Source organism: Alkalimonas sp. NCh-2 (genome assembly GCF_039631345.1).
GTDB lineage: Bacteria > Pseudomonadota > Gammaproteobacteria > Enterobacterales > Alteromonadaceae > Alkalimonas > Alkalimonas mucilaginosa.
The window spans coordinates 459,365-515,845 of the sequence record NZ_JBDIUV010000001.1 but is presented as its reverse complement, the minus strand read 5'-3'; the positions used below and the strand labels follow the sequence as shown (position 1 = coordinate 515,845).

The 56,481-nt window shown below is 50.8% G+C and carries 57 protein-coding genes and 1 pseudogene (2 of these 58 only partly in view); 33 read left to right on the top strand and 25 right to left on the bottom strand.

All coding sequences use genetic code 11. The annotated features are described in order from the left end of the window. On the bottom strand, positions 1-473 hold the start of the coding sequence (locus ABC502_RS02475; RefSeq protein WP_345914779.1) for a cryptochrome/photolyase family protein. The gene continues 1,060 nt to the left of window position 1, outside the view; the window shows 473 of its 1,533 coding nt (coding positions 1-473); its start codon is at positions 471-473; its stop codon lies off the left edge, out of view. Positions 474-623: 150 nt separating this feature from the next. On the opposite strand from ABC502_RS02475, the gene ABC502_RS02470 reads away from it, so the two are divergent. Continuing rightward, positions 624-1,037 carry a TraR/DksA C4-type zinc finger protein gene (locus ABC502_RS02470; RefSeq protein ID WP_345914778.1) on the top strand — a complete coding sequence of 138 codons (414 nt, stop codon included), beginning with the start codon at positions 624-626 and terminating at the stop codon, positions 1,035-1,037. A 69-nt stretch (positions 1,038-1,106) separates the two neighbouring features. Beyond that, positions 1,107-1,793 (top strand): DUF2796 domain-containing protein, encoded by a 687-nt coding sequence (locus tag ABC502_RS02465; protein WP_330087966.1) that lies wholly within the window; start codon positions 1,107-1,109, stop codon positions 1,791-1,793. Between the two features lie 63 nt (positions 1,794-1,856). Here the strand turns inward: ABC502_RS02465 and ABC502_RS02460 are convergent, their stop codons facing one another. Then, positions 1,857-2,396, bottom strand: a complete 540-nt coding sequence (locus tag ABC502_RS02460; protein ID WP_330087965.1) for a DUF3299 domain-containing protein — start codon at positions 2,394-2,396, stop codon at positions 1,857-1,859. A gap of 48 nt (positions 2,397-2,444) precedes the next feature. On the opposite strand from ABC502_RS02460, the gene ABC502_RS02455 reads away from it, so the two are divergent. Next, positions 2,445-3,158: an ATP-binding cassette domain-containing protein gene (locus tag ABC502_RS02455; RefSeq protein WP_330087964.1), complete on the top strand. Its 714-nt coding sequence runs from the start codon at positions 2,445-2,447 to the stop codon at positions 3,156-3,158. Further along, positions 3,152-4,408 (top strand): ABC transporter permease, encoded by a 1,257-nt coding sequence (locus ABC502_RS02450; RefSeq protein WP_345914777.1) that lies wholly within the window; start codon positions 3,152-3,154, stop codon positions 4,406-4,408. Before ABC502_RS02455 ends, ABC502_RS02450 begins: the two co-directional genes overlap by 7 nt. Here ABC502_RS02450 and ABC502_RS02445 read toward each other — a convergent pair. From ABC502_RS02445 to ABC502_RS02430, 4 genes are all read right to left on the bottom strand, one after another. Next, positions 4,392-5,147: a transporter substrate-binding domain-containing protein gene (locus tag ABC502_RS02445; protein ID WP_345914776.1), complete on the bottom strand. Its 756-nt coding sequence runs from the start codon at positions 5,145-5,147 to the stop codon at positions 4,392-4,394. The two genes, ABC502_RS02450 and ABC502_RS02445, sit on opposite strands and share 17 nt — an antisense overlap. Positions 5,148-5,238: 91 nt before the next feature. Then, the gene (locus ABC502_RS02440) at positions 5,239-5,955 is read right to left on the bottom strand and encodes an MgtC/SapB family protein (protein ID WP_345914775.1); all 717 of its coding nucleotides are present in this window, start codon (positions 5,953-5,955) and stop codon (positions 5,239-5,241) included. A 132-nt stretch (positions 5,956-6,087) separates the two neighbouring features. Continuing rightward, positions 6,088-7,440, bottom strand: coding sequence for a magnesium transporter (gene mgtE / locus ABC502_RS02435; RefSeq protein ID WP_330087961.1), 1,353 nt, complete (start codon positions 7,438-7,440; stop codon positions 6,088-6,090). A gap of 15 nt (positions 7,441-7,455) precedes the next feature. Further along, positions 7,456-8,169, bottom strand: a complete 714-nt coding sequence (locus ABC502_RS02430) for a hypothetical protein (RefSeq protein ID WP_345914774.1) — start codon at positions 8,167-8,169, stop codon at positions 7,456-7,458. A 557-nt stretch (positions 8,170-8,726) separates the two neighbouring features. Between ABC502_RS02430 and ABC502_RS02425 the strand changes: the two genes are divergently transcribed. After that, entirely contained in the window at positions 8,727-10,370 is a 1,644-nt protein-coding gene (locus tag ABC502_RS02425) for a diguanylate cyclase (RefSeq protein ID WP_330087959.1), read from the top strand. A gap of 27 nt (positions 10,371-10,397) precedes the next feature. Here ABC502_RS02425 and ABC502_RS02420 read toward each other — a convergent pair whose 3' ends face one another. Both ABC502_RS02420 and ABC502_RS02415 read right to left on the bottom strand, forming a co-directional pair. Beyond that, positions 10,398-11,423, bottom strand: a complete 1,026-nt coding sequence (locus ABC502_RS02420) for a metal-dependent hydrolase (RefSeq protein ID WP_345914773.1) — start codon at positions 11,421-11,423, stop codon at positions 10,398-10,400. A gap of 239 nt (positions 11,424-11,662) precedes the next feature. After that, a complete protein-coding gene (locus ABC502_RS02415; protein WP_330087957.1) occupies positions 11,663-11,938 on the bottom strand; it encodes a hypothetical protein in 276 nt (91 codons plus the stop codon). A gap of 179 nt (positions 11,939-12,117) precedes the next feature. On the opposite strand from ABC502_RS02415, the gene ABC502_RS02410 reads away from it, so the two are divergent. Together ABC502_RS02410 and rluF are read left to right on the top strand one after the other, a co-directional pair. Further along, positions 12,118-14,058, top strand: a complete 1,941-nt coding sequence (locus ABC502_RS02410) for a bifunctional 2',3'-cyclic-nucleotide 2'-phosphodiesterase/3'-nucleotidase (protein ID WP_345914772.1) — start codon at positions 12,118-12,120, stop codon at positions 14,056-14,058. Between the two features lie 23 nt (positions 14,059-14,081). Then, positions 14,082-14,795: pseudogene (rluF, locus tag ABC502_RS02405) on the top strand (23S rRNA pseudouridine(2604) synthase RluF); the annotation flags it as partial. A 125-nt stretch (positions 14,796-14,920) separates the two neighbouring features. On the opposite strand, the gene ABC502_RS02400 reads toward rluF, so the two are convergent. Then, positions 14,921-15,790, bottom strand: coding sequence for an MBL fold metallo-hydrolase (locus ABC502_RS02400; RefSeq protein WP_345914771.1), 870 nt, complete (start codon positions 15,788-15,790; stop codon positions 14,921-14,923). 244 nt (positions 15,791-16,034) lie between these two features. Between ABC502_RS02400 and ABC502_RS02395 the strand changes: the two genes are divergently transcribed. Together ABC502_RS02395 and ABC502_RS02390 are read left to right on the top strand one after the other, a co-directional pair. Then, the gene (locus tag ABC502_RS02395; RefSeq protein ID WP_345914770.1) at positions 16,035-16,607 is read left to right on the top strand and encodes a hypothetical protein; all 573 of its coding nucleotides are present in this window, start codon (positions 16,035-16,037) and stop codon (positions 16,605-16,607) included. Between the two features lie 209 nt (positions 16,608-16,816). Continuing rightward, positions 16,817-17,236, top strand: coding sequence for a YccF domain-containing protein (locus tag ABC502_RS02390; RefSeq protein ID WP_345914769.1), 420 nt, complete (start codon positions 16,817-16,819; stop codon positions 17,234-17,236). A gap of 54 nt (positions 17,237-17,290) precedes the next feature. On the opposite strand, the gene ABC502_RS02385 is transcribed toward ABC502_RS02390, so the two are convergent. The 7 genes from ABC502_RS02385 to queF all read right to left on the bottom strand — a co-directional run bounded on the left by ABC502_RS02385 (position 17,291) and on the right by queF (position 25,522). Beyond that, positions 17,291-18,298 carry an isocitrate dehydrogenase gene (locus ABC502_RS02385; RefSeq protein WP_330087952.1) on the bottom strand — a complete coding sequence of 336 codons (1,008 nt, stop codon included), beginning with the start codon at positions 18,296-18,298 and terminating at the stop codon, positions 17,291-17,293. Between the two features lie 163 nt (positions 18,299-18,461). Beyond that, entirely contained in the window at positions 18,462-20,099 is a 1,638-nt protein-coding gene (locus ABC502_RS02380; RefSeq protein WP_345914768.1) for a hypothetical protein, read from the bottom strand. Beyond that, positions 20,053-20,445 carry a DUF3192 domain-containing protein gene (locus ABC502_RS02375; protein WP_330087950.1) on the bottom strand — a complete coding sequence of 131 codons (393 nt, stop codon included), beginning with the start codon at positions 20,443-20,445 and terminating at the stop codon, positions 20,053-20,055. The genes ABC502_RS02380 and ABC502_RS02375 overlap by 47 nt, the downstream gene beginning before the upstream one ends. Next, a complete protein-coding gene (xni, locus tag ABC502_RS02370; RefSeq protein WP_330087949.1) occupies positions 20,438-21,256 on the bottom strand; it encodes a flap endonuclease Xni in 819 nt (272 codons plus the stop codon). The genes ABC502_RS02375 and xni overlap by 8 nt, the downstream gene beginning before the upstream one ends. 3 nt (positions 21,257-21,259) lie before the next feature. Further along, on the bottom strand, positions 21,260-22,618 hold the full coding sequence (gene ppnN / locus ABC502_RS02365) for a nucleotide 5'-monophosphate nucleosidase PpnN (RefSeq protein ID WP_330087948.1): 1,359 nt from the start codon (positions 22,616-22,618) through the stop codon (positions 21,260-21,262). Positions 22,619-22,641: 23 nt separating this feature from the next. Continuing rightward, positions 22,642-24,198, bottom strand: coding sequence for a diguanylate cyclase (locus ABC502_RS02360; protein ID WP_345915127.1), 1,557 nt, complete (start codon positions 24,196-24,198; stop codon positions 22,642-22,644). 484 nt (positions 24,199-24,682) lie between these two features. Then, positions 24,683-25,522 (bottom strand): NADPH-dependent 7-cyano-7-deazaguanine reductase QueF, encoded by an 840-nt coding sequence (gene queF / locus ABC502_RS02355; protein ID WP_330087947.1) that lies wholly within the window; start codon positions 25,520-25,522, stop codon positions 24,683-24,685. An 80-nt stretch (positions 25,523-25,602) separates the two neighbouring features. Between queF and syd the strand changes: the two genes are divergently transcribed. Beyond that, a complete protein-coding gene (syd, locus tag ABC502_RS02350; RefSeq protein ID WP_345914767.1) occupies positions 25,603-26,154 on the top strand; it encodes a SecY-interacting protein in 552 nt (183 codons plus the stop codon). 3 nt (positions 26,155-26,157) lie between these two features. Here syd and ABC502_RS02345 read toward each other — a convergent pair whose 3' ends face one another. Both ABC502_RS02345 and ABC502_RS02340 read right to left on the bottom strand, forming a co-directional pair. After that, positions 26,158-26,931 (bottom strand): DUF2310 family Zn-ribbon-containing protein, encoded by a 774-nt coding sequence (locus tag ABC502_RS02345; RefSeq protein WP_345914766.1) that lies wholly within the window; start codon positions 26,929-26,931, stop codon positions 26,158-26,160. Next, complete coding sequence (locus ABC502_RS02340) at positions 26,918-27,250, bottom strand: hypothetical protein (protein WP_330087944.1); 333 nt, start codon at positions 27,248-27,250, stop codon at positions 26,918-26,920. Before ABC502_RS02340 ends, ABC502_RS02345 begins: the two co-directional genes overlap by 14 nt. A gap of 149 nt (positions 27,251-27,399) precedes the next feature. Between ABC502_RS02340 and ABC502_RS02335 the strand changes: the two genes are divergently transcribed. Beyond that, a complete protein-coding gene (locus ABC502_RS02335; protein WP_345914765.1) occupies positions 27,400-27,765 on the top strand; it encodes a DUF3192 domain-containing protein in 366 nt (121 codons plus the stop codon). Between the two features lie 35 nt (positions 27,766-27,800). Here the strand turns inward: ABC502_RS02335 and ABC502_RS02330 are convergent, their stop codons facing one another. Then, the gene (locus ABC502_RS02330) at positions 27,801-28,031 is read right to left on the bottom strand and encodes a DUF2789 domain-containing protein (protein WP_330087942.1); all 231 of its coding nucleotides are present in this window, start codon (positions 28,029-28,031) and stop codon (positions 27,801-27,803) included. Between the two features lie 118 nt (positions 28,032-28,149). Here ABC502_RS02330 and ABC502_RS02325 point away from each other — a divergent pair, with 118 nt between their 5' ends. Further along, on the top strand, positions 28,150-28,785 hold the full coding sequence (locus ABC502_RS02325) for a GNAT family N-acetyltransferase (RefSeq protein WP_330087941.1): 636 nt from the start codon (positions 28,150-28,152) through the stop codon (positions 28,783-28,785). Between the two features lie 9 nt (positions 28,786-28,794). On the opposite strand, the gene ABC502_RS02320 is transcribed toward ABC502_RS02325, so the two are convergent. Further along, on the bottom strand, positions 28,795-29,112 hold the full coding sequence (locus tag ABC502_RS02320; RefSeq protein WP_330087940.1) for a DUF3301 domain-containing protein: 318 nt from the start codon (positions 29,110-29,112) through the stop codon (positions 28,795-28,797). 134 nt (positions 29,113-29,246) lie between these two features. On the opposite strand from ABC502_RS02320, the gene ABC502_RS02315 reads away from it, so the two are divergent. Genes ABC502_RS02315 through ABC502_RS02305 form a run of 3 tightly spaced genes read left to right on the top strand, consistent with a single transcriptional unit; the run spans position 29,247 to position 30,791 of the window. Beyond that, positions 29,247-29,564 (top strand): YqcC family protein, encoded by a 318-nt coding sequence (locus tag ABC502_RS02315; protein WP_330087939.1) that lies wholly within the window; start codon positions 29,247-29,249, stop codon positions 29,562-29,564. Further along, positions 29,542-30,345 (top strand): tRNA pseudouridine(65) synthase TruC, encoded by an 804-nt coding sequence (truC, locus tag ABC502_RS02310; protein ID WP_345914764.1) that lies wholly within the window; start codon positions 29,542-29,544, stop codon positions 30,343-30,345. The genes ABC502_RS02315 and truC overlap by 23 nt, the downstream gene beginning before the upstream one ends. Then, a complete protein-coding gene (locus tag ABC502_RS02305; protein WP_345914763.1) occupies positions 30,342-30,791 on the top strand; it encodes a flavodoxin in 450 nt (149 codons plus the stop codon). Before truC ends, ABC502_RS02305 begins: the two co-directional genes overlap by 4 nt. Before the next feature lie 55 nt (positions 30,792-30,846). Here the strand turns inward: ABC502_RS02305 and ABC502_RS02300 are convergent, their stop codons facing one another. From ABC502_RS02300 to map, 5 genes are all read right to left on the bottom strand, one after another. Beyond that, positions 30,847-31,350, bottom strand: coding sequence for a GNAT family N-acetyltransferase (locus ABC502_RS02300; protein ID WP_345914762.1), 504 nt, complete (start codon positions 31,348-31,350; stop codon positions 30,847-30,849). After that, the gene (locus ABC502_RS02295; protein ID WP_345914761.1) at positions 31,347-31,634 is read right to left on the bottom strand and encodes a DUF1778 domain-containing protein; all 288 of its coding nucleotides are present in this window, start codon (positions 31,632-31,634) and stop codon (positions 31,347-31,349) included. Before ABC502_RS02295 ends, ABC502_RS02300 begins: the two co-directional genes overlap by 4 nt. Positions 31,635-31,775: 141 nt before the next feature. Continuing rightward, a complete protein-coding gene (gene dapD, locus ABC502_RS02290; protein ID WP_345914760.1) occupies positions 31,776-32,600 on the bottom strand; it encodes a 2,3,4,5-tetrahydropyridine-2,6-dicarboxylate N-succinyltransferase in 825 nt (274 codons plus the stop codon). Between the two features lie 9 nt (positions 32,601-32,609). Then, positions 32,610-35,231 (bottom strand): [protein-PII] uridylyltransferase, encoded by a 2,622-nt coding sequence (gene glnD / locus ABC502_RS02285; RefSeq protein ID WP_330087935.1) that lies wholly within the window; start codon positions 35,229-35,231, stop codon positions 32,610-32,612. A 19-nt stretch (positions 35,232-35,250) separates the two neighbouring features. Then, entirely contained in the window at positions 35,251-36,039 is a 789-nt protein-coding gene (gene map / locus ABC502_RS02280; RefSeq protein ID WP_330087934.1) for a type I methionyl aminopeptidase, read from the bottom strand. 291 nt (positions 36,040-36,330) lie between these two features. Here map and rpsB point away from each other — a divergent pair, with 291 nt between their 5' ends. From rpsB to tilS, 18 genes are all read left to right on the top strand, one after another. Continuing rightward, positions 36,331-37,059: a 30S ribosomal protein S2 gene (gene rpsB / locus ABC502_RS02275; RefSeq protein WP_330087933.1), complete on the top strand. Its 729-nt coding sequence runs from the start codon at positions 36,331-36,333 to the stop codon at positions 37,057-37,059. Positions 37,060-37,151: 92 nt separating this feature from the next. Further along, positions 37,152-38,024, top strand: coding sequence for a translation elongation factor Ts (gene tsf / locus ABC502_RS02270; protein WP_345914759.1), 873 nt, complete (start codon positions 37,152-37,154; stop codon positions 38,022-38,024). 175 nt (positions 38,025-38,199) lie between these two features. Continuing rightward, a complete protein-coding gene (gene pyrH, locus ABC502_RS02265; protein ID WP_091344651.1) occupies positions 38,200-38,934 on the top strand; it encodes a UMP kinase in 735 nt (244 codons plus the stop codon). A 52-nt stretch (positions 38,935-38,986) separates the two neighbouring features. Next, complete coding sequence (gene frr, locus ABC502_RS02260; RefSeq protein ID WP_330087931.1) at positions 38,987-39,544, top strand: ribosome recycling factor; 558 nt, start codon at positions 38,987-38,989, stop codon at positions 39,542-39,544. Between the two features lie 82 nt (positions 39,545-39,626). Then, entirely contained in the window at positions 39,627-40,397 is a 771-nt protein-coding gene (gene uppS, locus ABC502_RS02255; RefSeq protein WP_330087930.1) for a polyprenyl diphosphate synthase, read from the top strand. Between the two features lies 1 nt (position 40,398). Next, positions 40,399-41,262: a phosphatidate cytidylyltransferase gene (locus ABC502_RS02250; protein WP_330087929.1), complete on the top strand. Its 864-nt coding sequence runs from the start codon at positions 40,399-40,401 to the stop codon at positions 41,260-41,262. Next, entirely contained in the window at positions 41,263-42,474 is a 1,212-nt protein-coding gene (ispC, locus tag ABC502_RS02245; protein ID WP_345914758.1) for a 1-deoxy-D-xylulose-5-phosphate reductoisomerase, read from the top strand. It begins immediately after the preceding gene. Then, the gene (rseP, locus tag ABC502_RS02240) at positions 42,471-43,826 is read left to right on the top strand and encodes a sigma E protease regulator RseP (protein ID WP_330087927.1); all 1,356 of its coding nucleotides are present in this window, start codon (positions 42,471-42,473) and stop codon (positions 43,824-43,826) included. The genes ispC and rseP overlap by 4 nt, the downstream gene beginning before the upstream one ends. A gap of 31 nt (positions 43,827-43,857) precedes the next feature. Beyond that, the gene (gene bamA / locus ABC502_RS02235) at positions 43,858-46,344 is read left to right on the top strand and encodes an outer membrane protein assembly factor BamA (protein ID WP_330087926.1); all 2,487 of its coding nucleotides are present in this window, start codon (positions 43,858-43,860) and stop codon (positions 46,342-46,344) included. Positions 46,345-46,363: 19 nt separating this feature from the next. Beyond that, entirely contained in the window at positions 46,364-46,885 is a 522-nt protein-coding gene (locus ABC502_RS02230; RefSeq protein WP_345914757.1) for an OmpH family outer membrane protein, read from the top strand. Further along, positions 46,886-47,929 carry a UDP-3-O-(3-hydroxymyristoyl)glucosamine N-acyltransferase gene (gene lpxD, locus ABC502_RS02225; RefSeq protein WP_345914756.1) on the top strand — a complete coding sequence of 348 codons (1,044 nt, stop codon included), beginning with the start codon at positions 46,886-46,888 and terminating at the stop codon, positions 47,927-47,929. Positions 47,930-47,948: 19 nt separating this feature from the next. Beyond that, positions 47,949-48,401 (top strand): 3-hydroxyacyl-ACP dehydratase FabZ, encoded by a 453-nt coding sequence (gene fabZ / locus ABC502_RS02220; protein WP_330087923.1) that lies wholly within the window; start codon positions 47,949-47,951, stop codon positions 48,399-48,401. Between the two features lies 1 nt (position 48,402). Then, positions 48,403-49,173 carry an acyl-ACP--UDP-N-acetylglucosamine O-acyltransferase gene (gene lpxA / locus ABC502_RS02215; RefSeq protein ID WP_330087922.1) on the top strand — a complete coding sequence of 257 codons (771 nt, stop codon included), beginning with the start codon at positions 48,403-48,405 and terminating at the stop codon, positions 49,171-49,173. 51 nt (positions 49,174-49,224) lie between these two features. Beyond that, on the top strand, positions 49,225-50,397 hold the full coding sequence (lpxB, locus tag ABC502_RS02210; protein WP_345914755.1) for a lipid-A-disaccharide synthase: 1,173 nt from the start codon (positions 49,225-49,227) through the stop codon (positions 50,395-50,397). Continuing rightward, positions 50,390-50,986, top strand: coding sequence for a ribonuclease HII (gene rnhB / locus ABC502_RS02205; protein WP_330087920.1), 597 nt, complete (start codon positions 50,390-50,392; stop codon positions 50,984-50,986). The genes lpxB and rnhB overlap by 8 nt, the downstream gene beginning before the upstream one ends. Further along, the gene (gene dnaE / locus ABC502_RS02200; protein WP_345914754.1) at positions 50,983-54,456 is read left to right on the top strand and encodes a DNA polymerase III subunit alpha; all 3,474 of its coding nucleotides are present in this window, start codon (positions 50,983-50,985) and stop codon (positions 54,454-54,456) included. The genes rnhB and dnaE overlap by 4 nt, the downstream gene beginning before the upstream one ends. Positions 54,457-54,484: 28 nt before the next feature. Beyond that, positions 54,485-55,441, top strand: a complete 957-nt coding sequence (accA, locus tag ABC502_RS02195) for an acetyl-CoA carboxylase carboxyl transferase subunit alpha (RefSeq protein WP_330087918.1) — start codon at positions 54,485-54,487, stop codon at positions 55,439-55,441. Positions 55,442-55,462: 21 nt separating this feature from the next. Further along, a protein-coding gene (tilS, locus tag ABC502_RS02190) for a tRNA lysidine(34) synthetase TilS (RefSeq protein ID WP_345914752.1) crosses the window boundary here: on the top strand, positions 55,463-56,481 show its 5' portion. It continues 322 nt past the right edge of the window; the window shows 1,019 of its 1,341 coding nt (coding positions 1-1,019); it begins with the start codon at positions 55,463-55,465; its stop codon lies off the right edge, out of view.

The window sequence follows — 56,481 nt, the reverse complement described above, 5'->3', positions numbered from 1 at the left end:
ATCTCCCGGTAAAAATACTCCATGCGAAATTGCTGCCGATCTTTCGCCCAGTTGGCGAATTGCTGGCGCGAACACAAAAAGCGATCATCGCTCAGTTGCTCAAGTGGCAGGTTGAATTGTTCCTGCCAACGGGCAATTTCTTGCTCTAAGCGATACTCACCGCACTCGGTCAGTAAAATACTGCTGAGCTCGGGATGCTTTGTCAGGGCATAGGCTACCGCGTCAGTCATACTAAGCACGGATGGGTACTCCGCAAACTTCAGATAAAGGACCTGATGGCCCAGTTGCTGTAATGTATCGGCAAAATGCCGCATGGCACTGAATATCAGTACCAGCTTATGGCTGTGGTGTTTGGTATAGCTGGCTTCAGCCATCACTTCGGCCATCAAAATCACATCGTCTGTTGCTATCGCTTCTAAGCTTGCGAGGGCGGGGCTGAGCTGATCGCCCAAGATTACGACTAATCGTGGCATGCTGTTGTCCAATTCGGTTTTGTTTTTAAGTTACGTTTAAGTTACGTTGTTCTGGCAAGGCACGATCAAAAGAATGCTGAATGAAAGCCGGTCAGTTCGCTGGCGGAATGAAGTTGTTATGTTATATTGTAACTTTTTCGGAGGGCTCACATGTTGACAGAGCAAGAGTTGCTGCAAATGCAGGCAGATGATTACATGAATACCAGCCAATTGGCTTATTTTGAGCAGCTGCTGCGCCAGCAAAAACAGGATCTTCAGCGGCGGATTGAGCAAAGTAAGCAATCGCTTGGCAGCCGCGAGGTCGAGCCTGATGAGCTGGACAGAGCTTTGATTGAAGAGGAAAACCGTCAGAGCTTGCGCTTGGTGGAGCGAGAGTATTTTTTACTGCGTAAAATTGAACAAGCTCTGGATCGGATCGCCAGCAGAGACTATGGCTATTGCAAGGAGAGCGGTCAGCCGATCGGTTTGAAACGACTTTTGGCACGGCCAACGGCAGAGCTGAGCCTGGATGCGAAAGAGCGGCAGGAAATGCAGGAAAAGCACTTTAGTAAGCGGCGGGGTTAGCCACTTTGCAAGTGGCAAGGCAAAGCGTATGATGAGAACCATACTCGGTGTAAAAAGCGGAAATAAATCATGATAAAAGCAAATGCATTGGTAGTGACTACGTTGGCCAGCAGTTTGGTGCTGGGGGGGGGCTTGGTTGGAGCCGAGGTGCATGCTCATGAACAGCGGCATCAACACAGCCATGAACATCAGCATGCCGATAGTGAACCTGCAGAGCAGCATCATCATACGACAGAACACAATCATAGCCAGAATCATGATCACAGTCATGAGCACAGCCACGACCATGATCATCATCACGATGATGAGTTTACTCAGCTTGGCGCTCATGTGCACGGTGAGGCCTTACTCACTTTTGTGCTGGAAGGCAACGAAGCCATTCTTGCATTGCAAACGGCCGCTTACAACATCGTTGGCTTTGAGCATGCACCTTCGACGGATGAGCAGGAGCGGGAGATACAGGCTGCACTTGCCATGTTATCGAAAGGCAGTTGGTTTGAATTAAATCGTGATACTGGCTGTCAGGTTGAGCAGGCAGACTCCAGTACCGATTTAACCCGACCAGGCCATCAAAACCATGGTGATTTTTACGCTAACTTTACTTTGCTCTGCCATAATCCGGCACGCTTGCAGTACCTGGATTTATCCTTGATACAACTAATGCCTGCGCTGGAGCGGGTGCAGGTGCAGTGGGTGGTCAATGAGCGTCAGGGCATGAGTACGGCTACCTTACGGGAAGGCCGTATCCGTTTTTAATCCATTAGATCAGCAGATCGAAAAAAAGCGCCATTGGCGCTTTTTTTCGATCTGCTGTGGAATTTACCAGCTGTACTCTTCAATGTGATCCGCTTTTATGCTGTAAGCGGCAAATGCCAAATCGTGATTCATCGAGTCGGTAGTCAGTATGCCGGTGATCCAAAAAGGTGTGTACATCATATCGGCGGTCAGGCCTTTTGCTTCAGTAACATAGATAATCTGGTTCGGTGGAGGTGGTGGGACATGGATACAGGCTCCAAAGTAAGGCACCAGAAAAAAGCTGGTGACATTTTGGTTTTGATCAAACTCCAGCGGTACAATAAAACCTGGTAGACGAACACGCTGATTATTAAACTCTTCACGCACCTTGGCTGAGCTTAGCACCTGTTGCCACAAGCTGGCGTATGGATCGTCGGAGGCATCATCAAACGGCGATGGCTGACTGTAGTCGTGCTCAATATCCGGCAAACTTTCCAGCAGTGCCAGATCTTCCTCTGGCATCAGATCGGTCCATTCCAGGGTGCGCACCTCGTCGGCTTGCAACTGGGCGGAAGTAAATGCGACAGATAGCAACAGGATTGCCATAGACAGTACACGCATCATTGGAGCTTACTCCTGAACTTTGGTATAAATCACTTCCATCATCTTACCATGAAGGTTGAACAACCGGTGACTGACAAGCCGAAAAAATATGTAATTGAACTCAAAAAAATGCGTTTTCGTTGGCCTGGTAAGCAAGGCTGGCAGCTGGCATTGGATAGCTTGCAGCTGGAACCTGGTCAGCATTTGTTTATCCGTGGAGCATCTGGCTCTGGTAAAACAACCTTACTTAATTTACTCAGTGGCATTACCACACCGAACGAAGGTGAGCTTTGGTTGCAGCAAACGGCGATGCATCAGTTATCGGCGGCCAAGCGGGATACCCTGCGAGCCCAACAAATTGGGGTGGTCTTTCAGCAACTGAACCTGATCCCTTATCTATCCGTGCTGGACAATGTGTTGCTGGTGGCTTGTTTTGCGAACCAGGGGGCGCATGCGTTGACTGGCCGTGCCATCATGTTGTTGCAGCATTTGGGTCTTAACGATGAACTGCATCCAAAAAAAGCCTCGGAGCTAAGCGTAGGTCAGCAACAGCGGGTGGCGATTGCCCGGGCGTTACTACTTCGCCCTGCCTTGCTGATTGCCGATGAACCAACATCAGCGCTGGATGCTGATAACCGCGACGCCTTTATGAAACTGATGCTGGCGGAAGCGAATGAAAGTGGCACCACTGTGATTTTTGTCAGCCATGATCAGGCGCTGCAAGGCTACTTTAACTGGCACTTGCCAATGGATCAACTGGAGCAGGGGGTACAGCCATGCTGATGAAACTGGCGCGTTTGAGTTTATGGAATCGCCGCGGTACCGTTGCGATGACAGTGCTATCCTTGGTCATCAGCATCAGTTTGCTACTTGGGATTGACCACCTGCGGCATGAAGCAAAAAACAGCTTCACCAGCACGGTTTCGGGCACCGATTTGATTGTTGGAGCACGCTCCGGCCAGTTGAACTTGCTGCTGTATTCGATTTTTCGTATAGGCAATGCCACTGCCAACATCAGTTGGGAGACGTATCAGCGTATCCAGAATCACCCACAAATTGGCTGGACTATCCCCATCTCACTGGGTGACTCGCACCGCGGCTATCGGGTGGTTGGTACCAATCAGGATTATTTTAAATATTACCGATACGCAGGTCAGCAGCAGCTGCAACTGGCGCAGGGAACGATTTTCCAGGAGCTGTATGACACGGTACTTGGGTCTGAGGTTGCAGCACGGCTTGGCTATCAGTTGGGACAGGAAATTGTACTGGCCCATGGCATTGGCCAGGTCAGTTTTAGCGAGCATAAAGACAAACCCTTTACCGTAGTGGGAATTCTAGCGCCAACCGGCACTCCGGTGGACCAAAGTGTGCATGTTAGCCTGGAAGGTATAGAAGCCATTCACATTGATTGGCAGCAAGGTGCTCCGATGCCGGGACGTCGGGTCAGTGCGGAGCAGGCTCAGGAAATGGATTTAACGCCCAAAGCCATTACGGCTTTTCTGGTAGGGTTGAACTCCCGGGCGGCTACCTTTTTAGTGCAGCGGCAAATCAATGAATTCCGTGGTGAACCTTTGACGGCTATTTTACCCGGTGTGGCACTGGCCGAGTTATGGCAGATGCTCAGTATGGTTGAGCGCTTGCTGCTGGTGATCACAGTGTTGGTGTTATTGGCCGGTTTGGTTGGGATGACCACCACACTGCTTGCTTCAATGAAAGAGCGGCAGCGGGAGATTGCCATTTTGCGGGCCGTTGGTGCTCACCCGCGCACTTTGTTCTGGCTGGTGCAGCTCGAAGTGTTGTTAATAAGCCTGACTTCTTTAGTCGTGGCCATGGTGGTGTTGATGATTGGGCTTTGGCTTGGCCAGGATCTGCTGGCTGGTCGCTATGGTTTGTTTATTGGGTTAAACCCAATCCGACAGAGTAGCTTACAACTGATGGGCCTGGTGCTGGGGCTAGCACTGTTGCTGGGTTGTATCCCTTCCTGGTTGGCGTATCGCAAAGCACTGACTGATGGGCTTAGCGTGCGCTTGTAGCTGGCAGTAAGCTTTGCAAAATGGTGCGGTACTGATTGCTGGCCTGCAGTTGCTGCAGGCCGCGATTAAAGCGTTCCATCAACTCCTCCGAGCGAGGATCCTGCTTGGAGAGTATCAGGTACATCGGCCGTTGCTCCAGCACCGGCTCAATGTACTCTATGTTTTCGGCGTGCTCCGGCAGTAAGGTTTGCAGCAGGTAGAGGCCGTTTAGCTTATCAGCAGGTACCAAGTCGACGCGTCCGAGTGCCAGCATGCGAAAGGCCTGCTCATCACTGGCAACTGCAATGGTATTGAGCCTTGCGCGCAGCAACCCCTCGGGCTGTGCGTAGCCCTGCACTACCCCCAATCGATAGCGCGAATCCGCCAGTTGCTGGAAGTTACGAAACTCCAGCGGCATGCTACGGCGCTTAAACAACACGATTTGGTTGGCGTACATCGGCTGCGAATACAAAAAGTTTTCCACTCTGTCGTCAGAGTACCAGGCGGCGATAAGGCCCACGTAATTCGCAACTTTCGCTTCATGCAGAGCGCGGCCAAAGGGCATGAACTCTACTTCGATCTGAATGCCTTGCAGTGAAAAGGCCTGACGGATGATTTCTGTGACTGCGCCTTGCTTTGGTAAGTCTGCTCCATAGTGGGGATGGTAGTTGCTGCTGGCCAGCACGATGCGCTCAGCCTGCAGCGGAGTGCTGAACAAAAATCCTAAACACAGCAGCAAACAAGATAGCAGCAGTTTCATCAATCATCCTTACCGGATACAGCTCAGACCTAAGTATAACGACTGAAGTACGCCTGTGGTTTGATAAAAAACTGATATTTGCTGCCTTTACTTACTCCGACGTACTGGTGCTCCAGTACGCCTGAGTGATAAAGGATTTACTTAACAGCTTTCGACTGATGCGGTCTAACTCCTCACCATCAATGGAGATCGCAGCCAGCATGGCCTCGACTTCGACATCTTCATTGCCAAAGGGCGTCACTTCCATGCCGCGGGCGGGAAGCTTGGCGGCTTCCAGTACCAACTCGACCACATCCATCGCATGCTTTTGCTGCTGCTTATCGGCAATCACATGCAAGATATAGGTGACTTCAGTTGATTCCACATCAATGGGCTGACGGTTGATTTGGTTGACAATGGGCCGCAGCAAAGTATTGGCTGCCAACACAAATAGTGTTCCGAGTACGGCTTGCGGTAACAGGCTGGCACCTGCACTGGCACCAATGGCTGCTGAGCCCCACAGAGTCGCCGCGGTATTGATGCCACGAATATTGCCTTGTTCCCGCATAATGACACCGGCGCCCAAAAAGCCAACGCCAGATACTACATAAGCTATCACATGTGCAGCACTCTGAGCACCGTTCAGGTTAAAGGCAATATCCACAAAAATCGCTGCACCAACGGCAACCAGCGCATTGGTTCGTAGCCCGGCAGTCCGCTGTCGGTATTGGCGCTCTAATCCGATTAACGAGCCAAGCACAAAGGCCGCCACCAGACTGATCAAGCTATCGAGTAATGGGAAGAGTTGAATGTTTTGTACTGCAAGCATGGCGTTCTCCTTAAATCTGAGCCATCTGCGGCTGAGTGAGTGATGGATAAAGCTGCCCGGAGAACCACTGCCCAGCCGATGTCTAAAGCTGACCGGGCAGTGTACATACAGGGTGTTGCTGTTTAATGACGGTTAACCAAGTGGAATATCCAGGATCCAGGTGGCCATCGCAAAGTAAATGATTACGCCACATGCATCAGCAATGGAGGTAATCAAAGGTGCACTGGCAGCTGCTGGATCCAGCTTAAAGCGGCTCAGCAAAAACGGCAGCGACATACCAATAACGCTTCCTACAACCACCACAATTTGCATGGTCAAAGCAACAACCAGCGCAATCTCCGGGCCGCCGCGCCAGAAGCCCAGGGTAGAAACCGCTAATGCCATGGTTAAGCCCAGCAAGCCAGCGACTACAAACTCTTTCCCCAGCATTTTGGCCCAGTCTTTGATCATTACCTCACCGGTTGCCATGGCCCGAACCATCAGGGTGGCAGCCTGGGAGCCGGCATTACCGCCACTGTCCACCAGCAAGGGCAGGAAGAACACCAGCGCAATGTAGGCTTCGATGGTGTCTTCAAAGTAAGCAATACCGGCACCCGAGAAGATGTTGCCAAATACCAGCAGCACCAGCCAGAACACCCGCTTGCGATACAACAAGTTGATGGAAGCGTCCTTGATGTTGCCGACAATTTCGCTGACCGCACCCACTTTCCGAAAATCGGTGGTGGCTTCTTCGGCGGCAACGTCCATCGCATCGTCGTAGGTCACAATCCCCACCAGCTTATCGCCTCCATTGGTAACCGGCAGTGCAATCAAGTCATACTTGGCAATCAGCTGCGACGCCACCTCCCGTGGTGCATCGGCTTTGACATAGACAGGATCGTGCGTCATGAAATCACCGATAATGGCATGTTCATCGGCCATAATCAGATCTTTCAGCGACACGGTGCCAACCAGCCGACGTTCTGAGTCCACCACATAGGCCTGGTAAATGGTTTCGGTATCCGGTGCCGCTTTACGCAACTGGGCAATGCCTTCTTTGGCGGTGCGTTTCGCATCGACCAAAGCGTAGTCAGAGCTCATCACTGAGCCTACTTTATCTTCCTCGTAAGCTGCCAGTTTACGGATATCTTCACGCTCCGCTTTGGCGAGTACCGGTAGCAAGCGTCCTTGCTGGTCTTCGGGCAGCAGATTGAACAAGTCAGCGCGCTCATCCGATGCCATATGAAGAAACAACTCTCCCAGAGCTTTTTGATCCAGGCTGGGTACGATCTCTGCCTCAAGCTCTTTGGGCAGGTAACCAAACAGCTGAGCACGCTCATCCACCGGTGTCAGGCTAAGTAACTGAGCAATTTGCGTCACAGTAAAGCTGCTGAGCACGGCACCAATATCGGCTGGGTGACAGCGGCGGACCAGATGAGCCATATCGTCTTTGTCTTTGCTCAGTAGTACAGTGCGCAGGCTAAAGATTAAGTCTTGTGCATTCATGATGATTCTCCCTGCTTAAAAGGCGCTGAAGTAAAAAACGAAACCGGCACTTAGCCAATACTCATTCGCACTGCTGCTCAGACGGTTGCCATAGCTGATATCCAGTTGCAAACGCTCTGCTTTGGGTTCGAAACGATAACCAAGTTGATAAAAAGGCCGGCCGGCTTCTTCGCGGAACACTTCGGCGAAGGCCCAGTGGTTGGCAATCACCTCCCGCTCCAGAGCGATACCTGCAGTTACTTCATTGCCGGCATCACGGTTATTGGCGTAGCCAAGGTTGCTGTGCAGTAACCAGGCATCGTCAGCAAAGCTGTGGGTGACTGCCAGGTTCAGATGCTGATCACCGCGAAAGCTGCCTTGCGCAAAGCCATGGCTAAAGCCAATAGTGGCGCCCCAGCTGTTGGTCTCCAGTGTTCTTAATTCGGTTTTTGCTGCCAGTTCATACAGGTCGGGTTCACCGGCTGTTTGGTTGGCGTAGCCAAATCCCCATTCAATACCAGCTACCTGACAAGCCGGAACCAGCCAGAACTCATTAGGGCCACGATTACGCTGCCACCAGCTTTCCAGCTGGCAGTCGTCAACAATGGTCGCATCATCGGTGATCAGCGGCCGACCAGCATTTGCCAGGCTGCTCAGGCCCATTAAAACAACGGCCAGTGCTGTCAGAGACAACGATTTGGTTGGGGCTACGGTTGCGTCACGCAAAGCTACATGATTTTTAGTGTACATGCGCCTTATCCTCTTCGGTTGAAGCGGGTGCCAGCATGAGTAAACGGATTGTATGAGGCCGTCTGTGACTGTTAGAGCAACAAATGAAATGCACCAGTCCGCCTCTCGCCAGCCATGACACCGCCATAAGGGCAGCACAGGGCACAGCAAGCAGTACGCATCTGCGCTAATGGCAATGCGTTGTTACGGATGATAGTGAACAGAGATGACGATGGAGTTACAAAGATAACAACAGACATCACTATTCCGCGCTTGGCAGAATAGTGCTAAAGACCAGACTGCGAAGCGTTAAAACATTCCTCGTGTTGACTGACAATCGACAGACCAACGCCTACTACCAGGTTGTTCGCCCACGATGGGTCTCCGCAGTGGTTAAAGTTGGGCGTATTATAAGAAGTCAATCAGATTGTGCAAGTGAACTTTTTCTTTTTTTCAACATTTGATTGTTTTCAGCGACAGCTTCGGGTAATAAAATCCGCTGAAGCACCTATTTTTCATGGCTTTTCGATTGAAAATTCGCTACTTTTTAGCTAAATCGATTTGGTAACGGATGAGGCATGACAGCATCGCAACAGGATATTCAGGCACAATTAGCGGCGTTGCGAAACAGTTATCTGCTGCGTTTGCAGCAGGATTGGCCAGAGATCACTGCTCAGGCAGGCCAGTTGCTGGATGAAAGCAATACCGGCTGGCAAAGCATAGCCAAAACTCTAAAACAGCGCTTTCATACGTTGGCTGGCTCTGCGGGCACTTTTGGCATGCCACAACTTGGTCAGCAAGCCAAAGCGCTGGAAATGGAGCTTGATGCCTGGCTGAATGGTGGTGGACGCCCTGAAACCGAGCTCAAACAACAGTTTTTACACATGGTGCAAGAGCTTAGCCATCACACCAGCAACAAGCCAGAGGCCTCGGCTGCACCATTGTTTCAACCGGTAGATGATGAGTTCACCCGCAAAGCGCATATTGCAATATTCAGCAAAGATGCAGATCTTGGGAAACAGCTGACATCAGCCATGGACCCTTTTGGTCATCAAGTGGATAGTTTTCAAGAGTTTGATGCATTAAAGGCAGCCTTGACATCGGATAGACCCGATGTATTGATTTTAGATATGTCAGGTAACCGCTTACCTCAAGGTATGAAAAGCTTGCTGCAACAACTGCTGATAGACGAGCAATCGTCTATGGTACTGTTTATTGTCGGTAAAAAAGAGAGTTTCAACCATTATCTGACTGCCGTGCGGTTGGGAGCAGGAGGTTATTTTATCAAACCACTGGATGCTGCTGCGATTGAGCTGCGCATTCAGCGGTTGCTGACACAACGACAACAGGCGCGCTTTCGGATCCTGATTGTCGATGATGATGTGATGTTGGCACAGCATTATCAACTGATTATTGAGCAGGCTGGTATGGAAGCCAAGGTAGTGAATGATCCCACTAAGATGCTGATAGGTTTGCAAGGGTTTCAGCCCGATGTGATTCTGCTGGATGTTAATATGCCGGACTGCACCGGCCCGGAACTGGCGCAGATTATTCGCTTTAAAGATGAGTGGCTTGGCGTACCTATTGTCTATTTGTCGTCGGAAACAGATAGCCAGCGGCAATTGGATGCGCTGGTCAAAGCTGGAGATGATTTCATTTCCAAGCCTATTACCGATCAGGCTTTGGCCGTGACTGTATTCGCCAGGGCTCAGCGTGCCAGACAACTGGCCGAGATGATGACCCGCGATAGCCTGACAGGTTTGTTGCAGCATGCCACTGTGAAGGAGCGATTAAGTGACGAGATAGCCAAAGCCAAGCGCAGCAAGCAGGAGTTAATCGTGGTGATGCTGGATTTGGATCACTTTAAGCGGGTCAATGATCAATACGGTCATTTGGTGGGCGATCAGGTGATCAGCAGCCTGGCGAACCTGCTGCAGCAAAAACTCCGTAAAACCGATGTGATAGGCCGTTATGGTGGCGAAGAATTTTTACTGGCCTTGCCGGATTGTTCATTGCAAAAAGCTAAATCCATTATTGATGGCATCCGCCAGTCGTTTCAAGCCATTCCATTCAGTGGCCAGGAGCAGTCGTTCCAATGCACCTTCAGTGCAGGCCTGGCCCGGGTTGACACCAGTCAGTCAACCGATGAAAACATCGACCGGGCTGATCAGGCGCTCTACCAGGCCAAGCACAATGGCCGCAATCGGGTAGAGCTTGCCTGATAAACAATGACAAAAGCCAGTTAGACGTTAGGTACAGTCTGGTTGGTTGCGCACTGTAATGGCCGAGAGTGGTTTGGTATCCAGCCAAAACCGGCGAAAGGCCCAGGTCCACATTTCCAGCATCTGGTAGGGTTTATCCAGTTGGACCACGGCTATCGGTTCTAATTCGTTGTCTTGCTGACACGCCAGGCTGAATTCAAAGGCATAATTGCCCTGCATGCCCATCCGCAGGTCAGCCATGGTGAGCAGCTCGCCGCGCTGAAAATAACCGACAAAGCCATGACTGAAACGGGTGAGCTCCTTTGCTTGCGGTAGTTGGCGTAGTGCCTGCGTCTGTTTTGGAAAGACATGCTGGCGAAATTCAATCGGTGTTGTGCCATCATTCAGGGCATAGAAACCTTCGCGATAGCCAGCCTGATCCATCACCACAATGCGCCAGACCAGGGTGTTCAGGGCTGTGGGTTGTACCAGCCGTTCATAGTGCGCAAGCTCTGGATGCATTCTATCGAGTTGCCACAGTACCCAGTGTTGAGCGGCTAAGCCCCAGCCTAAGTACAGCGAGGCTAGCAGCAAGCCCAGTTGATTAAAACCAAGGCCACGGCCCGGCAAACGCCAGGCCAGACCAACCCCAATCAGCAGTGGCAGAGTATAGAGCGGATCAATCACAAAAATACTTTCCAGCGCGAAGGGGTAGTCGCTAAAAGGCAGCGCCAGTTGAGTACCGTAGGTGGTGAAGGTATCCAGCAAACTGTGGGTGATAAGCACCAGCCAAATGGCCAGCCACCAGCGAAGAAACAAGGCTTGTTGTTGGTGCCAGCGGCAAATCAACCAGGCCAGCAGTGGTGAGAACAGTGTCTGGTAAAAAAAAGCATGAGTTTCACCGCGATGACGCAGCATATTGCTTAAATCATCGCCGAAGTTCCAAAATACATCCAGATCGGGCAAGGTGCCAGCGGCAGCTCCCCAGAGAGCGGCTTTTTTCACCGGAGTGGATTTGCCCATCACCGCGACGGCGACGGCGGCACCAAGGGCGGCTTGGGTCACAGAGTCCATCAGTCGTTTACCATTTGCATGGTGACGGCCAAGCAGCTAATTGCTGGCAAAGTTAGCAAGAAAGTAATGCAATTCATGAAGTAAGCCTTCTTCTGCAAAGCGAACAGCTTAAAAGAAGGCCTGTAGTCTGTCCAGTAACTGCTGCGTTGCAGCACAGCAGCTTGCGAGCCAGGAAAAACCGCGTTTTTTCCTGACAACTCCCTGAAACGGCCGGTATGCCGCTTCAGGATAGAAACGAGTTAGTGGGCGCGGTACAAACGGCAGAAATAGTCGATAATGGAGTCGGAATCAAAACGGCTAAACTTCAAATGATGCTTTTGCACAATGGCTTCGGCCAAAGAGCGCAAGGTGACATCCAGCGACTGACCACAAGGGCGAGTGAGCTCATGGCGGCTGAACAAGTAATTCAGTGCAACCGAGGTATAGGACTTCCCAGCGATAGGTTGAACCAACTGCAGTTCATGCAGACGAACGCCAAGGTTGCGTAATTTTTCTAAGCGACTTTGTTCGTTCATGGTGCTTCCTCCATCAGTGTATGCGGGTTATCCGGTACATAGAGGTTATCGTCTTTGTCGCTGATAACTTGAGCGGTAATTTGTAAAAGCCGGTGCAGAAAGGCCGTAAAATTGTCACGCAAAAAATGCTACAATCTGCGGATTCAGCATCTTAATGCCGTTTTTTAGAAGAGAGCTCCATGAGAAGAACTACCATAATTTCGTTGCTGGCAGTGCTGGCGTTGTCTTTACAAGGGTGTTCGCCAACCCCGGAACGGGAGCAGCAAGTCGAGCTGCGCATTTTGCATACCAATGATTTGCATGCCTACCTGCTGGGCTACGATTATTTTCAGCAGCGTGATACCGATCGGTTTGGTCTGGCCCATACGGCGGCTTTGGTGCATCAGGCCAGATTGGAGCAGCCCAACAACCTGCTGTTTGATAACGGCGACACCATTCAGGGCAGCGCGATGGGCGATTGGGCCCATGCACAGGGCCTGGATTATCTAAAGCAGCAACGCCACCCGGTGATCCGGGCGATGAATTACCTGGGCTATGATGCAGCAGCTTTGGGTAATCATGAGTTTAACTATGGCCTTGAGTACCTGGATGCCACCATTGAAGGGGCGACTTTTCCGTTTTTATCGGCCAATGTGTTTGAGCCGGATGCTACAGCCGATGACTGGCAGGCCAGCCGTTATACGCCTTATGTGATTCAAAAGCATAGTTTTGTCGGGAGCGATTTGCAGCGCCATGATATCCAGGTGGGGGTGCTTGGGCTGGTGCCGCCGGATATTATGCGCTGGGATCGGCATCATCTGGAAGGCCGGGTGCAGGCCCGGGATATGCTGGCGGCTGCTCAGTACTTTGTGCCAAAAATGCGTGACGAAGGTGCCGATGTGGTAGTGGTGATTGCCCATACCGGCCTGCGGGATTATGGCGATTATCCAGAGTTTGCCGAGCAAACCGGGCTTTATCTGGCGCAAGTGGAAGGGGTCGATGCCTTGTTGCTGGGCCATCAGCACCGGCAACTGCCGGGGCCGGATTATCAGGAGCTGGCCGGAGTCGATGCTGAGCGCGGCTTTATCCATGGCGTACCCGCTGTGATGGGCGGCCAGTATGGCAGCCATCTGGGCGTGATCGATCTAACGCTAAAGCGTACCGATGGTACCTGGCAAGTGGTGCAGGCGGCCAGTGAGCTGCGGCAGGTAGGCCCGGAGCGGGATGAACTGTTGGTGGCTTTGCTGAGCGATGAACAAGCACAAACCCTGGCGATGCTAAATCAGCCTTTGGGTGACACCGATGGTGCCATTGAGAACTTTTTTGCCCGGGTCGCTCCAAACACGGCCGTGGCCTGGGTCAATCAGGCGCAAAGTTGGTACGCAACCAGCCTGCAGCAGCAGGGCGAGCTGCCGGATTTACCCATTATCAGTGCAGCAGCACCGTTTCGCAGTGGTTTTGGCGGGCCGGAAGACTATACCCACTTGGCAGCCGGGCCGCTAACGCTTGGCAATATCGCCGATCTGTACATTTACCCCAACACCTTGCGGGTGATTGAGTTAAGCGGCAGCGAACTGCGCGACTGGCTGGAAATGTCGGCCCGGACTTTCAATACCATTGAAGCCGGCAAAGACGAGTGGCAGCCATTGCTGGCACCACGGATCCCAAGTTACAACTTCGATATGATGAACGAACTGAGTTACCGCATTGATTTAAGCCAGCCTGCCCGCTTTGATGGTGAGGGCCAGCAAGTGAGCGATAGTCATCGCATTGTGGATTTAAGCTATCAGGGACAGCCGGTCAGCGCTGAGCAGCGCTTTTTGCTGGCAACCAATAATTACCGGGTTAGCGGTGGTGGCTTTTTCCCGCATGCTACCACAGCTCCGGTGCATTACACCGGCCAGATGGAAGTAAGGCAAATCATTGCAGCTTACACTCGCGAACAAGCTAAGCAGCACGGCGCAGCCATTCCGGTGCAACTGCAGCAGAACTGGCAGCTCAAGCTCCCGGCTGAGGCCCGACTGGAGTTTCGTAGCAGCAGCCTGGCAGCAGCCAAAGCTAAAGCAGAACGGCATCCGCGCCTGCAGTTTCTAGGCTTGGATGATGACGGCTATGGCCGTTATCAGTATCTACCGGAGTAAGCGTTTTGAGCGAAGCAGCAGGCATGCGCCTGAATAAATACATCAGTGAAACCGGCATCTGTTCACGGCGCGAAGCCGATCGGCTGATTGAGCAAGGTCAGGTACTGGTCAATGGCAGCCCGGCCGAAACCGGCATGAAGGTGAGCGATGCCGACAGCATTATGGTGGCAGGCAAGCCGCTCAAAGCCAAGCCTAAAGCCGTCTATCTGGTGTATCACAAACCGGTTGGGGTGGTCTGTACCACCGATACGGCGGTTAAAGGCAATATCGTCGATGCGGTGAACTATCCGCAGCGCATTTTCCCAATCGGCCGGTTGGATAAACCGTCTTCCGGTTTAATTTTGCTGACCAACGATGGCGATATCGTCAATAAGATTTTGCGCGCCGGCAATGCCCATGAAAAGGAGTATCTGGTCAGTGTCGATAAACCCATCAACCGCCAGTTTTGTCAGCGGATGGCGGCCGGCATACCGATCCTTGGCACCGTGACCAAGCCGTGCAAAGTCACGCAAATTGGACCAGACCGGTTTTCCATTATCCTGACCCAGGGGCTTAACCGGCAAATCCGCCGTATGACAGCCTATCTTGGTTTTGAAGTGACCCGGCTTAAGCGCATTCGCATTATGAGTTTTCAGCTGGCCGATTTAAAACCCGGCCAGTGGCGCGAAGTCACCCCGGCCGAATTTGCGTTGCTGAGTGATTTGCTTAAAGACTCAGTGAAAACCGAAGAGGCCTCGCAAGGAGCCGGAGCCGGCATCAAAAAAAGGGGCCATCAACCGCGTATCGAGCGGCCAAAGCGGCAGTATCGTCCGGGCTAGCGCATCAGGCCAGCCCGTTTCAGCGAAGGGAGCAAGGCGCTGCTTTAATCTGCCAGCGCCTGATACAAAGTGCGGATCCAGCGCTCTTCTGTAATGAAATTCCAGTGCCAATCCTGCCACTGCTCACCCAAGCCGCGGTTGATGATGTCTTCCAGAGATAAACCTTCGGCTTTGTACTGCTGCACCTGAGCCAGGGTGGCTTCCATCATCCGCAATTCCCGCTCTAAGCCAGCCCGGTTGGTTAACTCGCCGTGCCCTGGGATCACCCGGGTGTTGGCATCAATGCTGGCGATCACGTGACGGGTCACGTCCATATAAGCCTGCAGATTGCCGCCGGCGTTGGTATCGATAAAAGGGAAGCGGCCTTCAAACATCAGATCGCCCATATGCACCACATTGGCTGCTTTAAACCACACGATGCTGTCGCCATCGGTATGGCTTGGTTGCATGGCGGTCAGCAGGATATGCTGGCCGTTCATATGCAGGCTTAATTGGTCGCTAAAGGTCAGGTTGGGCAAGCCTTCGGCCGGAAAATTGCTATCGGCTTGCAGGCGTTTACGCACATTATCGTGGGCGATAATGCGGCTATCTGCGGCCAGTTTGGCATTGCCGCCGACGTGATCGCCGTGGAAGTGGGTATTGACCAGCACTTGCAGCGCTTGCCCTTCGGCCAGTTCACTCAGCTTGGCTTCAATCTTGCCGGCCATTTCGGCAAATTGGGCATCGATCAGCAAGATGCCATCGTCCCCGGTCAGGGCCGCCATATTGCCACCAGCTCCGGTTAGCATGTAAAGCCCGGGGGACAGCTCGGTTGCCTCAACCTGCACATCGGCAAAGCGATCGGCCAGTGCCCGGCTGCTTACAAGTAAGAACACACTACAGAGTACAAGGTGAAGCCATTGAATGGTGCGCATCAGGATCTCCAGGTTGGTTGCGAACAGGAAACAACAGTCGTTTGTATCAAAGCCTAGTGAATTTCTGCCAAGTTGGATCATTTTGTCCGAAAATAACTTAGCAATGCATAGTTTGTGATCCGCATAGCAGTCAGCTGGTTATTTCAGCGCAGGTTCAGGCGGGATCACGTCTTATAGAGTTTTAAGCCAGCAAGCGGCTGGCACTGCCATGGCGCAGCCTGCAGCCTCTATAAGGTAGCTACTGATGAATAAGAATCTCTGTCCTGCATTTGCTTTCTGTGGTGTGATGTCCTTGATCTTGGTGCATACGGTAAGTGCTGAAACGGTGCTGACCGATGCCAACCTGATCAAGCTGGAAGCGGCCTTGCCGGCCCTTGCCAGGGTAGAGCAGGACAATGTCGCCTCGTTGTATCAAGTGCGGCTGCAAGCACATTGCGATTGGTCGCGTCATGCCGAAGAGGTGCGGGCGCAGCAGAAAGAGCAAAGCTACCTGGAGGAGGTGGATTTGATTCTGGCAGAGCATGAGCTGACTGCACCACTTTTTATGGAGTTAACCGCCAAGGGCAGTTGGCCGGTGCTGGACTCGATGCGACCCATGCTGCAGGTATCGCGGCGTGCGCTACCATTCTTGCCGGAGCCTCAGCGTCAGCAGACTGTGCAAGTGCTGGCTCAAACCGATCACATGACCCAGGCGATAGGCTCTTGCCTGACCGAAGCGGATAAAGTGGCATTGCAGCAGCATCGTGGGCGCTTGCTTGCATTGGCCGGCCGGATGCCGGGTGGTGTCATTCCTGCCAAAGCAGAACTTCTGCCGTAACGCTGGCCGGTCCGTTGTGAAGTTGAAGCCGGCAGAGGCTATTGCAAAGACACTAAATTCAGGTGGTATTGACGAACTTTTTGGCAAGATCAGCCATTTTTAGTGGCACTGATTTTATAAGTTACTGATAAAAATAAATATTAAAGTTGGCATGTTAGCTGCAAATTTATAGGGAAGTTGTTTGGCAAATTAGTTTGAAAGGATAAGACATGGGATTGTTTCGCTTTATTTTTAATGTGCTCTGGTTTGTGTTGGGTGGTTTTGTCATGGGCCTGGCCTGGTGGCTGGCCGGCCTGATTTGTTTTATCACCATCATTGGCATTCCTTTTGGCCGCTCCTGCTTTGTGATTGGCCAACTGGCGTTTTGGCCCTTTGGCAAGGAAAGCATCAACCGCCGTTACATCAACCGTGCGGAAGACATTGGTACCGGCACTTTAGGCAGCCTGGGCAATATCATCTGGTTTATCTTTATCGGCATCTGGCTGGCGATAGGGCACCTGTTTCATGCACTGATCTGTTTTATCAGTATTATCGGCATTCCATTTGGCTTACAACACCTGAAACTGGCCGGGTTAAGTTTAGCGCCTATTGGCCAGACGATTGTAAATAAGGCGTACAGAGCCGGCTGAATGATGCCATAAAAAAACCGCCGCGGCGGTTTTTTTATGGCATCAGCGGATAGCTTACAGCCTTTCCAGCATGGCTGCGGTAAAGTCAGTGGTGCCGTGGCTGCCACCGAGATCGCGGGTGGTGCGATCGCCACTGGCAATGACATCGGTCAGGGCTGCTTTGATTTTATCGGCTTTGTCTTTCATACCCAGATGTTCCAGCATCTGAATAGACGCCAGGATCACCGAGCTTGGGTTGGCCAGGTTTTTACCGGCAATATCTGGCGCGCTGCCGTGTACGGCTTCGAAAATCGCACAATCTTCACCGATATTGGCGCCAGGCGCCATACCGAGGCCGCCAACCAAGCCAGCGCACAGGTCAGACAGGATATCGCCAAACAGGTTGGTGGTCACAATTACATCGAACTGTTGCGGGTTCATCACCAACTGCATACAGGCGTTATCAACAATCATTTCCTGCATCTGAATATCGCTGTACTCGGCTGCGACTTCTCGCGCTACTTTTAAGAACAAGCCAGAAGTAGACTTCAGGATATTGGCCTTGTGCACTACAGTGACTTTTTGACGCTGTTCACGGCGTGCCAGCTCAAAGGCAAAACGCACGATGCGCTCGGCACCTTCGCGGGTGATTATGCTGGTGGCTTCGGCAACCAGTCCATCTTCCGATACTACCTGGCCATGACCGGAATACATGCCCTGAGTGTTTTCCCGGATGGTGATGATATCGATGTTTTCGTAACGGGCTTTGGTGCCTTTGAACGAAATCACCGGCCGTACATTGGAGTACAGATTGAATTTTTTGCGCAAGGTTACATTGATGGAGGTAAAGCCTTCGCCAACCGGCGTGGTCAATGGGCCTTTTAAGGTAATTTTGTTGCGGGCAATGGCGTCCAGCGTTGCTTCTGGCAACAGCTCGCCGGTTTTTTCCAGCGCAGTTAAACCCGCATCAACGTATTCGTACTGAAAGTCACAGCCGGCTTTATCGAGAATTTGAATGGCTGCTTCAACAATGCTTGGACCGATGCCATCACCTTTGATGACCGTAATGGTTTGGGTGCTCATGAGAAACCTTATAATTTACTTTCGTGGAGTTGGGGTAGGGCAGATGAGCCCGGAGTCGCGGCAAATTATAGCATTTTTTCCGGATATGATACCAGTTTGTAGGAAGGTTACTTGATATACGACCTTAGTCTTAGCTTTGAGGCGGTAAAATTAAGTAATAAAACTACATCGAGAGCCTGATTGGGTAGTAGCACTGATGCAGTAAGGTAGCAGAAACCTGCTCAGTCAGTGTGCTGGCAGGGGCTGGCTGCAGCATCAATTGGTCGCATCTGCGCCAGGCGGCTTGCAGATGCTGACTTAATTGGCGAACCAGGTCGGATTGAGCCTGGGGTGGTGAACGAAAGAACAGTAGGGCTTGCTGCAAAGCTTTCGGTTGCTGGTAGTGATGAAACAGCCACTGTATTTTTTTCAGATAGTGCTCGGATTGCCAAATCTGGCGCTGGCACTGGCTCCGGAGTTGTTGGCAGCTGCCAAGATCAAACCCCGGCAACAGTCGCAGGGTACTTAGCTGCCATAGCGGCAGGGTAAGCAGCCAACTGATTAGGTCAACCTGGGCAGTTGGCAAGGCCAATGGTTGCTCGGTGAGTGCCTGCTGTAAAACCAGGCGGAGTTGCACCAGCCATTGATGGCAGGGCTGGTGTTGCTCCACAGCAAATTGCTGGCATTGGATCTGTGCCAGCAACCAGGGCAGTTGCTCGGCTCCTAACAGCAAGATGGCATGCTTGAGTTGTTGAATGGATTGTTGACTACGATTGGCCTTGCTGGCGGCAGCCAGTATCAGCTCAGAGCCTGCTGTATCCTGCTCTAACTGCTGCAGCAGTTGCTGCTGAGGCAAATCGCAAAGCGCTACTATTTGGTCGAAATCCAGCACTGTGGAGGTCTTTTTTGCAGTGAATGCCTGCTGGATCAGATCACTGCTTTCACTTCTGGCAATGCACGCCAACCAACTCCAATCGGATAATTCTGTGCCATAGATTTCAATGGGCTGGCCTGAGGTGTCGCGAATGGAGTGCACCGAGCTTTGTAACTGTTGGTGACGCAAGGGTAGAACCAACCAGAGATCAGCTTGCTTATCAAGAACCAGCCATTGCTGTTGCTGCTGTTGCAGCAGATTACCACAATGCCAGAGCACCGGCCCTATGCTGACCAGCACTTCCAGTTGCATCCGGGCCAGGCTGTGCGATTGCCGCCAATAGCATCGTTGAAGGGTATGCAGCAAGCCTGCTGTTGGCTGCAACAACAGTTGGCGGGCAATCAAACTGGTGAGCTGCAGTGCGGTGCTAAAAGGGTTCTGTTGCCAGTCGGGTTTGTTTTGTTCTGTTGCTGAGCCATGTTGCAGCCAGTAACGGCAGTACGGTGGTAAAATTTGCTGATAACGCGCCAGGCAATACCGGCCAGGAAAATGCAGTGATTTAGCATCTTTACGCTGTGCTTCCGGTAATTTATTCACTGCTCCAGCAACAGCAATAAGACTAAGCAGTGCTGTACTTATAAGTTGCAGACAAAGTTTGTCTGGCCATTGTTGCTGACGGGCCAGCAGGTATAGCAAGCAGCTTTGCTTAACAGCAAGCAGGGTCGAAAAAGGCGATTGCACCGGGCTTAATTGCAACTGTGCAAACACACAATAATCAGCGCCAGCTGCGCAGCCCATCAACCTTTGTGCCAGTTGCTCTGCTTGCTGGTGGATATTCTGCTCAGGCTGCTGCTGATAAAAATCAGTGATGGCCTGATACAGTTGTTGCCATTGGTGGGGCTTAGTTTGAGCCGGGGCGTTGTTGTTCATACCACTCGATGGCTTCATGGCCAATAGCAACCAGCTTACGATCGATAAACAACAGGGCGGTGCACTCATCCTCGGTGGTGATACCATCTGCAATGGCACGGTGCGTACGGTAATACAACAGTTGATGCACGACACTATTTTTTCGGTAAGCGCGGGTGATGTCCGGCCCGCCAAGCCGATCTGTGACTTGCTGCTGCAATACCCCTTGTTCTGGCTGCAGTTGCTGAATGTATTTGGCGTTAAAGGTTTCCCGTATTTGCCAGTTCATTTGGGCAGGATCGTCCGGATAAAAGCGAAGAATGCCGGCCACAATAACAAAGTACAGTGCTACACCTGCCAGTACAAACAACACCACTCTAAGCATTGGCAGCCTCTGTTACCGGGTAGCGCAATTGTTGCAGGTTCAGGCCAAGCTCCAGATCGGTCCGAGGCTGAAATAATTGCAGAAAACACTGGATATCGGCTTTATGCTCGGTAAGTTTACTACGTATGGCTTTCGGGCAGTCCGGGTGTTGGATAATGTCGCTAAAGGTTTCTCCTAGTTGCAATAACTCAAGGGCTGTTTTCGGGCCTATTCCTGCGACTCCAGGAATATGGTTGGTACTATCGCCAACCAGACTCCAATAGCGGATCAGACGTTTGGCTGAGACGCCAAACTTTTGCTGGACATAACTGTCATCCAGCCAGGTCCGGCGAAAGTGATCATAGAGGCGTACACCGTTATCGAGCAAAGGGCAGTAGCCTTTATCCGTTGATACCACCGTTACTTCTTGCTGATGTTGTCGCATTTTTTGTGCCAACGAGGCGATAATATCATCGGCTTCAAAGCCATCTTGTTGATAGATAGCTATACCCAGTTGTTGGATGCGCTGCTGCAGCTCGGGCAAGGCTTGCATCAACAAAGCAGGCATCGGGCTGCGATTGGCTTTGTACTCCGGGTACAGTTGATGGCGCCAGGTCGTTTGCTGGCTATCGAACACCAACAACAGGTGTGTTGGCTCGCAGTGCTGAATGATAGCCAGTAGTGCCTTCTCCACTGCCTGCACAGTATTCGTAATGATTTGCTGCTGGGTTGCTTCTGTTAACTGATCAGGTAAGGGCAGATAAGGCCGCTCTTGCACGGCATAAAGCCGTCTGATCAGATTCATTGCATCAATTAATACTAGGTGGCTCATGGTTTATTGCAGGATCCTGTAGCAAGGTTCATATGCTGTGCCTGGAAGCTTCATTCGTCCTTGCTCGACAAAGGCTTGCAGTAAGCGATCCATCATACGCATCAGCTCTGGTTCACCACTTAACTGAAAAGGACCATGCTGTTGAATTGCCCGGATCCCTTCATCTTTGACGTTGCCGGCCACTATGCCAGAGAACGCACGCCTCAGATTAGCAGCCAGTGTTGCGGTATCTTGCTTGCGGTGCAAGTTGAGTGCGGCCATATTGGTGTGGTTTGGGATAAATGGCTGCTGGAAGTCTGATTCGATTTTCAGAGTCCAGTTGAAATGGTAAGCATCACCAACAGTGCGTCGGTACTCCCGCACTTCCTGACAGCCGGCTTTTAAGGCTCTGGCAACTGCTGCCGGGTCATCGATGATGACTTGCACCAGGTTCAGGGCTTTTTGTCCCAGGGTTTGCTCAATAAATTGCATGATTTCTTGGAAATAGCCTTCGCTACTTTTGGGGCCTGTCAGGATCACAGGGAGTTTTTGTGCTGTGTTGTCTTCGTGCAGCATAATCCCCAGCAAATACAGTAGTTCTTCGGCAGTGCCGGCGCCCCCTGGGAAAATGATAACGCCATGTGCTATGCGAACAAAAGCCTCCAGTCTTTTTTCAATATCAGGCAGGATCACCAGCTCGTTAACAATAGGGTTGGGCGGCTCAGCGGCAATAATGCTGGGTTCGGTTAAGCCTAAATACCGACCTGTGGTAATACGTTGTTTGTTATGGCCTATGGTAGCACCTTTCATTGGGCCCTTCATGGCACCAGGTCCGCAACCGGTGCAGATGTTTAAACCACGCAGTCCCAACTGGTAGCCGACATCCTTGGTGTATTGGTATTCTGCTTCTTTGATGGAGTGTCCGCCCCAACAGACGATCATCGTAGGCTCGGTGTTGCAGCTTAGCACCTGAGCATTGCGTAAAATATCAAATACGCTGTGTGTGATATGGGCGCTATTTTTCAGATCCAGTCGGTTGGCATTAATTTTTAGCTGGGTGTGGTAAAACAGAATATCCCTTAGTACAGCAAACAGATGCTCATGGATACCCCGAATGATCTGGCCGTCAACAAAGGCATCGGTCGGGGGATTAAAAAGCTCTATTTTGATGCCCCGCTCACGGCTTAGTAAGTTGACCGAGAAATCTTGAAACTGCTGGTAAATTTCGGCTGAGCTGTCGGTATGGCTACCAACATTTAAAACAGCCAGGCAACAATTGCGAAAGAGCTGAAAGGCTTCTTTATTGGTGGTTTGCTTCAGTCGGTCTACTTCCAGCTGTGATAACAGGCTCATTGAACCGACCGGGTTTAGTTGTACATGCATTACTGGCTCCCTTGCCATGGCTGTTATTTCGGGATTTTTAATATGACTTTATCTCTGCCGGCATGTTTTGCTTCATACAAGGCTTCATCGGCACGATCAAACGCGGCCCGGACAGTATCGTGTTCGGCCAGTTGGGTGGCACCGAAGGATATAGTGATAGGTACTTTTTTATTTTTAAATTTAAACGGAATTTTCTTTATTTTTTGTCGCAGGTTGTTTAGTGGCATTTCCAGATCCTGCAAGCTTGTTTCAGGAAACAGGATGATAAATTCTTCACCGCCGTAGCGGGCAATAAAGTCTGTTTCTCGCAAGCTCTGTTTTAAAGCCCGGGCGATAACTTTTAATGTCTTGTCGCCAGCGCTGTGGCCATAGTTGTCGTTAATGCTTTTAAAATGGTCAACATCACCCAGTGCGATGCAGAGCGGAGTGCCATAGCGCTGATAACGCTTTAACTCCAGCTCGAAGCGCTCATCAAAGGCGGCACGATTGGGAATTTCAGTCAGGGCGTCCTGCAAACTGCGAAACTTTTGTTCCGCCAGTTTTTTTTGAAATTGCTGTGCTTCAGACTCCAGCTCAAGCAAGCGATGCTCCATGACTTTTAACGAACTCACCATCAGCTCTCTTTCTTGCTTTTCCAACTGTTCTCTTTCGGAAAGCGAACCGGTGATGTCCTGCAGTCGCTGGTTGACCAGGGCTTTTAATTGTTCAAGGCTGGTGGCCTCGGTACTGTCTTTGCTAAAGGCATCAATTTTCTTGCCTAACTGATGATTCAACTGACTGAGCTTGGCCTGAATAGCGGTAGACTGGCTTAGTGAGCTTACTAACGACTTTTGCACTTGCTCCAGCGTATCGTGCAGCTGAAGCAAAAAGTGCTGGGCAGACTGACGCTCAGCGTTAATGCTGGCCACAATAATGGTGATGGTGCTCAGGCAGGCATTTAGTAGCTCTTCAATGCCAAGATGATCCATCAGTGATTGCCGGATCCGGTCTATATCCGCGGCAAACTGTTCTGCGAAGCTCATTTCGCTGAGCAAGTTGGTCAGCTCTACCGAAATCTGGCGGCAAATATGGCCATAGCGATCGTTATCAGGGTTTTCTGAGTTATCCAGTGTTTGTTTGGCTTGTAAGGCATTTTGGTACAATCGGGCGAGATCGGTCAGGTGTGGCAGATACGCATGCACTGTGGGGGAGCTTTCATTGACTTTGGCCAGCAAGGCGCGCAAGTCTCGCCGCAACTGATCCGGTAAGCCGCGCTGTTTTTGCAGCAACTGACCTGCTTCATTCAAACCAAGCTGAAGCTGGCGCAGATCCTGTTCATTCTTGCTTTCAAGGTGTTTTAAACCCTCACTTAATGCCTGGACCAGCGGTAGCAATTTTTCCAAATCAGTGCCACGAGCCAACTCTAACCGAAGTTTGGCCAACTTATTATCCAGCTCAATATCCAGCCCTTTGCATGCCAGGGATAACCGTGAGACAAATTTGGCTAAAATTTTAAACTGACTTTCGTAGGTGTCTTCCAGTTGTTTACGCGTCTTTAACGCATGCTCTAGTTGCTGCTTCAGGTCGTCTTGCAACGGCATCACCATGATGATTATTTGAAAGTTTATACAATGACAGGCTTGGATTTAAGTATATATGCTAGCACAGGAATTGCGACAGTTGTTTGATAAAGATTCACCCAGCCAGGGCCAGGAACAAAAAAGCAAACCGGCAAGGTGTGCCGGTTTGGTGTAGGGACGTCACTGGCCAGCTCTGAGGCTGTTGTCGCCAGGCTGGTTATCGCTTACATAGATAGTAAGGTAACCAGGATTGCTCTTCTGTGGAGGTAAGGTGTTGCATATTAGGGGCATCCATTGGCAGAGTGCAGCTCAGTCCATCTGAACTGCTGAATGAATTATAAGCAAATTTGTTTTATTTTGAAAGTTAAACTGAAAGTTTTCATAGGCGATTTCAGTTTTTCGCTGCTAAATAAAGCGTGTTAATACAAGTAATCAATTGCTTAGCGGGTTTATGTTGGTTTTTTTCTGAAAGTTTGGATGAAAGTTATCCTGCTCTATTCGCGGATTACTGGCGGGTAAGACGGATAACCGGCGCACTGTAAGGGGCACTGCTACGCAGTGGATTAATATCCAGACCTCCACGACGGGTATAACGGGCGTAGACCGCCAGAAACTCGGGTTGGCACTGCTGCCAGATATCGGTAAAAATGCGCTCAACACATTGCTCATGGAACTCATTATGCTGGCGAAAACCAATCAGGTAACGCAGCAGTGACTCATGGCATATTGCTTTGCCGCGGTAATGAATAAAGACACTGGCCCAGTCGGGTTGGTTGGTGATCAGGCAATTGGATTTCAACAAATGTGAAAACACTTTTTCGTCCCGGGGGGCTGCATCTGCCTTAAGCTTTAACTGCTCTGGCTGATACCGGTATTCGGCTATCTCGATATCCAGGTCATCCAGACAACGTCCCTGGATCCAGGTGGGTTGAAAGGGCTGCAACTCATTCACGTTATGCAGTGTGACGTCGACTTTTGCACCTGCACAGGCTGATAAATCCTGCTGCAGTAAACGAAATACCTGACCGAGATCGGCAAAGCGGGTTTGATTGAGACTGTTCAGATACAACTTAAAAGATTTCGATTCAATCAGGTTGGGAGAATCAAAAGGCACCACAAAGGTTGCCAGGGCGACTACCGGCTTGCCTTTATGGTTCAGCCATGACAGCTCATAAGCATGCCAGATATCCTGACCAACAAAAGGCAGTTCTGCTGTCAGCTGCAGCTCATCACGACCAAGTGCGCGTGGAACTGCCTGCAACAGTTCTGGTGCATAGTCGGATGCATAGTCTGTTGCCTTGCCAAGGGTCAGTTGTGTCAGCAGTTCAGGCTGTAGCTTTGTCATGGTGGCCGCACTCGGGTTAGAATGCCTGCATTGTATCATAGTGGCTGATGTTGGATCAGCCGAAAAAAAGGATGAATTGCATGGATCTGGCCGCCAGTTGGCAGGATTTTATTGAGCGTACCCTGGCGTGGTCGCAGCAACAGCAGCAGCCGCTGCTGACTGAGCGTGACAAAGTATTGCCATCGCCTTGTGAAATCAAAGCGCAGGGTGATGATAGGGTGCTTTGGCAGCCGGTGCTGCAACAACCCCGGTTGGATTTTCAGGCGGTAGAGCAGGCGCTGGAGCTGACATTGCATGCCGATATTAAAGCCTTTTATGGGCTGTACTATGGCGGGGGACTGGCAGCGGAACATGCGGAAGGCAAGCTGTTGTTGTTGATGCCCTGGCACGAAGCGGATTGTGATCGCTTAAAAGAAAACATCATTGGCCATATTTTGATGAAGCGACGGCTGCGGCAGCGTGAAACTGTTTTTGTTGCCGTGACCGATGACGAGAATGTGATGGTGTCGGTATTAAATAGCAGCGGTGAGGTGTATGCCGAATCGGTAGGTAAAGAAGTCCAGCATAAGCTGGCCGACTCGTTGGGAGAGTTTCTGCAGCAGCTTGTGCCGGCCAGTAGCGAGGGGTTTTGATCGTTATTGGCAATCCCAGGCGATATTGGATACGAGCCGGCAGTGATCGCAGCGAAACTGAAATAAGCCATGCCAGCTGTCGCTCAACTGCCAGGTAAGGCCGCAGCCCGGGCAAGCTTTGCTGGATTCAAGGCTGCAGTCGGGGCTGCTGCCACTGTATAAATAATAATAACAGGTCTTGCCGCTAAATTTTTCTACCCGCCTCGCCAGTTGCCTGCCTTGCTGGTTTAACTTGCTGTGTAGTTGTTGCAAGGCGTTTTCGGCGCTTTTGGGCAGTACACGCTGCTGTTGCATTTGAATTTCATCCAGCGCCTGATATTGCAGCTGCCAGCGAATAAAGTCTTCATAATCGGTAGTACTACCGGCACCTAACCGATACAAAGGCACGGGGGCAAAGTGATCGCAGCAGCGTAGTGGTGAGACTTGCTCGGCAAAATTGGTAAACAGCAGATAACCTGTGGCGGATGGACAGGGATCCGTATGGCTGGACATCAGATCCTGTCCCAGCAGTTGCAGTTTGGGGTAACTCAAGCCAGCTTCAGGCAGGGCTGCTAATGCTTGCTGGCCACGCAGGCTGTGATGTTGGGGTTTTAGTGCGTCTTCGGCAGGCAAAATAATCCGGCTACAGAAATGATCGTCGGCAAAGTAAGTCGGAAATTCCCGGCCAATCAATTGGCCCTGAAAAATCAGTGCCTCCAGATACTGCCGAATGTGTTGTTCTGCCAGGCTATAGCTGGTATCGCTAAGCAGCCGAAACCGTAGCTCAGCCAGCCACATCGTTGCCTCCTTGTTGTTCCAGCCGTGTCAGGCGCTGCTCCAGCCTGGCTAGTTTGGCCTCCAGTTGCTCAATTCGGGCCGTCAGAAGGTCTGTCGCTGGTAATTCAGTTGCCGGCACCGGGCTGGTTTGGTTGTTGACAGCTACTGCTTTAGCGGCAGTTGGCAGTTGCTTCCATTGCTGAAAAGCCGGCAGCAGGTCAGCAGGGGGCACTTTGCGGCCCAGCCGGCTGCGTAGCAAGGCCAGGCTGGGAGTTTTTCCTTCCTGTATCAGACGGGCTGCTTCCTGGCTGAGTAATTCCAAAGCTGTGGTGGTGTTCATTGGTCAAATCCGCTAGTTAGTGGCCAAATAGTACAGTAATTTTGCAGTGATTGGCATTTATTAGTTTTAACTCATTGTTTTTAAATGAATTTAAAGTTGGCCTTTGATTTGCTTCGTCTGTTATGCTCAAAAAATTACAGGAGAAAACAATGACAATGAAATATCTGCTGCTGGTATCTGCCCTGATCCTGCCATTATCCGGTTGTGTGGTGGCGGTGAATGGCTCGAAAGACGCGCGTTTTAATGAAGCGGACTGGCGGCAAACGCAAAAAGCCAATCGCAGTTACATCAATCAGCTCACCACCGGAACCTCGCTGGTGCAAGTGATGCAGGATTTGGGGGCACCGGATTTTACCGAGGCGTTTCAGCAGGGGGATAGCTCGGTACAGGTACTGTTTTACCGCACCCACCACCGGCGCAGCGATGGTATGACCACCAAAGATGAATGCACACCGCTGGTGTTTAGCAATGGCCGTTTAAGCGGTTGGGGCGAAAAAGCCTACGCCCAGCTGTAAAGTCACGACAGTAAAGCCAGAGCTTTGCTTTGGCTTTACTTGCGCAGCAAGGTATTCAATTCATCAATCACTTCCGACCAATCGGCATCTTCTTTGAGCGACTCGGCAATAAAACTTGCCTGGGCAGGGTTCCAGAAGGGTGCTTTTTCCAGTGGCACATGCTCGGCCAGGCGGTGCTCTGCAATAAAGGCATCTATCGCTGCCTGCTCGTTGTTCAGCCCGAGTTGGGCAAATAAAGTGGCCAGGCTATGTGTTGAAGTATCCATTGCAATGTCTCCGTTAAAATCACTTTGTCTTAAGGGTAGCGCATCAAAGTAGATTGGCAATTGCCAATTGCCCTGCTATGGTGATGAAAAAATACACATAATAAAAATCAGGTGTACTATGTCGGTTGAACAGTTAAATGATTTACTGGTGCGGGAGCTGGAAGGGCCAGAGCTCAATGTCGCAGCTTCCATTTTGTATCAGTCCTATCACGATGATCCGCTGTTTATGACCATTTTTCAGGCCGATAAAGCCGATTATGAGAAAAAGCTGCGGGCAGCGATCCGTGAAGAGCTCAGTGCTTTTTGGCAAAGCAGTCAAACCATCATTGGGCTATTTCAATCCGAGCAGCTTATTGGTGTCGCTTGTTTGGTGAAAGCCAGTTCCGGCCTTGGCGGTCATCGTTATTGGCACTGGCGGCTGAAGATGTTACTGACGGCTGGTTATGTTTCTACCCGACAATTGTTGGAAAAAGAAGAGCGTATTCATGCGGCGATGCCAGCTAAAGATTACCATATGCTGGCTTTTATTGCCGTATCGCCAAGGCATCAACAGCTTGGCCTTGGGCATCAGTTGCTGCGGGCGGTGGACCAGTTAGTGGATCAGGATAGTACATCTTCCGGTGTGGGGGTTTTTGTTACGCTGGAGAAATACCTGCCGTTCTTTGCTGGCGATGCGTATCAAGCTGTGACTGAGCTTAGTTTTAACACCGTGCAGGGCAAGCTGCTATTCCGGCCAAAGCAGCCTCAGACCTGATGGTGACGGTTATGGACTAGGGAAGTTGTCAGGCAGGCGGTAAGCCGGTAAGTCAAAAGCTGTGTACTGCAAACCAGATAAGCTTAAAGTACCCTGATAGCGGCTTTCACCATCGCTGCTAAAATCCACACTGTAATGGGTTAGCCAGCGCAGCCGGCCTTGGCGCCGTTCCAGCTTATGCTGCAACCGGCCGCAATCCAGATACTGTAACTGATGTTTTTTGCACAGGTGTCTGGCCAGTAAAATCGCGCGCTCGTCTTGTTTGCGCTGCAGCCAGAACAGATAACAAATCAGTAATAAGCCAATAATCAGCCAGGTAGTGGCCATCAATAGGTTCCAGAATCAAATACTGGCGCTCATGGTACTGACAAAAGCAGTGACTGACAACCGACAAGCGCTGATGCCTGTGGCAGAAAAGTTATGTTAAGATCCAGCCTGAATCAATTGCCTCAGGAGTTGTGATGTCACAGCTGATTGTTGCTGCGCTGCAGGAAATTAAAGCCGAGCTGAAAGCGCTTGAGCTATGGAGCCCGCTTCCACCCAGTCCGGAAGCTATGGCCAGTACAGCGCCCTTTTGTTGCGACACCATGCCGTTTGAACACTGGCTACAATTTGTATTACTGCCACGGATGCAAGCCTTGCTGGATGGCGATCACCCATTGCCGGAAAAGGTAAGCATTTTACCGATGGCAGAAGTAGCCCTGGCGAAGTATTCGCAGGATACCCGCTTGTTGTTGTACTGGATAGGACGCTTTGATGCCTGTTTCCAGACTGATTGAGACGCCAGATACTAACGAACTGACGATTTTGTATCAGGATGAATGGCTGGTAGCGGTGGATAAACCCGCCGGTATGCTGGTGCATCGCTCATTTTTGGATAAACACGAAACCCGCTTTGTGATGCAGACACTGCGTGACCAACTAGGCCAGCATGTGTTTCCGGTGCACCGGTTGGACCGGCCTACTTCTGGCGTCTTGCTGTTCGCGTTATCCAGTGAGGTAGCGCGCTTGCTGAGTGAGCAAAATGCCAATCAGCATTGGTACAAAGGGTATCTGGCGGTGGTGCGTGGTTATCTGCAGCAAGGCGGTACTCTGGATTACCCACTCAAAGAGCAGCAGGACAAAATTGCCGATAAATTCAGCAGCAATGATAAGGCAGCCCAGAGTGCGGTCACCGATTACCTGCCGTTGGCACAGGTTGAGCTGCCTATTCCGGTTGGCCGTTACCCGGCTGCGCGTTATAGTTTGGTGGCACTCTCGCCCCGCACCGGGCGTAAACATCAATTGCGGCGGCATTTGGCGCATTTACGCCACCCCATCGTGGGTGATACCAGCCATGGTGATGGCAAGCACAACCGCTTGTTTCGTGAGCACTTAAACTGCGCTCAGTTACTCTTAATGGCGAAGCAGCTGATCCTGACTCATCCAATGAATGGTCAAACACTTTGCATCGAGGCTAGTCTTGCCAGTTGGCAGCCGCTATTACAGCAACTTGGCTGGCCGCAACAAACATCATTTTATCAGCAGGCTTTTGAACAGCTGTACAAGGAGCAACGATGAAACGAATAGCCATTATTGTTGGCACTGTTTATGGTGGCGCAGAGTTCCTGGCCGAGCAGGCAGCACAATTGCTCAAAGCACGGGGCTATCTGTGCGAACTGCATACCGAGCCTAAACTGGATGCCGTGCTTGCTGACGATCCGGATGTCTGGCTGGTGATCAGCTCCACCACCGGCCAGGGCGATATCCCGGACAATGCCTTGCCGTTTTTTATCGATGCACGCGATCGCTTTCCGCTTTTGACCGACAAAATCATCGCAGTGATTGGTCTTGGGGATAGCAGCTACGAGAACTTCTGCGGAGCTGGCAAGCAGTTTTACGAACTGCTGCAGGAGCTGCAGGGCAAGCCGCTAACTGATCCTTTGTGGATCGACGCCTGCGAAACACTGGAGCCAGAAAGCCTGGCACTGCCCTGGTTGGAAGCGCATTTTCCACCGCTTTCCTAAGCAAAAGGTCAGTAAAGCCTTGCACTGGCTTATACTTTGAGAAGTTCGAGCAATCTTACCCGATGGATTGAAGTGGCAGAAATAAACGTCGGTTTTCTGTACTTAATAGCGAAAAACCGAATTGTTGGTAAAAGCATTGCGCTTGCTGGTTAAGCGCATCGACTACCATGGCATAAATGCCAATTTGTTCGCTGATAGCCAAGGTTCGCTTGATAGCATCGACCAGTAATATTTTACCAACGCCATGTTGCTGTGCCATCTTGTGAACGGCTAATCGGCCCAGCAAAGCAGCAGGAATAGGGTGGTGGGGGAGTTTTTTTGCCAGCTCCTGGGGTAATTGACTAAGTGCAATTGACAGGCTTGAAAGCGTGTAATAGCCAATAATGCGGCTTGGGTGTTCTGCTGTGGTTGCGATAAAGACCCGGCTTATCCGCCGTTTTACATCCTGACTGGCTTGCTTTTGTATATAATGATTTAGCAAGTCAGTACCACAATCGAATCCAGCTCTGTCGTGATGACTAAGCAGTGGTTCAATGACTAACTTTGCGAAGTCCGTCATTGGCTAATGACACGCTGTTCATGTTCCTCAATGGCTGCACTTAGTTTCTTGTTGAACTGAACTGGTTTAGCCAATGCATTGAAAAAAGCTTCAGAATCCAGGCTGTTGAGCTGCATCATTTCGTGCTGTTGAATGGTTTTCTCAGCATGCGCTAAGGCACTGGACAGTATGAAGTTACTGACAGTTTTTCCCTCAAAGCTGGCGGCCCGCTCCAGTGCTTTTTTGGCACTGTGCTGCAACCTCAGGTTGATCCGCTCCTGTTTGGTATCTGCTGTTTCACTCATTGCCAACCTCTCCATCAGGTACATTTGCTTTAAATGTACGTCAAAATGGTGCCTAGATCAAGGTGAGGCAACTCTGATTAGCATTGATAAAACAAAAGGCCAAGCAAATGCCTGGCCTTTGAAGATAAACGGGTTGCTGCGTTACTCGACGTTACGGAGCAAGGCGTTAATACCGACCTTAGCGCGTGTCTGAGCATCCACTTTTTTGACAATAATAGCGGCATAGAGGCTGTGGCTGCCGTCTTTGCTGGGCAGGCTGCCCGGCACTACCACAGCACCAGCCGGCACCCGGCCATAGCTGATTTCACCGGTTTCACGGTCGTAAATACGGGTGCTCTGGCTGATGTACACGCCCATCGACAACACGGCGCCTTCTTCGACAATGACCCCTTCTACTACTTCAGAGCGGGCACCGATAAAGCAGTTGTCTTCAATGATGGTGGGGTTAGCCTGCAGCGGCTCCAACACGCCACCGATACCCACGCCACCGGATAAGTGCACGTTTTTACCGATCTGAGCGCAGGAGCCAACGGTGGCCCAGGTATCGACCATGGTGCCTTCGCCGACGTAAGCACCAATATTGACATAGGAGGGCATCAGCACGGCATTTTTAGCGATGTAGCTGCCTTTACGCACCGCTGCCGGTGGTACTACCCGCACGCCTTCAGCGGCAAAACGAGCGGCATCGTAGCCGGCGTATTTCATCGGGACTTTGTCGTAGAACTTGGTTTCGCCGCCATCCAGCACTGCATTGTCATTGATCCGAAACGACAGCAAGACAGCCTTTTTCAACCACTGATGCACCACCCATTCGCCAGCCAGCTTTTCGGCCACCCGGGCTTTGCCACTGTCCAGCAGCTCCAAGGCTGCTTCAATAGCGGTTCTGTGCTCTGCCGAAACCGTGCTGGGCGTAATGGAGTCGCGTTGCTCAAATGCTTGTTCAATAATGGTTTTTAAATCTGCCATCTTGGGTTATCAACCTTCTGTTACGTGAGTTAAATGGTCAATCAAAGTCCGTTTTAACTGGCTTTGCTGGTCAAAATCAAGGGCAGTATCCTCTGCCGTTGATACCATAAAAAAATCTTCTGCCCGTTCGCCCAATGTGGTGATCTTGGCGGCATGAATCTGAATAGCGCACTGTTGGAATACATCACCAATGCGGGCCAGCAGGCCGGGCGCATCCAGTGCGGCAATTTCTACCATGGTGCGGTTTTTGCTGTTGCCTGGTAAAAAGCTGACTTTAGGCGGTACATTAAACTGGCGCATTTGACGCGATAATGTCGAGTGACGCTGTGGTTCCGCTTTGCCTGCAATGGCTTGCTCCAGCGCGCGCTTGATGCTCTGCACCCGTGACGGCGAGGTCACCGGCTGACCATTTTGCTCCAGCACCACAAAGGTATCCATTGCATAGCCATCTTTGTTGGTCATAATTTGGGCATCAAAAATGGCCACTTTTTTACTATCAAGCGCCGCGACCAGCCGGGCGAATAAATTGGGTTGATCCGGTGTGTACACAAACACCTGGGTACTGCCACGAATGGGTGCTTTGCTCACCAGCACCAATGGTTGTTTCGAGTCTTTGTGGCGCAGAATATGTTCGCAGTGCCAGACAATCTGCTTTGGGTTGTAGCGGATAAAATAATCCGCTTTGATCCGGCTCCACAGATGCTGGATCTCGATTTTGGTAAAGGCTTGCCGCTGCAGTAACCGCAAAGCCTCGGCCTGGTTCTCGCGGATTTGATCGCGCATATCCATCGGCTTTTCCAGGCCGCGGCGAAAGGCTTTTTGCGTCGACAGATACAGATCACGCAGCAAGGAACCTTTCCAGTCGTTCCACAGATTGTCGTTGGTGGCGCGAATATCAGCCAGTGTCAGGCAATACAGGTAATTAAGCCGGGTTTCATCCCGTACCTTTTCTGCGAACTCGGTGACCACCTGAGGATCGTGAATGTCTTTGCGCTGAGCGGTGACCGACATTAGCAGGTGCTGCTCGACCAGCCAGCTTATCAGTTTGCTGTCAAAGTCGCTGAGTTTATGCAGCCGGCAAAATTCTTTCGCATCCATGGCACCAAGCTCGGAGTGATCACCGCCCCGGCCTTTGGCGATGTCGTGGAAAATCCCAGCCAGAAACAGCAGCTCTGGTTTTTCCATGCGACGTACGATGTCTGAGCAGAGCGGAAATTCGTTGTCGTATTCCGGCAACGTATAGCGGTACAGGTTTTTCAGCAGCCGGTGGGTGTGCTCATCCACGGTGTAGGCGTGAAACAGATCGAATTGCATCTGGCCGACAATATTGCGCCACTGCGGCAGGTAGGCGGCCAAGACACCGTATTTGTGCATCAGGGTGATGGAGGTATCCATGCCGCGTGGGTGACGCATCAGCGCCAGAAAAAGCCGCCGGCAGGCCTCGTAATCCTGCAAATCGCCCATCAAACGGCGCCGAACCTGACGCAATAAACGCAGTGTATCGGAATGAATGCCGGTGATGTTGGAGTTGTTGGCAATGTGCCAGAACAACTTCAGTAAATTGTCACGCCGGGCAAAAACACCGTTATCCAATGCTTTGATCAGGTGACCGTGCAGTTCAAAGCTATCATCCAGCGGTTGCACTTTGGCGCTTTGGTGGTTATTCAGGATGCTGCCTTCAAAGTGCTGCAACAGCATTTCATTCAGTTCACTGACCCGTTGCACAGTGCGGAAAAAGCGTTTCATCATCCGCTCTACCGTGGCTTTACCATCGCTACCAAAACCAAGCCGCTCAGCTACAGCGGGCTGATAGTCAAACAGCAGCCGGTTTTCGTTGCGGCCGGCCTCCAGGTGCAGCGCAAAGCGCATTTGCCATAAATACGCTTCACATTCCATCAGTTCCTGATACTCGTCTTCGGTCAGGTACTGATAGGCCACCAGCTCGCGCATGGTACGGGTCTGAAAGTGTCGTTTGGCGACCCAGCCGATGGTCTGAATATCGCGTAAGCCACCAGGATTGGCCTTTAAATTAGGCTCCAGGTTGTAGGCGGTGCCGTGGTATTGGGCATGACGCTGTTGCTGCTCGTGGCGCTTGGCTTCAAAAAACTGCTGGCTGGTCCAAAAATCTGTCGCATGGATGGCTTGTTGCAGGCGTTCATACAATGATTTATTGCCCAGCAAGCGGCGCATTTCCATCAGATTGGTGGCAATGGTGATATCGTCTTTTCCTAACTGCAGCGTTTCATCCAGCGTACGGACACTGTGGCCTACTTCCAGCTTCAGATCCCACAACTGGGTCACAAAAATGGAGAGCTGATCCTGCTGTTTCGCCGTAAGTTGTTGCTCACTCAAAATCAGCAAGTCAATGTCTGAAAACGGATGCAGTTCGCCCCGGCCATAGCCGCCCACAGCGATCAGGCATAAAGAATTATCCTGGTTCAGTTCTTGTTGTTGCCACAAGGCAGCCAACAACTGATCAATAAAGCGAGCCCGGGCTTTGACCAGGCTTTGTACCGACTGTTGTTCGAAGGCCTGCTCGGACCAGCGCAGAAATTCAGCTATATGCTTTTTGTAGCCATCCAGGCTGAACTGGCTGGGCCAGTTCTTTTGAAAAGCAACCGCTTCTTTCATGCGCTTTGGCTCCTGTAGATTATTCGGCGCTGACAATCCGCTCTATGGTGTCGTCACTGCGCAGGGTCAGAATTTCGCAGCCGGTTTCTGTCACCAGAATGGTGTGCTCGTACTGAGCCGACAGGCTGCGGTCTTTGGTTACCACGGTCCAGTCATCTTTAAGTAGCTTGCTGTGACGGGCACCGGCATTGATCATCGGTTCAATGGTCAGGCACATACCGGCTTTCAATACCTCGCCAGTCCCAGCCCGGCCGTAATGCAGCACCTGAGGCTCTTCATGAAACTCGGCCCCAATACCATGACCACAATACTCTCGAACCACCGAGTAGCCATGCTTTTCGGCATGCTGTTGAATGACCTGACCAATATCGCCTAACCGAGTGCCGTCTTTGACTTTTTTAATAGCCAGGTACATGGCTTCCTGTGTAACTTTGATCAGGCGGGCTGCCAGGATACTGGGCTCACCGACTACAAACATCCGCGAGGTATCGCCATGGTAACCATCTTTGATCACCGTGATATCGATATTGATAATGTCACCGTCTTTTAATGGTTTGTCATTGGGAATGCCATGGCAAATCACATGGTTGACCGAGGTGCAGATCGACTTTGGGAAACCGTGATAATTGAGCGGTGCAGGAGTCGCTTGTTGTACATTCACGATGTAGTCATGGCAGCGACTGTTTAGTTCGTCTGTGGTTACACCAGCCACCACATAAGGCTCGATCATTTCCAGCACTTCAGCAGCAAGACGGCCAGCCAGACGCATTTTTTCGATTTCTTCCGGGGTTTTGATGATTGGAGTCATCCAGTCTCTCTCTGTGTTTGAAACGGTGTCATAAGATTGCAGCAAAGCAGCTTTAATATTGTGTTTTACAAGTGGCTATGGTATAAAGCGCGCCGCAATTTAGCAAATAGCTTTGTGCATTTCTGTGCAGTATATCGTTATTGCTTAGGTTGCGAAATGACAAATAACACACATACATCGGCACATGGGCCGGGGTGCCTGCAATTAACCTGTGCAATAACGCAGGTTGGTAAGCGGGTCGGAACATGGGATGTATGGAGGCCTAACCCCTAAATTTTAAGGTATTTTATCATGGCAAAAGTTTCAATGCGTGACATGCTCCAGGCGGGTGTCCACTTCGGTCACCAAACCCGTTACTGGAACCCGAAAATGAAGCCGTTCATCTTCGGTGCGCGCAACAAAGTACATATCATCAACCTGGAAAAAACTGTTCCTTTGATGAATGATGCGCTGAGCTTCATCCAGCAGGTTTCTGCCAAAAAAGGCAAAATTCTGTTCGTTGGCACCAAGCGTGCAGCTTCTGAAGCCATTAAAGAAGCGGCAAAAAGCTGTGACCAATACTACGTTGACCACCGCTGGTTAGGCGGCATGCTGACTAACTGGAAAACCGTTCGTCAGTCCATCAAGCGTCTGAAAGATTTAGAAGCACAGAGCCAGGACGGTACTTTCGACAAGCTGACCAAAAAGGAAGCTTTGGATCGTACCCGTGAAATGGACAAGCTGGAAAAAAGCCTGGGTGGTATCAAGGATATGGGCGGTTTGCCAGACGTGCTGTTCGTGATCGACGCTGATCATGAGCACATCGCTGTGAAAGAAGCCAACAACCTGGGTATTCCAGTGGTTGCTGTAGTGGATACCAACTCAGATCCAAAAGGCATTGACTACATCATTCCTGGTAACGATGACGCCATCCGCGCTATTCAGTTGTATCTGTCTGCTGTCAGCCAGGCAGTCACTGAAGGCCGTAGCAACACCATCGAAGTTCAGGCGGAAGCTGAAGGTTTCGTCGAAGCTGAATAAGCTGTTGGCTCCATAGGGGCTGAACTGACTAAGACATCAACAGAGGCTGCGGCCTCTGTTTGCTCAAACCGATTGATAACGAGGATACTCTGATGGCTGTAACTGCTGCCTTAGTAAAAGAACTGCGCGAGCGTACCGGCGCAGGCATGATGGATTGTAAAAAAGCTTTGGAAGAAACCAAGGGTGATATCGAAGCTGCGATTGACGAGATGCGTAAAAGCGGTCTGGCCAAAGCGGCGAAGAAAGCTGGCCGTGTTGCTGCTGAAGGTACCATTTTGACTCGTGTTGGCAATGGCTACGGTGTTGCGGTTGAATTCAACTGTGAAACTGATTTCGTAGCGCGTGACAGCAATTTCCTGGCGTTCGCCAACAGCGTGGCAGACCTGGTTCACAACAACAAGATCTTTGCTCTGGACGCTTTGCTGGCGACTGACCTGAATGGCAGTACTGTGGATGAAACCCGTGCTGCTCTGGTCGCAAAAATCGGTGAAAACATCAATGTACGTCGCATCGCTGTGGTGGAAGGTGAGACCATTGGTCAATACGTTCACTCTGGCCGTATCGGTGTACTGGCTGTGTTGACTGGCGCGAACGAAGAAATTGGTAAAGACATTGCCATGCACATCGCTGCTAACAACCCAGGTTTTGTCAAGCCAGAAGATGTACCAGCCGATGTGGTAGAGCGTGAGCGCGCTATTCAGATCGAAATCGCAGTGAACAGTGGCAAGCCACAAGAAATCGCTGAAAAAATGGTCGCTGGTCGTATGGCCAAGTTCACTGGTGAAGTCAGCTTGACTGGTCAGCCGTTTGTGAAAGATCCTGCCACCTCGGTGGGTGATTTCTTAAAGCAAAACGGTGCTGATGCGGTTTCTTTCATCCGCCTGGAAGTTGGTGAAGGCATCGAGAAGAAAGAAGAAGACTTCGCAGCTGAAGTTGCCGCTCAAATTGCAGCAGCCAAGAAGTAAATTTGCGCTTTAGCCTAAAGGCAAAAAACGCTAGAATAGCCGCGACCTCAGGTCGCGGTTTTTTTTGGTCGGCTGCTGGCTGTTCACTTGCCTGATTCTATCTGGCTTGGGCAGCTAGTGAGACCTGCAACCGCAAAGCCACCCCCTGTACAGCGGATAATCAGATGGAGCACGCATGAACCCGAAACCAGCATACCGACGGATATTACTTAAACTGAGCGGCGAAGCCCTGATGGGAGACGAAGGCTTTGGCATCGATCCCAAAGTGCTGGATCGGATGGCCCAGGAAATCAAAGAAATTGTCGAACTTGGTGTTCAGGTTGGCATTGTCATTGGTGGCGGCAATATTTTTCGTGGTGAAGGCCTGGCCAAAGCCGGCATGAACCGGGTGGTGGGTGATCATATGGGCATGCTGGCAACGGTGATGAATGGCCTGGCGATGCGTGATGCATTGCATCGTGCCTACGTCAATGCCCGCATGATGAGTGCCGTGCCTTTAAATGGTGTCTGTGATAACTACAGTTGGGCTGAAGCCATTAGCTTGCTAAAATCTGGCCGGGTGGTTATTTTTTCTGCCGGTACCGGTAACCCGTTTTTTACTACCGACTCTGCGGCTTGCCTGCGTGCCATCGAAATTGAAGCCGATGCGGTGCTCAAAGCCACCAAAGTCGACGGTGTCTACTCGGCCGATCCAGTGAAAGACCCAGCGGCTACCATGTACAGCACCCTGAGTTACAGCGAAGTACTGGAAAAAGAATTGAAGGTAATGGATTTAGCCGCCTTTACCCTGGCGCGGGACCACAGCATGCCTATCCGGGTATTTAATATGAATACGGCCGGTGCTTTAAAACGGGTGGTAATGGGCGAGGTTGAAGGAACTCTGATCGACCACGCTGAGAATTTACAGTAAACTAGATCGAATTTGCTGCACAAACAGCTGACTGCCTACAAGGATAACTGAAGTGATTAACGATATTATCAACGACAGCAAAAGCCGGATGGAAAAAAGTGTGGATGCACTGAAATCTCAACTGTCCAAGGTTCGTACTGGTCGGGCGCATCCCAGCCTGCTGGATAACATCATGGTGCCTTACTATGGTGCTGATACGCCACTGCGTCAAATTGCCAACATTACCGTGGAAGATGCTCGAACTTTGAGCCTGACCGTATTTGATAAAAGTGCGGCGGCAGCGGTTGAAAAGGCCATTATCAACTCTGATCTGGGTTTAAACCCAATGAGTGCCGGCACCAATATTCGCATTCCATTGCCTGCATTAACTGAAGAGCGTCGCCGTGACCTGGTCAAAGTAGTGAAGGCAGAGGCTGAGCAAGGCCGGGTAGCCATTCGTAATATTCGTCGTGATGCCAACAACGATTTGAAAGTGTTACTCAAAGATAAAGATATTACCGAAGATGATGAACGCCGGGCGACCGATGAAATTCAAAAACTGACGGATCTTTATGTCAAGCGGGTGGATGAAATCCTGGCCGATAAAGAAAAAGAACTAATGGAAGTTTAAGCGGGTCTTAAACAAATGGAACGCCGTGTTGGGGTTATACCCGGTAATGTATCACGGCGTTTTTTATTGATGCAGGGGTCGCATGTCCACACCGTCACATCTGAACCAAAATGAGTTACCTCAGCATGTTGCCATTATTATGGATGGCAATGGGCGCTGGGCAAAGCAACAGGGAAAGCCCCGTGTCTGGGGACATAAGAAGGGAGCGGACGCGGTTCGGCGAAGTGTGCGGTTTTGTCGTGAGTTAGGTATTTCAGCACTTACCTTATTTGCTTTTAGTAGCGAAAACTGGCAACGACCTGCGGATGAAGTCAGTAGCCTGATGCAGCTTTTTATGTTGATGCTAAAAAGTGAAGTGAAAAACCTGCATAAAAATCAGGTTCGTTTAAGGGTATGCGGTGATCTCAGTGCCTTTGATGATGCTTTGCGCAAGCAAATTCAGGCGGCAGAAGCTTTAACCGCAGATAACAAAGCATTGACACTGACCATAGCAGCCAATTACGGTGGCCGCTGGGATATTGCCAATGCTGCCCGGCAATTGGCGCAAGAAGTGCGTGATGGGCATCTGGCGGTAGATGCCATTGATGAACAGCGGCTTGCTGCTTACATCCAACTGGCGGACTTACCTGAACTGGATTTACTGATCCGTACCGGTGGCGATATTCGCATCAGCAACTTTTTATTGTGGCAGGCAGCTTACGCTGAGCTCTGGTTCACCGAGACCTTATGGCCAGACTTCGACCAGCAGGTGTTCGCAGAGGCTGTCGCGGCCTTTGTCAGCCGAGAGCGTCGCTTTGGCTGTACTTCAGAACAAATTTGCGCTTTGGCATCCAGCCAGGCGAAAGGAACATAATTTGCTAAAACAACGTATAATAACAGCAGTTATCCTGGCACCACTGGCGCTGGCTGCGGTGTTTTTTTTACCCTTACCTGCCTTTGCAGCTTTTGTTGCCGGTGCATTTCTATTGGGTGCCTGGGAGTGGGGCAGTTTTTGCGGCCTTAGCGGTAGTCGCAAACGCTGGGGCTTTGTCGCTTTAACCGCAGCTCTGATGCTTGCCATTTATCTGTTGCTGCCTGCCAGCCTGAACTGGCCTTACACGGGTTCTGCTCTTATCTTTTCGGTGCTGACTGCAGGCATTCTGTGGTGGGGGTTGGCCGTAGCCCTGGTAGTGAGCTTTCCAGCCAGCCAGGGCGTTTGGTCAAAGCGTTTGTGGCTTAGGGCTGTTATGGGGCTTCTTACACTGGTGCCATCCTGGCTTGCGATTGTGCTGGTTCGTAGTGTTGGTATAGAAGTAGATCCCTTTGCCGGAGCCTGGCTGATTTGTGGCTTGCTGGCGTTGGTTTGGGCGGCTGATATTGGTGGTTATCTGATTGGCAAGCCCTTTGGGCGCACTAAACTGATGCCTAAAGTGAGTCCCGGTAAAACCTTTGAAGGGATGCTGGGTGGCCTTGGCATGGTGTTTTTGCTGCTGGCTGCTTTTTGCTGGTACCTTGGCTGGCCGGTACAAAGCCCGGTTCTTTTCGTGGCCGCTTTTGTGCTCACTACGTTGTCTGTCTTTGGTGACTTGACAGAAAGCATGTTAAAACGGGTCGCTGGCGTCAAAGACAGTGGCCGGATGCTGCCTGGTCATGGCGGTATTCTGGATCGAATTGACAGCCTGACAGCAACAGCGCCACTTTACGCCTTGCTGGTTGCTTTGTTGGGTGGTTTTTACTAGATGCGTCAGTTGGTGATATTAGGAGCAACCGGCTCCATCGGTCAAAGTACCCTGAAAGTCGTTGCAGAACACCCGGAACGTTTTGCAGTACTGGCTTTGACCGCACAGCGCTCGGTGACGGCTATGCTGCAACTTTGTCTGCGTTTTAAGCCACGCTATGCTGTCATGTCGGAACAAGCGGCTGCAACCCAACTGCAACATCAGTTGCAGGCTGCTGGCAGCCAGACGACAGTGTTGGCGGGAACGCAGGCGCTGTGTGATATTGCAGCGCATCCTGATGCGGATGTAGTGATGGCTGCCATTGTTGGTGCTGCTGGTTTGTTACCAACTCTGGCCGCTGTAAAAGCAGCTAAAACAGTGCTGTTGGCCAACAAAGAAGCGCTGGTGATGGCGGGTGCATTCTTTATGCAGCAAGTGAAAAGCAGCGGCGCCCGCCTGCTGCCAATCGACAGTGAACACAATGCCATTTTTCAGTGCCTGCCAGCCTCGTTGCAGCAGGCGGTGTGCACACATCAGCTCCATGCCGGTAGCTTGCAACAGCAAAGCATCAGTAAATTGTTACTGACAGCCAGTGGAGGCCCCTTTTTGCAGACCTCCTTGCATGAGTTTCCACAGATCACGCCTGCCCAGGCTGTAGCGCATCCAAACTGGACGATGGGGCAGAAAATATCGGTTGATAGTGCAACCATGATGAACAAAGGGCTGGAGCTGATTGAGGCCCATTGGTTGTTTCAGTGCCCGGTCGAACAGATTGAGGTGGTCATCCATCCGCAAAGTGTGATTCATTCCATGGTACAGTATCAGGATGGCTCTGTGATTGCGCAACTGGGTCAACCAGATATGTGTACTCCTATTGCCTATGCGATGGCTTACCCGGAACGAATCAGCACTCAAGTACCAGCACTGGATTTCAGCAAGCTTGCTGATTTATCCTTTTCCAGTGCCGAACCCGCTCGTTTTCCTAACCTGTATCTGGCAATCGAAGCTTGCCGGCAAGGTCAGGCGGCTACAACCGCACTGAATGCTGCCAACGAAGTCTCGGTGGCGGCATTTCTGGCCGGACTGCTGCGTTTTGACCAGATAGCCATGGTCAATGCAGAGGTTCTGGAGCAGTGTGCTATGGATAAAGCGATTGAATTAGAAGCTATTCTTGCGCTAGACCAGCAGACAAGACTGGTTGCGGAAAAAATCATTGCGAGGCGTAGTTCATGAGTGCACTGATCTGGAATATTGCCAGCTTTGTGGTGGCTTTAGGGATTTTAATTGCTGTTCATGAGTTTGGCCATTTTTGGGTTGCCCGCAGGAATGGCGTCTTAGTAAAACGCTTCTCCATCGGCTTTGGTAAAGCACTGTTTCGCTGGCGCGATCGTCAGGGCACAGAGTTTGTGGTGGCGATGATCCCGCTTGGTGGTTACGTTCGGATGCTGGATGATCGTTTTGATCCGGTATTACCGCAGTTTAAAGATCTGGCCTTCAATCAAAAGAGCGTGCGTCAGCGTATGGCCATAATAGCTGCAGGGCCAATGGCTAATTTTTTGTTTGCTATTCTGGTGCTTTGGCTGATGTACATGATAGGGGTGCCGGAAGCCAGGCCAGTTATTGCAGATGTTCGCTCTGGCTCTATCGCTGCCAGTGCAGAACTCGACTCCAATCAGCAGATTACGGCGGTAAATGGTCGCTCATCGGCAGATATCCGAGGCCTGAGCCTGCTTCTGGTGGAGCAGCTTGGCCGACGTGAAATTACCCTGCAACTGGAGGACCGCTCGACTGGGCAGCGGTCTGAGCGTGTGCTGGATACTTCTGGCTGGCACTTTGATCCCGATACTGAAACCATTTTCGCTAGCTTGGGTATCGAGCTGATGATGCCAAAACCCTTGACCAGTATCGCTTACATTGAGCCAGCTTCGCCTGCTGAGCTCGCAGGTTTACAAGTAGGGGACGAAATCACACATGTTGCAGATGCGTCGCTGGAAAGCTGGTATCAATTAACTGAATGGATACAAAATCACCCGGCTGAACCCCTTGACATCATCATTCTACGGCAAGGTCAGCGACTGCCCTTGACAGTAGTACTCGGAGAACGGCAAACTGCCGATGGCTTTCGTCAGGGCTATCTTGGCATAGTACCGCATAGCAGCGGTTGGCCGGATGGCATTCGCTATACCCAACGGCACAATCCTTTGGTTGCGCTTAAGGTGGGTGCTGAGCAAACCTGGCAGTTGACCCGACTCAGTTTTAGTATGATCGGTAAGTTTATTTTTGGTGATGTTTCGGTACGGCATTTAAGTGGGCCTATTTCCATAGCCCAGGGAGCCGGAACTACTGCCAGCATAGGGTTGATTGCTTTTTTAACCTTTTTGGCTTTGATCAGTGTCAACCTGGGCGTCATCAATTTATTGCCGCTGCCCATTTTGGATGGTGGCCACTTAATGTACATGGTTGTTGAACTAATACGAGGCAAACCGGTCTCTGAAAAGGCGCAGGAGATAGGTTTTCGCATAGGAGCCATGGTTCTTCTGCTGTTAATGGGAATTGCGCTACTAAACGATATTTCTCGTTTGTAATCACTAATCAGAAGTTGTCCACAGAATGATAATGAAACGTTTAGCAGCTGCAATGCTGCTCGCTGGAATCAGCCACACGCTACATGCAGACGAACCCTTTGTGGTTCAGGATATTCAGGTTGAAGGCTTGCAACGGGTTGCCTTAGGGGCCGCACTTAATAATTTACCTTTTAATGTTGGTGATTCGGTTACTGACTTTACCTTGTCGCGAAGCATTAAAACACTGTTCTCTGCCGGCCACTTTGATGACATCCGTGTGTTACGGGATGGCAATACGGTGATTTACCGCCTGAAGGAACGTCCTACAATCAACAGCATCGAATTTGATGGCAATAAAGACATCAAAGATGATCAGTTAAATGAAAGCTTATCGGCACAGCGCATTGAGGTTGGCGAGCCATTGGACCGCACCATACTGCGCAGTGTCGAAAATGGCCTGACGGAGTTCTACCATGGTGTTGGTAAATACCAGGCCTCTGTTGAAGTAGAACTGGTGTATTTGCCGCGCAACCGGGTGAATGTCAAGATCAAGTTTGATGAGGGCGATGCCGCTTCGGTACGCCAAATCAATATTGTCGGGAACGAAATCTTCGACAACGATACCTTGCTGAGGGTGTTTGAATCCGGTCAGGACAAACCCTGGTGGCGCTTTATGGGTTCTGACCGTTATCAAAAACAAACGCTGCAAGGCGACTTTGAACGGATGCAGAGCTACTATCTGGATCGCGGTTACCTGCGCTTCAACATTGACTCGTCCCAGGTGTCGGTCAGCCCGGACAAATCCTCTGTCTATGTTACGTTAAATGTCACTGAGGGTGAGCAGTACACCGTGACTGGGGTGCGCTTTGCTGGCGACCTGATTGGCCAGGACACCTTAATTGAGCGTATTGTACCGATCAGCCCAGGTGAATTGTACAACGGTGCTTTGGTTACTTATTCAGAAGAGACAATCAGTCGGATCCTGGCCCGTTTTGGTTATGCCAACTCGCGGGTAACCACCATCCCGGATATTAATGACGACACCAAAGAGGTGGAGTTGACAATTCACGTCGATCCAGGCAAACGTATTTATGTGCGCCGTATTGATATTGCTGGCAATGCCAATACCAAGGATGAGGTGTTTCGACGTGAGTTAAGGCAGTTGGAAGGGGGCTGGTTGTCCAACGATGCGTTGGAGCTTTCAAAACAACGCATTCAACGCCTGCCTTACGTTGAGCGTATTGAATTTGAAACCCGTGATGTGCCGGGCATTGAGGACCAGGTGGATGTCACCTTCAACGTCCGTGAGCAGCCGTCGGGTAGCTTTAATGCCGGTATTTCCTATGGCGATTTCCAGGGGCTTGCCTTCCAGATCGGAGTGGAGCAAACCAACTTTATGGGCTCTGGTAACAGTGCTGGTATTAATCTAAATACCAACAAATACCAGAAAACCCTGGCGCTTAATTACAATAATCCATACTTTACCCTGGACGGGGTAAGCTTGGGGGGGCAGGTATTTTATACCAAGACGGATTACAGCAGCCTGAGCTCTAACCTGGAAGCGTATCGGCAGACCCGCTATGGTTTTGGTGCTTCTATGGGTATTCCAATTAATGAATACAACCGGCTGAACTTTGGCGCTACCATTAGCTTCAATAACCTTAGCTTGTTACAGGACTACGACCAGTTACGCCATTTTAAAAATGTGCTATTGGATGGTAATGATCCGGATGGCCGTTTGAAGTATGTGAACTATGAGCTGACTGCAGGCTGGGTACAAAGCACGCTGAACCGCGGCCTGTTCCCAACCGCCGGCCATTACTTTGGTTTGAATGGTCGTATTTCTACGCCTAATTCAGATTTGCAATTCTTCAAGACATCCTTTGAAGCGCGCAAATACATCCCACTTAGCCGTGATCACAGCTGGACCTTTATGAGTAAGCTGGAGCTTGGTTATGGCAATGGCTACGGCAGTCGCAATGGCTACGATCATACCTTGCCATTTAACGAGAACTACACTGCGGGTGGTTACAATATTCGGGGCTTTGAACACCGAATTATTGGGCCGCGGGCAGTATTCCGTTTGCCGACCAGTATTCCCGGCTTGCCGGATCCGATAACGGGGGGCAGCACCAACCTGCCTGGTGATCCATCGACAGATCGCTATAGTGTTTCACAGCGTTCAATTGGTGGTAATGCGATGGCAGTTGCCACACTGGAGCTGATCACACCGACGCCATTTGTTGGTGAAGACAACCGTAACTCGGTACGAACCAGTATCTTCCTCGATGCCGGTAATGTCTGGGATACCGAGTTTGATTTTAATCGCTACGCAAATCTGACGCAGCAGCGCCAGTTCGATCGGGAGCCGCTCTTGGCAGATTACTCCGATCCGACTATGATTCGTGTCAGCACAGGGGTATCCTTACAGTGGATTTCCCCGATGGGGCCACTGACGTTTAGCCTTGCTAAGATCCTCAATAAATACGAAGGTGACTTGCAAGAAAACTTCAGCTTTAATATTGGTACAACATTCTGATCATTTTGACTAAAGGACGATGACGTTGAAAAATTTACTTGTAAAAACAGCCGCTACTTTGCTTCTTGCTGCTTTATTACTTGGCGCTACTGCTGCACAAGCAGCAAAAATCGCCTTTGTGGATGTGCAGGCTATTGCCAGCCAGTTGCCTCAGGCACAGCAAATTCAGGAAACTATTATGGCTGAATTTGGTGAGCGCATCGAAGCCATTGGCCAGTTGGAGCGTGATATCAACTTTAATGTAGAAAAAATTCGTCGGGATGGTCCAACCATGAGCGAAGCTGAACAGCAACGCTTGGCTGAAACCATTCAGCAACAGCAAATCCAGTATGAGCAGATGGCTCGCCCTCTGGATGAGCAAATGCGTCAGCGCCAGGCGGAAGAGCGCAATAAATTGCTGGCGGTGATCAAAAATGCTATCGATAAAGTGGCAGAACAGGGCAACTACGACATCGTGCTTAACTCCGGTGCCGCTGTGTATGCAAAAGACAGCTACGACATCTCTGCAGCTGTTGTCCGTCAGATCAGCAGCGGCAACTAAATGAAGCGTTGGACTGCATTGCAATTAGCTCAGCACCTTGATGCTGAGCTAATTGGATCTGAAGAACAGGAAATTAGCAGTGTTGGTACACTGGAGCGCGCGCGAGCCGACCAGGTGAGTTTTTTGTCCAATCCGAAGCTCAAGCACCTGCTTGCCGATTGTCAGGCCGGTTTGTTGTTGCTAAAGGCGGAGGATAAGGCCCTATGGTCAGGCGCTGCGCTGCTGGTTGCTGATCCTTATGTCGCTTTTGCTAAGATTGCCCAGTTATTGGATTCCACACCACCTGCGGCCTTGGGTATTCATCCGACAGCACAGATTGATGCCGGAGCAACTCTGGGCAAAGGGGTATCCGTTGGGCCTTATGCGGTGGTATCCGCCGGTGCCGTGATTGGCGATAATGTTGAGATTGGCGCCCATTGTTTTATTGGCGAAGCGGCCACTTTAGGTGCTGGTTGCCGGATTTGGCCTAACGTGAGCATTTATCATCGTGTCGAGCTTGGTCAAAACTGCATAGTACACAGTGGTGCTGTGTTGGGAGCTGATGGCTTTGGCTTTGCGAATGAGCGTGGTCGCTGGTTGAAAATTCCTCAGGTCGGTACCGTGCTGATTGGCGATGACTGCGAAATTGGTGCTCAGACCTGTATCGACCGTGGTGCGCTTGAGAATACAGTGATCGGCAATAATGTCATTATCGACAACCTGTGCCAGGTAGCACACAATGTGCGCATTGGTGACCATACAGCCATTGCTGGTTGTACGACCATTGCAGGTAGTGCCACCATTGGTCGTTATTGTATTATTGGTGGTGCCGCTGTGATTAATGGCCATATTGATATTTGCGATGGTGCCCAAATTAGCGGCATGGCAATGTTGATGAAACCCGTCACTGAAAAAGGCGTCTATACTTCAGGTATACCAGCCACCACCAATGCCGAGTGGCGTAAAAATACCGCCAGGCTTCGCAAAATTGACCAGCTGTATCAGCGGGTCAAAGCTCTTGAGCTGCAGCTGGCAGCGAGCAAGCGTACAGACGAACAACCCTAATTCATGCAGAGGATCCACTTTGGCTAATCCCATTTCAAGCCTGGAAGTACAAGACATCATGGCATTGTTGCCACACCGCTATCCGTTTTTGTTGATTGATAGAGTGCTGGATTACACGCCAGGGGAAAGTCTTACTGCCATTAAAAATGTCACCATTAATGAGCCCATTTTTACCGGACACTTCCCTGGACGTCCTATTTTTCCCGGTGTGCTGATTCTTGAAGCCATGGCGCAGGCGACTGGTATTTTAGGTTTTAAAACAGCTGCTGAACGCTCTGAGAATGAACTCTATTTATTCGCGGCCATTGATGAAGCCCGTTTCAAAAAACCGGTGGTGCCAGGTGATACCATGGTGCTGGAGGTTAAGTTTTTAAAAGAACGCCGCAATATGTGGAAATTTTACGGTGAGGCCAAAGTCGAGGGGCAACTGGTCTGTTGCGCCGAGTTGATGTGTGCCAGGAGAGAGTTCTGACGTGATCCATCCATCTGCAGTGATAGAGCCAACAGCTCAGCTTGGCAAAAATGTGACCGTAGGTCCTTTTAGTTACATCGGTGCCGGTGTGGTACTGGGGGATGATTGCATTATTGAGTCCAATGTGGTGATCAAAGGTCCCAGTATCATTGGCCGTGGCAATCACTTTTTCCAGTTTGCCAGCATTGGTGAAGCCTGTCAGGATAAGAAATACAAAAATGAACCGACAGAGTTGATTGTCGGGGATTTCAATATTTTCCGGGAAGGCTGTACTGTACATCGTGGCACCATTCAGGACGAAGGCCGAACCGTTATTGGCAGCCACAATCTGTTTATGAATTACACCCATGTCGCCCATGACTGTGTCATTGGCAGCAATGTAATTTACGCAAACAATGCTTCTACTGCAGGTCATGTGCATGTTGGTGACTGGGTTATTTTGGGCGGCATGAGTGGCGTGCACCAGTTTTGTCACCTCGGCGCTCACAGCTTTATCGGCGGTGGTGCCATTGTTCTGAAAGACGTGCCACCTTTTGTGATGGCGAATGGTAACCCGGCAACCCCTGTGGGGATTAATACTGAGGGTTTAAAACGACGTGGTTTTACCGCAGAAACGCTGCTGGAAATTCGTCGTGCTTACAAAGAAATTTACCGCAAAGGGAATACCGTGTCAGAAGCGGTTGCTGCTCTGGCTGCGCAAAGCGAAGCCAATGTCGAAATCCGTCGTTTGACTCAGTTTATCGAGCATTCAAAGCGCGGTATTATTCGTTAATCCACAGTGCAGGCTGCAACTTCGGTTGTGGCCTAGGTTGGAAAGTCCGCTATGCCTTCTAAAACACTCTCAGCTGCAGCCCCTCGTATAGCCATCATTGTAGGCGAGCATTCCGGTGATATTCTTGCTGCTGGCGTGATGGAGGCAGTGTTACGTCTTCATCCTGATGCCAGCTTTTATGGTATTGGCGGGCCACGCATGCAGGCACTGGGTTTTGATGCCTGGTTTGATATGGAAGAGCTGGCAGTCATGGGACTGGTGGAAGTGCTGGGACGCTTGCCACGCTTACTTCGCATTCGTAAAGAGCTGATTCAACGCTTGCTGGCCGAACAACCAGACCTGGTGCTGGGGGTGGATGCACCGGATTTTAACCTACCCGTAGAGCATAAACTAAAACAGGCAGGACTTACCACGGTTCATTACGTTAGTCCTTCGGTTTGGGCCTGGCGGCAGAAACGGATCCATAAAATAGCCGCAGCCACCGATCTGGTGCTGGCTTTGCTTCCTTTTGAAAAAGCTTTTTACGATAAGCATCAGGTACCTTGCCGTTTTGTCGGCCATACTCTGGCTGATCAGATGCCAATTACGCCTGATAAAGCGGCAGCCAAAGTCTCCATGGGGTGGCATAGTCAAACTGTACTGGCGCTAATGCCAGGCAGTCGCAGTAATGAAATTAAGCTGCTTAGTCCGGCCTTTTTGCAAGCGGCTGCCAGGCTAAAAGCCATACAGCCAGAGCTGCAGCTGGTATGCGCTATGGTGACAGAACAAAAAGCTGCCATATTTCAAGCCATCAAGCAGCAAGTGGCACCGGACTTGGAGCTAAGGCTGGTGATTGGTCAGTCCCGGCAGGTGTTGATGGCCGCGGATGCGGTCTTTATTGCCTCTGGTACCGCCACGCTGGAAGCCATGCTGGCCAAATGCCCGATGGTGGTTGCCTATAAATTGAATGCCATTACGTTTCAGCTGGCAAAATGGCTGGTGAAGATTGATTATTTCAGTTTACCCAACCTGCTGGCGAACGAAGCCCTGGTGCCAGAGTTGTTACAGCATGAAGTGAACCCAGATGCTTTGGTGGCTGCGATGCAACCATTGTTAGGACAAGACGCGAACTCTCTTATCCAACGTTTTACCGAGTTGCACCAGCAACTGGCTTGCGATGCCAGCCAGCAGGCTGCTGAAGCCATCCTTACATTAATAGCAACGAGTAGTAGTTCGCATGACTGACTTTATCCGGCCAAATGCACGCTTGCTGTGCGGTGTTGATGAAGTTGGGCGAGGCCCCTTGATTGGAGCCGTTGTCACCGCTGCAGTGATACTTGATCCGTCCCAACCGATTGCTGGTTTGGCGGATTCGAAAAAGTTATCGGAAAAAAAGCGTCAGCTACTGGCAACTGAGATCAGGCAAAAAGCCTTGTGCTGGAGTCTTGGCCGGGCCGAGCCGGCAGAGATTGACCAGCTAAATATTTTGCATGCCACCATGCTGGCAATGCAGCGAGCTGTTGCCGGGCTAAGGATCCAGCCGGAATGGGTATTGATTGATGGCAATCGTTGTCCAGAGCTGCCGGTACCTGCCAGCGCTGTCGTCAAGGGTGATAGTAAAGTGGCAGAAATCAGTGCGGCCTCGATTTTAGCCAAGGTGGCCCGGGATGATGAAATGTTAGCCCTGCACCAGCGCTATCCGCAATTTGGTTTTGACCGTCACAAAGGCTACCCGACGGCTGAGCATATGGCAGCTATCCGGCAGTTTGGTGTTTTGCCCGAACACCGGCGCAGTTTTAAACCGGTACAGTATCAGTTAGAGTTGATGGCATGACCCAGCCTGCTTTCGTTCATTTACGTGTTCACAGTGACTTTTCCATGGTTGACGGTGTCGCCAAGGTTAAGCCTATCTTAAAAGCTGCCCAGCAGCTGCAGATGCCCGCGTTGGCCTTAACAGACACCATGAATCTGTGCGGTTTGGTACGATTCTATGGCGGCGCTATCGACGCCGGCATCAAACCCATCATCGGCGCTGATTTCTGGGTGCACGACGCAGAATTAGCGCAGGACAGTGGGCGCATGGTGATTTTAGCTGCTGATAACACCGGCTATAAAAACCTGACTTTACTGATTTCCAAAGCCTATCTACGGGGCCATCTGGATGGGAAGCCCCAAATAGATCACAGTTGGCTGGCTGAATACAGCGAGGGCTTGATCCTGCTCTCTGGCGCTAAAGATGGCCTGTTAGGCAAAGCACTGTTAAAGCAAAACACTTCCGTTGTTGAACAGCTTACGGCTTTTTATCAACGGCACTTTGCTGGCCGGTTTTATCTCGAATTGGTCCGTACCGGCCGGGCCGAGGAAGAACAATACATTCAGTTGGCGGTCGATTTAGCTGTCCAGACTGATTTACCGGTGGTAGCTACCAATGAAGTGGTTTTTTTGCATGCTGATGACTTTTCAGCGCATGAAATCCGGGTAGCGATTCATGATGGTTATACGCTGGATGATAAGCGACGGCCCAAACGCTATTCAGAGCAGCAGTATCTGCGCACTGAGCAGGAAATGCTCACGCTGTTTGCAGATATTCCAGAAGCGTTGGCCAACTCGGTCGAAATTGCTAAACGTTGCAATGTCACCATTCGGTTGTATGAATACTTTTTACCGGCGTTCCCAACCGGAGGTATGACTGACGCGGACTTTTTGGTGTTAAAGTCGCGGGAAGGATTAGAGCAGCGCTTGGAGCAGTTGTTTCCGGAACCTGCCGAGCGGGCGGCAAAACGTAGCGAATACGATGAGCGGTTGCAAATTGAACTGGATGTGATCAACCAGATGGGCTTTCCCGGCTACTTCCTGGTAGTGATGGAGTTTATTCAGTGGAGCAAGGACCATGGTATTCCGGTTGGGCCGGGACGGGGTTCGGGTGCAGGGTCGCTGGTGGCTTATGCGTTAAAAATCACCGATCTGGATCCGTTGGAGTTTGACTTACTCTTTGAACGCTTCCTAAACCCGGAACGGGTATCCATGCCCGACTTCGACGTCGATTTTTGTATGGACAGACGCGATGAGGTCATTGAGCATGTGGCCGACATGTATGGCCGGGAAGCGGTATCGCAAATTATCACCTTTGGTACCATGGCCGCCAAAGCGGTGATCCGGGATGTTGGCCGGGTGCTGGGGCACCCCTATGGTTTTGTCGATCGTATTTCAAAGCTGATACCGCCGACGCCAGGTATGACGTTGGAGCAAGCATTCAAAGAAGAGCCACGTCTACCAGAACTGTACCAGCAAGATGAAGAAGTGCGGGACTTGATTGATATGGCCCGGCGACTGGAGGGGGTCACCCGCAACGCCGGTAAGCATGCCGGTGGTGTGGTGATTGCACCGACCAAAATTACAGATTTCTCCCCCTTGTACTGCGATGATGAGGGCCGCAACCCTGTTACTCAGTTTGACAAGAACGATGTAGAAACCGCGGGCCTGGTCAAGTTCGACTTTCTTGGATTACGTACTCTGACTATACTGCAATGGGCAGTCGATATGGTCAATGCCCGGCGACAACTGCAGAATCAGCCATTGGTGGATATCAACAGCATCCCGTTGAATGATCCTCAGAGTATTCAGACCTTATTACGTGCCGATACCACGGCAGTGTTCCAGTTGGAATCCCGTGGTATGAAAGACTTGATTCGCCGTTTAAAGCCCGACTGTTTTGAAGACATGATCGCTTTGGTGGCTTTGTTTCGACCCGGGCCTTTGCAATCGGGCATGGTGGATAACTTTATCGACCGCAAGCAGGGGCGGGAGGAGATCTCCTACCCGGACGCCAATTACCAGCACGAATCGCTTAAGCCCATTCTGGAGCCGACCTACGGCATCATCCTGTATCAGGAGCAGGTGATGCAAATTGCTCAGGTATTGGCTGGTTATACCCTGGGTGGCGCCGACTTACTGCGCCGGGCCATGGGTAAAAAGAAACCTGAGGAAATGGCCAAGCAACGGGCTGTATTCGAGGAAGGTGCCCGCAACAACGGCATTGATGGTGAGCTGGCCATCAAAATTTTCGACTTGGTTGAAAAGTTTGCCGGTTATGGTTTTAACAAATCACACTCAGCGGCTTATGCATTAGTATCCTACCAAACGCTGTGGATGAAAACTCACTTTCCAGCCGAATTTATGGCTGCGGTGATGTCGGCAGATATGGATAACACCGATAAAATAGTGACTCTGGTGGATGAATGCGACCGGATGAAACTGAAATTGTTGCCACCGGATGTGAATGCCGGCCAGTATAAGTTTACTGTGGATGAGCAGGGGCGCATTATTTACGGTATTGGTGCGATCAAAGGCGTGGGTGAAGGCCCTGTTGCCGCTATTATTGAAGCGCGTGAGCGCTTGGGTAATTTCACTGATTTGTTCGACTTTTGCTACAAAGTTGATTTGAAAAAGCTGGGCAAGCGGGTAATTGAAAAGTTGATCCTGGCCGGAGCTCTGGATCGTTTAGGCCCGCACAGAGCGGCTATTTCTGCCAGCCTGGAAGATGCCGTCCGTGCTGCCGAGCAGCAGGCGCATGCCGAAGCCATTGGGCAGGAAGATCTGTTTGGTGCCTTAACACCAGAGCCTGAGCAGGCGATGCAGTCATTTCGCCAGGTAGCACCCTGGCCGGATGAAGTCTGGTTAGAAGGGGAGCGCGAGACACTGGGGCTCTACTTAACTGGTCACCCGATCAATCGTTATCTTGATGAATTGAAGCACTATGTTGGCTGCCGCTTAGTGGACCTGCAGCCAACACGGGGAGAGCAAAGTCTCACCGTTGCGGGTTTAGTTGTGGCAGTTCGGGTGTTGGTGAATAAGCGTGGCCGTCGCTGGGCCTTACTGACACTGGATGATAAATCAGCCCGTGTCGATGTGCGTTTGTTTCCTGACCAGTTTGATAGCTTTGAATCCTTACTGCAAAAAGACAAAGTTTTAGTGGTCACCGGACAGGTACGATTTGATGATTTCAGCGGGGGCCTTACAATGACCGGCCGGGATTTGGCTGAAATCACGTCTGTGCGGGAAAAATATCTTAAATCGCTGCAAATTACGCTAAAATCAGACCAATGTGATGCTAAGTACCTTGAGTTGCTGCAGCAAACTCTGGCAGAGCATAAAGCCGGAACTGTACCTGTGTTGCTGCATTATTTGCGTCCGGAAGGTAAAATTAGTTTACGTCTGGGCAGCGAGTGGTGGGTAACACCAACCGATCTGTTGCTGCATCAGCTCAGGCAACTGGCTGAAATAGAATTAGATTTTCATAATTGAACCGAATAAAAAGAAGGTTTGACGACTCATGATGTTAAATTATCTGGAATTTGAGCAACCTATTGCCGAGTTGGAAGCAAAGATTGATGAGCTGCGTAATGTCAGCCGCAATGGCGACTTCGATCTTGGGCTGGAAGAGGAAGTCAACCGACTAAAAGAAAAGAGTCTGGCACTGACAAAAAAAATCTTTGCTGATTTAGGCGCCTGGCAAGTTGCGCAATTGGCGCGTCACCCGCACCGGCCTTATACGCTGGATTACATTGAGCATATGTTTACCGATTTTGATGAGTTGGCTGGTGATAGAACCTTTGCCAATGATGTTGCGATTGTCGGTGGCACTGCACGGCTGGATGGTCGCCCGGTGATGGTGATTGGCCACCAAAAGGGGCGTGATACCAAAGAAAAAGTGCGGCGTAACTTTGGCATGCCCCGGCCAGAAGGGTACCGCAAAGCGTTACGCCTGATGGAGATGGCAGAACGTTTCAAGATGCCTATTATTACCTTTATTGATACCCCGGGGGCTTATCCGGGCATTGGTGCTGAAGAGCGGGGGCAGAGTGAAGCCATTGCCCGTAACCTGAAAGTAATGGCCGGTTTAAAAGTCCCTGTGGTTTGTACTGTGGTTGGTGAAGGTGGCTCCGGTGGAGCTTTGGCTATCGGGGTTGGTGATCGGGTGAATATGTTGCAGTACAGCACCTACTCGGTGATTTCACCAGAGGGCTGTGCCTCTATTCTTTGGAAAAGTGCGGAAAAAGCAGCTTTAGCTGCAGATGCTATGGGTATTACCGCAGAGCGGTTAAAAGAGCTGGATTTGATTAACCGGGTGGTGCCGGAGCCTCTGGGCGGAGCCCATCGTAATCCAGAGCAAATGGCGTTGTCATTAAAAGAAACCATTGTGAGTGATCTGCAGCAACTGGATACCTTATCCGTGCAGGAGCTGCTGGATAAACGTTATCAGCGGTTGATGTCATTTGGCTATTGCTAGGCTGCTGTTAAGTAAGCGGCCATGACCGCAGCACAGCAAGCACAAACGAGCAGGCAGCTGGAGGAGACTCTGGCTGCTTGTTTGCATCGGTACCAGCCACAGCAGGTGGTGCTGGCCTTGAGTGGTGGTATGGATTCCATGGTGTTGTTGGAGCTGTTGCACCGCTTGCGGCAAAGTGCCGATTGGCAGTTGAAAGCTGTGCATGTGCATCATGGCTTGCATGCATTGGCCGACGATTGGCTGGCCTTTTGTCAGCGTCAATGCGCACAACGGGCAATTCCCTTTCTTTACCACAAAATTCAGCTGGCAGGTCGGCACAATCTAGAAGCAAGGGCTCGTACAGCGCGCTATCAACAACTAGAGCAATACTGCAGTCAGGCTGATAGTTTGGTGCTGACGGCGCATCATGCGGACGATCAACTGGAAACCTTGCTGTTGGCATTAAAGCGGGGCAGTGGACTGGCTGGTTTATCCGGTATCGCGGCGATTCGTCCTTTTAACAAAGGGTACCTGCTTCGTCCTTTACTGTCGATTAGCAGGACACAGCTGGAGTCTTTTGCTGCCATGGCACAGCTGGCGTGGGTGGACGATCCAAGCAATCAGGATACTGGCTTTGATCGCAATTTTTTGCGTCAACAGGTGGTGCCTGTATTGCAACAGCGGTGGCCAGACTTTGCTCAAACGGCAGCACGTAGCATGGCACATTGCGCCGATGCGCAGCAGCAGTTGCAGCAACAATGGCAGCAGCAGTTACGACCTTTTATTCATGACAAAGGTCAGGTGCTGCAGTTGGCGGCATTGCACGGCAAAGAGCGCAGTGTGCGTAATGCCTTGTTGCGTTGCTGGTTAGGGCAGTTTCAACTGAATCCTGAGCTGGCCTGGTTAGATACTTTGCATCATGAGGTGATTGCTGCCAAAGCAGATGCCAGTCCTCAGCTTGCCATACAAGGCTGGCAAATTCGACGCTATCAGCAAGCACTTTATCTCACCAAAGCGGTGCCTGAGCTGGCAGCGGATTTTGAACTGTTTTGGTGTGGGCA

Bases quoted from the DNA above. Each gene is read 5' to 3' on its own strand.
- ABC502_RS02470 (WP_345914778.1), top strand. From the start codon at position 624: ATGTTGACAGAGCAAGAGTTGCTGCAAATGCAGGCAGATGATTACATG.
- ABC502_RS02465 (WP_330087966.1), top strand. From the start codon at position 1,107: ATGATAAAAGCAAATGCATTGGTAGTGACTACGTTGGCCAGCAGTTTG.
- ABC502_RS02460 (WP_330087965.1), bottom strand. From the start codon at position 2,396: ATGATGCGTGTACTGTCTATGGCAATCCTGTTGCTATCTGTCGCATTT.
- ABC502_RS02455 (WP_330087964.1), top strand. From the start codon at position 2,445: ATGAAGGTTGAACAACCGGTGACTGACAAGCCGAAAAAATATGTAATT.
- ABC502_RS02450 (WP_345914777.1), top strand. From the start codon at position 3,152: ATGCTGATGAAACTGGCGCGTTTGAGTTTATGGAATCGCCGCGGTACC.
- ABC502_RS02445 (WP_345914776.1), bottom strand. From the start codon at position 5,147: ATGAAACTGCTGCTATCTTGTTTGCTGCTGTGTTTAGGATTTTTGTTC.
- ABC502_RS02440 (WP_345914775.1), bottom strand. From the start codon at position 5,955: ATGCTTGCAGTACAAAACATTCAACTCTTCCCATTACTCGATAGCTTG.
- mgtE (WP_330087961.1), bottom strand. From the start codon at position 7,440: ATGAATGCACAAGACTTAATCTTTAGCCTGCGCACTGTACTACTGAGC.
- ABC502_RS02430 (WP_345914774.1), bottom strand. From the start codon at position 8,169: ATGTACACTAAAAATCATGTAGCTTTGCGTGACGCAACCGTAGCCCCA.
- ABC502_RS02425 (WP_330087959.1), top strand. From the start codon at position 8,727: ATGACAGCATCGCAACAGGATATTCAGGCACAATTAGCGGCGTTGCGA.
- ABC502_RS02420 (WP_345914773.1), bottom strand. From the start codon at position 11,423: ATGGACTCTGTGACCCAAGCCGCCCTTGGTGCCGCCGTCGCCGTCGCG.
- ABC502_RS02415 (WP_330087957.1), bottom strand. From the start codon at position 11,938: ATGAACGAACAAAGTCGCTTAGAAAAATTACGCAACCTTGGCGTTCGT.
- ABC502_RS02410 (WP_345914772.1), top strand. From the start codon at position 12,118: ATGAGAAGAACTACCATAATTTCGTTGCTGGCAGTGCTGGCGTTGTCT.
- ABC502_RS02400 (WP_345914771.1), bottom strand. From the start codon at position 15,790: ATGCGCACCATTCAATGGCTTCACCTTGTACTCTGTAGTGTGTTCTTA.
- ABC502_RS02395 (WP_345914770.1), top strand. From the start codon at position 16,035: ATGAATAAGAATCTCTGTCCTGCATTTGCTTTCTGTGGTGTGATGTCC.
- ABC502_RS02390 (WP_345914769.1), top strand. From the start codon at position 16,817: ATGGGATTGTTTCGCTTTATTTTTAATGTGCTCTGGTTTGTGTTGGGT.
- ABC502_RS02385 (WP_330087952.1), bottom strand. From the start codon at position 18,298: ATGAGCACCCAAACCATTACGGTCATCAAAGGTGATGGCATCGGTCCA.
- ABC502_RS02380 (WP_345914768.1), bottom strand. From the start codon at position 20,099: ATGAAGCCATCGAGTGGTATGAACAACAACGCCCCGGCTCAAACTAAG.
- ABC502_RS02375 (WP_330087950.1), bottom strand. From the start codon at position 20,445: ATGCTTAGAGTGGTGTTGTTTGTACTGGCAGGTGTAGCACTGTACTTT.
- xni (WP_330087949.1), bottom strand. From the start codon at position 21,256: ATGAGCCACCTAGTATTAATTGATGCAATGAATCTGATCAGACGGCTT.
- ppnN (WP_330087948.1), bottom strand. From the start codon at position 22,618: ATGCATGTACAACTAAACCCGGTCGGTTCAATGAGCCTGTTATCACAG.
- ABC502_RS02360 (WP_345915127.1), bottom strand. From the start codon at position 24,198: ATGCCGTTGCAAGACGACCTGAAGCAGCAACTAGAGCATGCGTTAAAG.
- queF (WP_330087947.1), bottom strand. From the start codon at position 25,522: ATGACAAAGCTACAGCCTGAACTGCTGACACAACTGACCCTTGGCAAG.
- syd (WP_345914767.1), top strand. From the start codon at position 25,603: ATGGATCTGGCCGCCAGTTGGCAGGATTTTATTGAGCGTACCCTGGCG.
- ABC502_RS02345 (WP_345914766.1), bottom strand. From the start codon at position 26,931: ATGTGGCTGGCTGAGCTACGGTTTCGGCTGCTTAGCGATACCAGCTAT.
- ABC502_RS02340 (WP_330087944.1), bottom strand. From the start codon at position 27,250: ATGAACACCACCACAGCTTTGGAATTACTCAGCCAGGAAGCAGCCCGT.
- ABC502_RS02335 (WP_345914765.1), top strand. From the start codon at position 27,400: ATGACAATGAAATATCTGCTGCTGGTATCTGCCCTGATCCTGCCATTA.
- ABC502_RS02330 (WP_330087942.1), bottom strand. From the start codon at position 28,031: ATGGATACTTCAACACATAGCCTGGCCACTTTATTTGCCCAACTCGGG.
- ABC502_RS02325 (WP_330087941.1), top strand. From the start codon at position 28,150: ATGTCGGTTGAACAGTTAAATGATTTACTGGTGCGGGAGCTGGAAGGG.
- ABC502_RS02320 (WP_330087940.1), bottom strand. From the start codon at position 29,112: ATGGCCACTACCTGGCTGATTATTGGCTTATTACTGATTTGTTATCTG.
- ABC502_RS02315 (WP_330087939.1), top strand. From the start codon at position 29,247: ATGTCACAGCTGATTGTTGCTGCGCTGCAGGAAATTAAAGCCGAGCTG.
- truC (WP_345914764.1), top strand. From the start codon at position 29,542: ATGCCTGTTTCCAGACTGATTGAGACGCCAGATACTAACGAACTGACG.
- ABC502_RS02305 (WP_345914763.1), top strand. From the start codon at position 30,342: ATGAAACGAATAGCCATTATTGTTGGCACTGTTTATGGTGGCGCAGAG.
- ABC502_RS02300 (WP_345914762.1), bottom strand. From the start codon at position 31,350: ATGACGGACTTCGCAAAGTTAGTCATTGAACCACTGCTTAGTCATCAC.
- ABC502_RS02295 (WP_345914761.1), bottom strand. From the start codon at position 31,634: ATGAGTGAAACAGCAGATACCAAACAGGAGCGGATCAACCTGAGGTTG.
- dapD (WP_345914760.1), bottom strand. From the start codon at position 32,600: ATGGCAGATTTAAAAACCATTATTGAACAAGCATTTGAGCAACGCGAC.
- glnD (WP_330087935.1), bottom strand. From the start codon at position 35,231: ATGAAAGAAGCGGTTGCTTTTCAAAAGAACTGGCCCAGCCAGTTCAGC.
- map (WP_330087934.1), bottom strand. From the start codon at position 36,039: ATGACTCCAATCATCAAAACCCCGGAAGAAATCGAAAAAATGCGTCTG.
- rpsB (WP_330087933.1), top strand. From the start codon at position 36,331: ATGGCAAAAGTTTCAATGCGTGACATGCTCCAGGCGGGTGTCCACTTC.
- tsf (WP_345914759.1), top strand. From the start codon at position 37,152: ATGGCTGTAACTGCTGCCTTAGTAAAAGAACTGCGCGAGCGTACCGGC.
- pyrH (WP_091344651.1), top strand. From the start codon at position 38,200: ATGAACCCGAAACCAGCATACCGACGGATATTACTTAAACTGAGCGGC.
- uppS (WP_330087930.1), top strand. From the start codon at position 39,627: ATGTCCACACCGTCACATCTGAACCAAAATGAGTTACCTCAGCATGTT.
- ispC (WP_345914758.1), top strand. From the start codon at position 41,263: ATGCGTCAGTTGGTGATATTAGGAGCAACCGGCTCCATCGGTCAAAGT.
- rseP (WP_330087927.1), top strand. From the start codon at position 42,471: ATGAGTGCACTGATCTGGAATATTGCCAGCTTTGTGGTGGCTTTAGGG.
- bamA (WP_330087926.1), top strand. From the start codon at position 43,858: ATGAAACGTTTAGCAGCTGCAATGCTGCTCGCTGGAATCAGCCACACG.
- ABC502_RS02230 (WP_345914757.1), top strand. From the start codon at position 46,364: ATGACGTTGAAAAATTTACTTGTAAAAACAGCCGCTACTTTGCTTCTT.
- lpxD (WP_345914756.1), top strand. From the start codon at position 46,886: ATGAAGCGTTGGACTGCATTGCAATTAGCTCAGCACCTTGATGCTGAG.
- lpxB (WP_345914755.1), top strand. From the start codon at position 49,225: ATGCCTTCTAAAACACTCTCAGCTGCAGCCCCTCGTATAGCCATCATT.
- rnhB (WP_330087920.1), top strand. From the start codon at position 50,390: ATGACTGACTTTATCCGGCCAAATGCACGCTTGCTGTGCGGTGTTGAT.
- dnaE (WP_345914754.1), top strand. From the start codon at position 50,983: ATGACCCAGCCTGCTTTCGTTCATTTACGTGTTCACAGTGACTTTTCC.
- accA (WP_330087918.1), top strand. From the start codon at position 54,485: ATGATGTTAAATTATCTGGAATTTGAGCAACCTATTGCCGAGTTGGAA.